We start from the raw sequence: 56,897 nt of genomic DNA, 5'->3' as shown, positions 1-56,897 counted from the left end.
GGCGGCCGCAAGCGGTGCTGCGGCACGCCCGCGTCCTGGCCGGGATCTGCGGCGTAACTCCGGAGCCGCAGTCGGCAGTGGTGTCGGTGATCCTGGGCGATCCGGACGTGGCCTTGACCGCCGCCATCTCCTGCTTGGACGCCGGCGTGCGGGTGGGCTGTTTCCGGCCTCCTACCGTGCCGTCCGGGACGTCGCGGCTGCGGCTGTCGGCGCGCGCCTCGCTGGACGCCGGCGACCTCGACCTGGCTGAGCGGGTGCTGGCTGATGTTCTTCGGGGCCCGTCCGGTCCACGCCGTTGACGGTCCTGGTCGTCACCGGGACCGGAACCGGCGTCGGCAAGACCGTCGTCACCGCGGCGCTGGCGTCGCACGCCCGCCAGGCCGGAATCGACGTGGCGGTCTGCAAGCCGGTGCAAACCGGCACCGATTCCGGGGACGACGACCTGGCCGCCGTGGGCCGGTTGTCGGGGGTGACCGAGTTGGCCGGGTTGGCGCGCTACCCGCAGCCGCTGGCGCCCGTCGCCGCGGCCGAAAACGCCGGGTTGACGCTGCCCACCGGTGACCAGCTGGTCGGGTTGATCCGTGAAATGGACCGCCCTGGACGGTTGACTTTGGTCGAAGGCGCCGGCGGACTGCTGGTCGAGCTCGCCGAGCCGGGCGTGACGTTGCGTGATCTCGCCGCCGATCTCGGCGCCGCGGCGCTGGTTGTCGTCAGCGCGGAACTGGGCACGCTCAACCACACCGCGCTCACCTTGGAAGCACTTGCTGCACAGGAAATTTCATGTGCCGGGCTGGTGATCGGCAGTTGGCCGGAGCGGCCCGGGGTGGTGGAAACCTCGAATTACGCCGCGCTGGCGCGCCTGGCGCCGGTGCGGGCCGCGTTGCCGGCGGGCGCCGGGTGGATGAACGACGCGGACTTCGCCGCGTTGAGCGCGTCCGCGTTCGACCGCGACTGGGTCACGGCGCTGGTGCGCTGATGGTCCATTCGATCGAGCTGGTCTTCGACCGCGACACCGAAGCCGCGATCCGCCGCATCTGGGAGCAGCTGGCCGACGCCGGCATACCCAGCCAGGCCCCGGCCAGCCGACCGCACGTCACGCTTGCTGTCGCCGAAAGCGTCGATCCGGCCGTCGACGAGCTGCTTCGACCGGTCGCCGCACGGCTTCCGCTGAGCTGTGCGGTGGGCGCGCCGGTGCTGTTCGGCCGCGCCAACGTGGTCTTCGCCCGGCTCATCGTGCCGACCGGCGACCTGCTAACCCTGCACGCCGACGTGCACCGGCTGGGTGGCCGGCACTTGTCGCCGGCGCCGATGTCCAACAGCCTGCCCGGTCAGTGGACCGCACACGTCACACTGGCCCGCCGTGTCGGTGGCCCGCAACTGGGGCGGGCGCTGCGCATCGCGGGCCGGCCGGCGCAGATCGACGGCCGCTTCGCCGGGTTGCGCCGCTGGGAGGGAAACAAGCGCGTCGAACACCCCATCGGGTAAGCCTCAAGCGTCGCTACACGCCTTGTCACCCGGCCCGCTCGGCCATCATGGCCTGTTGAACTCTGGCGCGCCGCTCGTCGATGGTGCGACCCAAATCCTGCAGTAGCAGAGGCTTGCTCATGACGAACTGGACGAGGTGATCTCGGTCGATTTCCAGCGCTGTCACTTCCTCCGTGGCACGCGCGTCGGCCAGGTTGGGCTGACGGGTCAGCGCTGTCACCCCGAGGAATGAGCCCTCGTCGAGGCTGCCGAGCGCGACGCCCGACCCGCCCTGGGAGACCCCGGTCAACCGAACACTCCCCGCGATCAGAAAGGTCATCTTGGTGGGCACTCGACCGGCATGCTCGACAATCTCGTCAGCCCCGTAGCGGACGATTCTCGCGTGCGATCCCAGTGACTGCTGGTCTGTCAGACTCAGCCGCAACGCCGGTGCCACAAATGTCCGCAGCGCGGTCTCGACGCGCTCGGGCGTCGAGAAGTCGTCTTCAGCGCCGTCGAGATGGAGGCCTGCCCGCCGTGCGGCATACCAGACCCAGCGCAGGAAAGTGGCTTGCGCGGCGCCGTCTTCGGCTGGCGATCTCAGCGCGACGGTGACGCGATACTCGCCAGCGCCGGTGGGCACCGACGTGGCCGCGACGTCCGCCCTGCGCTGCGGCAACGCCTCGGCGACCTGGGAGAGCAACGCACACACCCGGTCGGGAGGGTCGGCCTCCGAGAACGTCGTGATTATCACGAGTTGGTGCGCGCCGGGCGGGCGGCTGAGGTTCGTGAACGACGTGGTGGCCAGCACCGAGTTGGGGGTGATCTGTAGTCCGCGGCCGGTGCGGATATGGACGGATCGCCAGTTCGCCTCCACGATTTGGCCTTGCGCCGCCGGGGTGTCCAGCCAGTCGCCGATTCGGAACGGCTGTTCGAACAACATGAACAGGCCGGAGACGATCTGCCCGACGGAGTTCTGCAGCATCAGACCGATGACCACCGACGTCACACCCAGCGCGGTGAAAAGGCCGCCGACCCGCACGCCCCAGACATAGGAGAGAATGACCGCCAGACCCGCACCGATCAGCAGGAAGCGGGTCACATCGAGGAAGATGCCCGGGATCCGCTGGCGCCAGGACCCCTGCGGCGCACCCTCGAACACCGTCGCGTTGAGCCCGGACAGCAACAGCACCAGCACCACGAAGCCGAACACCGTCGTCAGAACGCGTACCGAGGTGATCTGTGCCGGTATGTCCGCCACATTCACCAGCAGCACCAGTAGCGCAGCCAACGGGACCAGGTAACTGCGCAGCAGCAGAACGGGCCGGGCGAGATGGCTCCTCTTGCTGACCAGGGCTTGATGCCACTCGGTCAGGCCGATCAGCAGCAGTGGAAAGCCGAAAACCACACCGGCGGCCCAGTAAAGCGATGACGACTCCATGGTGTTCACTGGTCCTCCGATAATTGCCAGATCTGCTGTTCGGTGCCGCTGACGGTAATGGTGCCCGCGGGGGTGAACCGCCGGATGTCGTGCACGGCCTCGTATACCGGAGCGGTGACGTAGATGCCGGATTGCATTGTGCTGCTGCGCATCTGGTGGGCGAGGTTGACCGCGGCGCCCCACATGTCGTACACGATGCTGGAGCGTCCGACCAGTCCGCTGATGACATTGCCCGTGTTGATTCCGGCTCGCAGTGCCAGCTGATGGCCCGTTTTGCTGTTGAACCGCTCGATGATGTCTCGCAGCTCGACAGCGAACTCGACGGTGCGGTGCACGCTGTCCAGTCTGGGAAAGTTCAGCCCGCAGCTGGCGAGGTAGCCGTTGTGCAGTGTGCGAATCGGCTCGACGCCAAGTGCTTCCGCGGCGGAATCGATTTCCCGGACCAGCTCGTCGACGATGCCAACCAGTTCCTGGCCCGTCAGACCATTCGAGATTTCGTCGAGACCGACGATGTCGGCGAAGATGACCGTGACGTCCTGATGCTCGGAAGCGATCGTCTGCTCACCCTCGCGGTAACGCCGCGCAACCGGCTCAGGCATCAACGAACTGAGCAGACGGTCGTTTTCTTTTCGCTGTTCGGTCAGCAGAGCTTCCTTCGTCCGCAGACTCCGGCTCATATCGTTGAAAGTGTCTGTGAGTTCCCCGATTTCATCGCGCGACGTGACCGGAATCGCGACGTCGTAGTTGCCTGCGCCGATCTCTTCGGCGCCGGCCTGCAACCGCCGAATCGGCCGCACGAAAATCTGGGCGACCAGCAGGGCGGCTATGCAAATGACGAAGACCATTGCCGCAGTGGCCAACACCAGTGTTTGGGTAACCGACGCGACCCTGGCGTTGGCTTCGGCGGTTTCGCGGGTGGCCACGATCGACCAGTGCAGGTCGGAATTCGGCACGGACAGCGGAGCGTAAGCCGCCAGTTCGCGGCGACCGAGATAATCGGTGTCGATCACGGTTCCGGTCTGTCCGCGTTCGGCGGCGCGGACCGCAGTGGTCGCGACGGGCTGGACCAGAGTCGTGCCACCCCACTTGATGGCTTTGTCGACGGTATCGGATCGAGTGCCTGCCGCTACCACCTCACTCCGGAATTGCCGTGGGTCTTCTACGAATAACCGCGAATCAGAACGCATCAGGTTGTCGGGGCCGGCGAGATAGGTCTCGCCGGTCTTGCCCATGCCGACGGCCTCCCACTGCTTGTCGGCCGTCATGATGCGGTTCACTTTCGCGATCGGCAACGGCAGCGCCAGGACACCCGAAGCTCTGCCGGGTGCGCCGATCGGTGACACCAACCATGCGATGGGCATGCCGAGGGCAGGCTGATAGGGCTGAAAGTCGGTGATCCACACAAAGTCGACTGACGTTGCGGCCATAGCTTTCTCGTAGGCGCCGCGCAGGTTGGATTGCCGATATGGACCGGTGAGGATGTTGGTGCCGAGTGCTGCACTCTTGTTCACGGTGTAGATCACGTTGCCGCGGGTGTCGAGCAGCAGCGCATCGCGGTATTCGAAGCGAGTTGCAATCTCGCGAAAGTAGTTGTTGAAGCGGGCGTTCGCGGCTGACCACGCGCTGCCGTCGCCGGCGTCGTCGGTTCCGGGCGAAGCCCCCGCCGCGGTGTAGTGGGCCTGTAGGTATTTCTGCGAATTGTTGCCGGGCAGTAGGGCGTCGAGATCCAGCTTGGTGCCGGTGTCCTTTTCGATGGGTTTGATCAGCTTGTCGGTGTAGTAGTTCACCAGCGCCTGCTGCTGTCCCGGATCGACGGTCGCGTTCGCAAGTTGGTCGAAGCCGGCGGTGAACGCCTGAACCGCCTCCACGACGGTAGTCCCGCGGCTGTAGATCACCAGCGAATTGGTCAGGTCCGCGAACACCGTCTCGATTGCTCGCTTCTGCGCCTCGCGCAATTGCGTCATCCGTTCGGACACCGCGGGCAGCAGAGCCCGGCGAGCGGCGACGTATCCGACCACCCCGATCACGCCCAGTGACATGAGGCTGGACACCAGCAGCATGATCATCACCTTCGACTGGATGCTGATCCGCGACAGCGCGCGTGGACGACGTTTTCCTTTGCGGTTCGCTGCTTCCTCGTCCGGGTGTACCGGCTCCGTCGAGCGTTGCGTCGTCATCGACTTCCTCTCGCTTGCGGTCTGGCGTGATCACCACGCAGTCACCGGGCAGTCCGCAACGATCGAAACGGATCCGGCGGGCTCAGACAAGTGCTGGTGCGCGGCCACAAACGCGACAGAGGAATGCACGCCCGGACGCCTACCCTCCGAACAGCAAATACAAACCGGTGAACGTGTAGCCGACCATGACCAGCATCATGGTGAGCTGACCGGTCAGTTGATGGCCCTCGGGCAGCAGCCGCAGCGCCTTGTCGTGGGCCGCGATCACCGCGACGATGTGTCCGGTGACCACGCACGCCACCTTGATCACGGCGAGCACCGGGGGATGAGCGGACAACACGTAGGCGACGTGCAGGTGCGCCAGCCCCAGCGGGTTCCAACCCCGGCCGAACGGGTCGGCCAAGGCGAAGACGGCCTGCTGTCCACGCTCCACCAGGTAGGTCAGGTAGTGCGCGAAGATGTAGCCCACCACGATCGGGATCAGCGAGTGCGCCATCTGGCCCGGCAAGGCGCGACGCTGCTCACGCTCAAGGCCGCCCGTCGCCCGAGCGGCCAGCGAAAACGTCACTGCCACAATCGAAATAAAGACAACCAGCCCGAGAGTGCGCAACACCGACGAGGAAACCGTCACCGGCACGCCGTGGGCCGCCCGCGCCAGCCTGTCGGCGAAGTTGCGCCAAGTCGGTGACGACGAGAAGCTGTCGAACGCCGTCGACCCGAGCAGCACCGCCAGCAGCACCACAACGCCCGGCCGCACCGGCAGCGACGGCAGGTGGTCCAACGGGTTGCCCACAACGATTCGCCCGGTGTCCGGATTGCGGCGAAACGGGCAGAGCCGCGAGACGGCGACGCTGTACACACCGAACGGGTCGGCCCGGGCCAGCCAGCGCTGCCCGCACAGCCCCGCGCCGATCAGCATCACCGCGGCATAGCTCAGCAGCCACGTGCGCACCCACGGCAGCGACGCCGAATCCGGGCTGGCCAGCTCCATCCAGACGAAGGCGAACAGGCCTAAGGCGGCGGGTCGATATCCCCATCCTTCCGGATACGAGATTCTGGCCCGGCCGAGCCGCTGCGGCGTGATCCGCCGAAGCAGCTGGTACACCGTGCGCATCGGCGATAGCACCCGCCACACCGGTCCGAAGCACAGCGAAGCCGCCACCAGCCCGACCCACAGCAGCACATAGAACGCCCCGAGCAGCGCGTTCGACTGAGTTTCCGGGCCCCATAGCCCGGCCGCGACGGCCCACGCCGCCAAGACCAGCCCCACCCCGGCGGCCGCCCAGCGGGTGGCCGGGGCGTCGACCAGCGTGGTCACCGCCGCCGGCAACGGACGCCCGCGCTTGAGCGGATCGAACCGCGGCTGCCGCCACGCGAATGCCACCAGGGCGAAAGTGAACGTCAACGCCCACGCCGCGCCGACCATCGCATAGGCGTAGGGGACCGGAAGGTCGCCGGAGCCGCCGAGACCGTGCGCCAGCAGTACCGCGGCGCCAGCACTGGTCACGGGCGCACTTGGATGGTGGCGACCGTGCGCTTCAGGTGGTGCAACTCGACCTCGACCGTGCCGGGGACCTCGACGCTGAACTGAAACGTCTGGTTCGGCGCGGCCGCGATTTGGAACTTGTGATCGGGCGTCGAGTGCACGTGCAACTCGTCGGTTGCGTCGCTGCTGACTTTCAGCGTGATCTGCTGGTTCACCTTGGCCTGCAGCGTCGCATTGGTGGGAGTCACCTGACCGTTGGCGATGACCACGTCGACCACCGGGCCGCCGCCGGTCGTGGTCGATGCGCCCGAATTCCCCGCTTCATGGGAACCGCCGCAGCCGGCTAGCCCGCAGATCAGCGCTGCCGTCACACCCGTGAAGAAGGCGCGTCGCGCTACCCCCATCACGCCGCCTGTGGCGGAGCTTGCTTCTCTTCGACCGGCTCTGGTTCGCCCACCGCGTTGTTCAGGCGGCCCGCGCCCCACGTCAGCCCGGCGATGACCATCAGCGTGAAGATGAGCACCACGATCGAGCCGGCGGTGAACAACCACGTCGGCGCGCTTTGGTCGCGTTCACGCTGCAGAATCGTGATCTCCTGCACGAACGGCCGGGTCGTCGACTCGGCCTTCACCTCGGGCGCCGGAATGGCCGCATCCTCTGGTGCGTAGATCGGCACAGCGGTCATCGTGTAGCCGTCCTGAACCCGCATGAGCGTCTTCCACGATCCCCAGACGGGCATCGGCTGGGTGGACACGTAGTGCCCCGGAGCGACTTTTCGCAGCCGATCGATCACCAGACCCCGCTGGTTCTCCATGCGGCCCTGCCAGGACAGCGCGGTGACCCATTCCGGATTATCGCGGATCATGTTCGGCGGGACCTGCAGGTCGACCCACACCATCCGCTGCCCGGGGGTGCCCGGCGCGTCGGTCAGGGTGATCTTGGCGCTGTCTTGGCGCGGCACCACGATGTGCAAACCGTTGGCCACCGCACCGCCGATGACCACCACCGTCGCCGCCACCACCGCAATGCCGATTGCGCGGCTGGGCAGGCGCTGGCCGGTGAGGACCATCCCGAACAGCCCCCCGCACATGCCGGCCAAGACCCCCACCGGCACCGCCATCGCCAGAGCCTCACCCCACATGCTCATCGGCCACGGGTAGTGATACACCGCGCTGATCCACAGCGACTCCAGCCACAGTCCGACGGTGGCCACGCCGAGACCCGCGACTGCGCCGAAAGCGATCGGGCGCCTCAGCAGCGGAGTCAGCGCCACCAACTCCACCGCCAGCGCGGGTCCCAGATAGAGCGGGAACCAGTTGATAGGAGCCCCCAAGATGGGCCCGACGAGAACTGCGACAGCGCCGCGCAGTGCGATTGCGAACAGGGCCGCCACAATCGCCCCGCCCCGGCCCATGGTCAGGCGCGCAGCGACGGCCGCAATCGAGGCCGCCGCCGCGATCATCATCGGCTGCAGCACCAGGCGGAACTGCTCCACACCGAAGTCGTACTCGATCTGGTAGACAGACAGGCCGATGAACATTCCGCCGAACGACAGGTAGCGCAGGAACGAGATGAACGGGCCGAACGCGACCTGTTCACCCTGTTCGGCCTCGCCTTCGCGCTCCAGCATCAGCACCGCGAACAGCGAGAATCCGGCTCCGCCGATCATCATCAAATGCGTCGGACCCCAGAGGGTCACGTCCTGCCCGAAGATCCGGTGCCAGATGTCGTCGAGCGGGAATCCGATCAGCGCGTACATCCCGCAACCGGCCATCAGGATGCCGCCGACCGGCGCGTACCAATTGCTGGTGATGCGCACGGCGGCCGGGCCGGGCTTGTCGAACGGCAGCACAATCGCCAGCATTCCGCCGACGAAGATGCCGAACAGCCCGATGATGATGAAGTAGTGCGCCGGGTTGGCCAGCGGACCGGGGTCGCGGCCGTTGCCGATGTGCCAGCTGACGTCCCAGATGAACCCGAACAGGGCGCAGATGATGGACGTGGTGTACACCAGCACCGGTAGCGCTACCCAATTGGGGCGGTGAAACTTCTCACCCAGCTTGTCGGCGATCCGGGTCAACCATTCGATCCGATGGGTGCGGTGCGCATGGCCCACCCACAGCATGAACGCGGCTATCACCACCGCGGCGATGGACAGCCCGATCACCTGGTTCAGTCCGGCGCCTCGGGCAGGCGCCTCCGCAACAATTCCGAACTGCACGATCATTGCCTCTCACGCTCGCCGGGAAATGCAGATGCGTCACTGAACTTACTCCTAAGTAAGCTAGCGACTCGCTGAGAATGCCCGCATTGTGCGCCGGTCAATCCTGTTTTTTGTCCGAAGGCGTGCCGTTGCGCCGATCTTTCATCGCGACGTACAAGATGACGCCGACGACGACGACGGCCGGCAAGAACGCGGGCACCGCGAGCAGCAGCATGTGGTGTGCCACGTACTCGACGTGCGTGGTAGTCGCGTAGGTCGCATCGGTCATCGTGGTCGTATACCCCGGCGGTCGGCATTATCTGTGGCCGTTACCCTACTTTGAACACCTTCTATTCAGCGCTGCCGATGATGCCGGCAGATGTGGGCGCATGCGCGGCCATACAAAGACGCAGGGGAGTACCTGGTGACGCAAGCGGCAACTCGACCGACCGCCGAAGCCGACCACGATTCCGACATTCTCGCGGTGGCCCGCGAGCAAGTGCTGGACCGCGGCGAGGGATTGACCAAGGACCAGGTGCTGCAGGTGCTGCAGCTGCCCGACGACCGGCTCGAGGAACTGCTGGCACTGGCCCACGAAGTGCGCATGCGCTGGTGCGGACCCGAGGTCGAGGTCGAGGGCATCATCAGCCTGAAAACCGGCGGTTGCCCGGAGGATTGCCATTTCTGCTCCCAGTCGGGGTTGTTCACCTCGCCCGTGCGCAGCGCCTGGCTGGACATCCCGAGCCTGGTCGAGGCGGCCAAACAGACCGCCAAGTCCGGCGCCACCGAGTTCTGCATCGTGGCCGCGGTGCGCGGACCCGACGAGCGGTTGATGGCACAGGTCGCGGCCGGAATCGAGGCCATTCGCGACGAAGTCGAGATCAACATCGCGTGCTCGCTGGGAATGCTCAGTCCTGAGCAGGTGGACCGACTCTCGGAGATGGGCGTGCACCGCTACAACCACAACCTCGAGACGGCGCGGTCGTTTTTCACCACCGTCGTGACCACGCACACCTGGGAAGAGCGCTGGCAGACGCTTTCGATGGTGCGCGACGCGGGCATGGAGGTGTGTTGTGGCGGCATCCTCGGCATGGGGGAGACGCTCGAGCAGCGCGCGGAATTCGCGGCCGAGCTCGCGGAGCTGGGTCCCGACGAGGTGCCGTTGAACTTCCTCAATCCGCGGCCGGGCACCCCCTTCGGGGACCTCGAGGTGATGCCGGCCGGCGAAGCCCTCAAGTCGGTGGCCGCCTTCCGACTGGCGTTGCCGCGCACCATGCTGCGCTTCGCCGGCGGCCGCGAGATCACCCTGGGTGACCTCGGTGCCAAGCAGGGCATCCTGGGCGGCATCAACGCCGTGATCGTGGGCAACTACCTGACCACGTTGGGCCGTCCGGCCGAGGCCGACCTGGAACTCCTCGACGACCTGCAGATGCCGATCAAGGCGCTCAATGCCAGTTTGTAAGCCAGCTTGTTAGAGACTGGGAACCGTGGCTGCAGAAGCGGGTGCACTGGGCGCTCCGGTCAGCGCCGGTGTCTACAACGTCTACACCGGCGAATTGGCGGGCACGCCTAGCCCTACTGCGGCTCAGTTGGGCCTCGAGCCGCCCCGGTTCTGCGCGCAATGCGGACGCCGGATGATCGTGCAGGTCCGCCCCGACGGCTGGCGGGCGCAGTGCTCGCGGCACGGACAGGTCGACTCCGCCGACGCCGAGGCGCAGCGGTGACGGATTATCCCGCTCACATGCCCGCCGAGCCGGACATGCCTGCCGGCGGCCCGCGGACGTCGCCGGTCCGTGCGGCCACGATCGTGGCGTTGGCCCTGGCGGCGACCGGGCTGTTGATCGGAGGGCTGTGGGCCTGGATCGCCCCGCCGATCCATGCGGTGGTTGCGATCACTCGCAGCGGTGAGCGGGTGCACGACTACTTGGGCACCGAATCCCAGCACTTCTTCGTGGCGCCCACTCTGCTGATCGGTCTGTTCACCGTGGTTGCGGTGGTGGCACCGGTGCTGCTGTGGCAGTGGCGCGAGCAACGGGGGCCCTTCATGGTGCTCGGGCTGCTGATCGGCCTGGTGACGGCGGTGGCCGTGGCGGCAGCGGTAGGGGCGGTGCTGATTCGGCTGCGCTACGGCGATTTGAATTTCGACGCTGTCCCGCTCAGCGGCGAGCACCGGATCGCTTACGTCATCGAGGCGCCGCCGGTGTTCTACGCGCAAAAGCCGCTGCAGGTGGCGACCACCCTACTGTGGCCGGCGGCCACCGCTTGCCTGGTCTACGCGGTGTTCGCAGCCGCAAGCGCCCGCGACGACCTCGGGGGACTACCGGTGGCCGACCAGCCGCCGGCCATGGCAACAGTGGTGGCGCCTATGCAGCCGGAAGCGCCGGAGGGGGCCGTCTCATAGCGGACGGCGCGGCACCTTCCGGCCGGTGATGACCTTGGCCGCGATTGCGGCCAGCCGGGCCATTCCGGCGTAGGTCATCGGGTTGAACGCCGTGGGCCAGGTGGTCCTGATGAGGTGGTCGGTCAGCGGTCTGCGTGCAAACCGGTCGGTGAGCCAGCGCAGTGCCATTGGCGCAGACAGCGGGTGCAGCATCATGTGCTCGTTGAACGCGTCGCGGTGGTAGGTGACGTCCGCGCCGCCGGCCGAGTAGGCGTCGGCCAGCGCGTCGATGTCGTCCACGTCGATGAGGTAGTCATGCACGGCCTGCACGATCAACACCGGCGGTGTGGGCACTGCGCTGCCCAGCTTGATGGCCTCGAAGACGTGCGAAATCTCCGGTCTGGCCAGGGTGTCTTCCAGCGGCTCGTCGAGGAAGTCGCCCATGTTCTTGCCCGCCATCCGGATGACCGCTTCCGCCGTTGTCATCTTCTTCAACCGTTCGAGCAGCTCGCGACCCTCGTCGTTGGTGTGCTCTTTGATCACCCGGTCCAGGTCGGGATAGGCGTGTTGCAGTGCCGAGACCACCAGCGCGGGCAAACCGGACAGGAAGGTGCCGTTTAGCCGGCGGAAGGTGTGGCCCAGGTCGCCGACCGGCGATCCCAGCACCGCGCCGACGACGTCCAGATCCGGGGCGTACTCCCCGCATACTTCGGCGGCCCATGCGCTGGCCAGACCTCCGCCGGAGTACCCCCACAGCGCGACCGGCGCCGCCGGGGACAGCGCGGTGCGTTCGGAACTCAGCGTGGCACGGATACCGTCCAGCACCCGATAGCCCGGTTCGTACGGCACGCCCCACATGCCGTGCACGCCCTCGTGGTCGGGAACCGAAACCGCCCATCCTTCGGCGACAGCGGCGGTGATCAGCAAGAGCTCCAACTGGCTTATCGAGCCGAGCGCCTTGGCCCTGCGGCGCAGCGCGTAGGACGGAAAGCAGCGTGACGACACCGCGTCGATCGCGCACTGATAGGACAGCAGCGGGTAGATCTCGCCGGGAGCACGCTGAGCGGGCACGATCACCGTGGTCACCGTGGCCTCCGGCCGGCCGTTCAGGTCCATCGTTCGGTACAGCAGCTGCGTGGCGGTCACACGCTGCGGGATCAGGCCCAGAAAGGCCAGTTCTACGTCGCGTGAACGCAGCACGGTCCCGGGTTCGGCGTGCTGGAATCCCGGCGGCGGCAGGTAAAACGGATCGTCGGAGGGGAGTAGCGGCCGTACTTTGCGCTGCAACTCTTCGTGTTGGGGGCGGCCGATCCATTCCGCGCCGGTCGCTCTTGCCAGGTTGCCGAGCTCGACCATTGAGGCTCCCTTCGTGGGCCAGCCGCAGGTCCTCGGCGCCCGTCTCTTACTAATTTCTTACTAAATGTACCGGTGCGAATGCAAACTTCGGTGCGCGAATCGCCGTGTGGCCCGTCACAGCACCGTACGGCAGCGCGGCGCGCTGGAGCGCGGCAACTGTTAACCGGAAAGCCCGGGGAGCCCGGGAGGTCGAAGCGCGGCAAACTCGTCGGTGACGCGCAGCTGGGAATCGGTGAACTGGTACAGGGCGGCCGGACGTCCTCCGCTGCGGCCGGATGCGGCCACTGTGCCGGTCGCGGTAATGACCCCGCGGCGCCCCAGTACTCGTTGCAGATTGGTCGCGTCGACCTGATAGTCGAGAGCGGCGCCGTAGATGTCGCGTAGCGTCGACAGCGCGAATTCTCTTGGCGCCAACGCGAATCCGATGTTGGTATAGGACATCTTGGCGACCAGTCTGGCTCGGGCGTGGGTGACCATCGGGCCGTGATCGAACGCCATGGGTGGCAGCGAGCTGACCGGGTGCCATCGAGTGTCCGGCGGCAGTTCCGGCGTGGCGGGGGAGGGCACCAGGCCCAGGAAGGTCGACGCGATCATCCGGGTGCCGGGCACCCGTTTCGGGTCCGAGAACACCGCGAGCTGTTCGAGATGGGCCACTTCTCGCAGGTCCACCTTCTCGGCCAGCTGGCGGCGAACAGAAGTGGTCATGTCCTCGTCGTTGCGCAGCCGCCCGCCGGGCAGCGACCAAGCGCCGCGTTGCGGATCCTGGGCGCGTTGCCATAACAACACGTTCAGCTGCGGCTTGTCGGCGCCCGAGGCCCCGGGGACTTGGCGAACCTGGAACACGACCGCGAGCACTTCATGCGAGGTGCTACTATTGGGCATGTTTTCGATTATAAGTCGAAAACCTCCTGGCGCGAAAGGAGCGGACCAATGACGGTCCTGGATCCCACGGAGCCGCTTGATTGCGACGTGAGTGACCTGCTGGCCGGCATCAGCGACTCCCCAACCGGCTATGCCGGCGTCGACGGTGACGCGCAGTGGGCCGCGGAGATCCGCCGATTGGCCGAGGCGCGCAATGCCACCGTGCTGGCCCACAATTACCAACTTCCCGCGATCCAGGATGTCGCGGACCACGTGGGGGATTCGCTGGCGCTCTCGCGAATCGCCGCCGAGGCCGCGGAGGACACCATCGTCTTCTGCGGCGTGCACTTCATGGCCGAAACGGCCAAAATCCTCAGCCCCGACAAGACCGTCCTGATTCCCGATCAGCGCGCCGGCTGCTCGCTGGCCGATTCGATCAGCCCCGACGAGCTGCGTGCCTGGAAGGACGAGTACCCCGACGCGGTCGTCGTCTCCTACGTCAACACCACGGCGGCGGTGAAGGCACTCACCGACATCTGCTGCACCTCTTCGAATGCGGTGGACGTGGTGGCCTCCATCGATCCCGACCGCGAGGTGCTGTTCTGCCCGGACCAGTTCCTGGGCGCGCACGTACGCCGGGTGACCGGCCGCAAGAACATGCAGGTATGGGCGGGCGAATGCCACGTGCATGCCGGGATCAACGGCGACGAGCTCGCCGAGCAGGCTCGCTCGAATCCGGACGCCGAACTGTATGTGCACCCCGAATGTGGTTGTGCCACTTCGGCTTTATACCTGGCAGGTGAGGGCGCGTTTCCCGCCGGCCGGGTGAAGATCCTGTCTACCGGCGGCATGCTCGACGCTGCGCACCAGACCCACGCCCGCAAGGTGCTGGTCGCCACCGAGGTCGGCATGCTGCACCAGCTGCGCCGCGCGGCGCCGCAGGTCGACTTCCGAGCCGTCAACGACCGTGCTTCGTGCAAGTACATGAAAATGATCACCCCGGCGGCCCTGCTGCGCTGCCTGGTCGAGGGTGCCGACGAGGTTCATGTCGACCCGCAAACCGCCGCGGCGGCCCGCCGCAGTGTGCAGCGCATGATCGAAATCGGGCAGCCGGGGGGCGGCGAATGACGCCCGGGCCCGCCTGGCGGGACACGGCGGACGTCGTCGTCATCGGCACCGGGGTGGCCGGTTTGGCCGCCGCGCTGGCGGCGCACCGCGCCGGCCGCAGGGTCGTCGTCCTGAGCAAGGCCGACCAGGTGCGCGGGGTGACCGCGACGCACTACGCGCAGGGCGGCATCGCGGTGGTGTTGCCCGACAACCCCGACAACGAAGATTCGATACATGCCCACGTCGCCGACACGATTGCCGCCGGCGCGGGCATGTGCGATCCCGACGCGGTGTATTCCATCGTGGCCGACGGTTATCGCGCGGTATCCGAATTAGTGCGCGACGGAGCGCGATTCGATGAATCGGCACCGGGCCGGTGGGCGCTCACCCGCGAAGGCGGCCACTCTCGGCGCCGTATCGTGCATGCCGGCGGTGACGCCACCGGCGCCGAAGTCCAGCGGGCGCTCGATGAGGCCGCGCGCGCCCTGGATGTTCGCACCAGCCATGTCGGGCTGCGGGTGCTGCACGACGGCGGCATGGTTACCGGCGTATCAGTGCTCAACCCCTACGGCTGCGGCATCATCAGTGCGCCATCGGTCATCCTGGCCAGCGGCGGACTCGGGCACCTCTACAGCGCGACCACCAATCCCGACGGTTCCACCGGCGACGGCATCGCGCTGGGGTTGTGGGCCGGCGTTGCGGTCAGCGATCTCGAGTTCATCCAGTTCCACCCGACGATGCTTTACCACGACCACACCGGCGGCCGGCGCCCACTGGTCACCGAAGCCATCCGCGGCGAAGGCGCGACTCTGATTGACCGGCAAGGCAATTCGATCATGGCCGGTGTCCATCCGATGGGTGACCTGGCGCCGCGCGACGTCGTCGCGGGTGCCATCGACGCGCGCCTGCGGGCCACCGGCGATCCGTGTGCCTACCTCGACGCGCGAGGCATCGCCGGCTTCGAGTCGCGGTTCCCGACCGTCACCGCGGTGTGTCGATCGGCCGGCATCGACCCCGTGCGGCAACCGATCCCGGTCGTTCCGGGAGCGCACTACAGCTGTGGCGGTGTGGTTGCCGATGTGTATGGACAGACCGAGCTGCCCGGGCTGTTCGCCGCCGGCGAGGTGGCCCGCACCGGGATGCACGGTGCGAACCGGTTGGCGTCCAACAGCTTGCTCGAGGGCCTAGTGGTCGGTGGCCGCGCCGGCAAGGCCGCTGCTGCACATGCCGCGGCGGCCGGCGGTTCGCTCGCGACCCCGCCGCAGCAAATCCATTACACGGCGCTGGCGCGCGCGGATCTGCAACGCGCCATGAGCCGGGACGCCTCGGTGGTGCGCAACGCCGCCGGCTTGCAAAGGCTGGCCAGCAGGTTGTCGGCGGCGCAGCCCCGGAACCTGGCAAACCGTCGTGACTTCGAGGACGTGGCATTGACGCTGACTGCCCGGGCGGTGGCCGCCGCGGCGCTGGCGCGCGCCGAAAGCCGGGGTTGTCACCACCGCGCCGACTACGACTCGGCAGACCCGGACCAGGCCCGCAGTCTGGTGATCCGGCTGGCCGACGATGCGGTGTGCGCCGAGGCGCTGGCGGCGGTGGGCTGATGACGCTGTCCGACTGCGAACTGTCGGCCGCTCGAGACACCATTCGGCGCGGTCTGGAAGAAGACCTGCGCTACGGGCCCGATGTCACCACCACGGCGACGGTGCCGTCCGGCGCGGTGGCGACGGCGTCGATGGTGCCCCGGGAGGCTGGTGTGATCGCCGGAGTCGACGCCGCCTTGCTGGTGCTCGACGAGGTGATCGGGGTCAACGGTTACCAGGTGCTGCATCGCGTCGCCGACGGCACCCGGTTGCAGCCGGGCGAGCCGCTGTTGACGGTGCAGGCGCAGACTCAGGGCCTGTTGACCGCCGAGCGGACCATGCTGAACCTGGTCTGCCACTTGTCAGGGATCGCGACCGTCACGGCGGCCTGGGTCGACGCGGTCGAGGGCACCAAGGCCAAGATCCGGGACACCCGCAAGACTTTGCCGGGGCTGCGTGTCCTGCAGAAATACGCGGTGCGGGTGGGCGGGGGCGTCAACCACCGGCTGGCCCTGGGCGACGCCGCTCTGATCAAGGACAATCATGTGGCAGCCGCGGGCTCGGTCGTCGCAGCGCTGCGGGCCGTGCGCGACGCCGCGCCTGATCTGCCCTGTGAGGTGGAAGTCGACTCGCTCGAGCAGCTCGACGACGTGCTGGCCGAAAAGCCGGAGCTGGTCTTGCTGGACAATTTCCCGGTGTGGCAGACGCAGATCGCCGTGCAGCGACGGGACGCTCGCGCGCCTACCGTTTTGCTCGAGTCGTCGGGCGGCTTGAGCCTGGAGACAGCCGCCACCTACGCCGCCACCGGTGTGGACTATTTGGCGGTGGGGGCGCTGACGCACTCGGTGCGCGCCCTCGATATCGGCCTCGACATGCCTTAGCCCCGCAGCAGTGTGCGGGCCGCGGGCTTGGCGGCGTCGAGCGCGGCCGTGTCACCTGCCACCCGGGACAGGATCAACGCTCCCTCGATCAGCGAGATCACCGCCAGCGCAACGCTTTCCGCCTCCTTCGGCGACCAGCCCTCGGACCGCAGCCGATCGGCGATCGCCGCACACCAGCCCTGGAAGACGCGCGCGGAGGCTGTGCGTACCTGTTGACTCGCGTGCACCGACTCGGTGGCGATCGGTTCGACGGGACAGCCGTCCCGCTGGTCACCGGCGAGCCCGGCCGCCATCAGATCGATCCAGCGATCGACGATGTCGGCCACCGGTCGATCGGTGGCAAGAAGCCTGCGCAGTACTTGCTCGATGGCTGCGCCGGCAGTGTCGACAACCGCGGCAGCCAGCTGCTGCTTGCCCTGCGGGAAGTGGTGATACAGCGAGCCGGGCTTGACGCCGGCCTGCTCGAGGATCTGGTTGAGCCCGGTTGCCGCGTAGCCCTGCCGCCGGAACAGAGTGGCGGCGTTCTCGAGGAGTGCGGCGCGGCTGCGATCTCGTCTCGGCATAGTCTTGACAATACTTGAGCAATTACTCAAGAATGCTGAGATGAGGCAGCTGACGTTCGAAGAAGCCGGGCGATATGACTGGCGCGAGGTGCCCGAGCCGACGATCACCGCACCGCAGCAAGCGCTGGTCAGGCCGATCGTGGTGGCTTGTTGTGATCTGGACGTCGGGGTTTCTCAAGGCTGGCTGCCGGTGCCGCCCGGACACGCGGTCGGACACGAGGGCCTGGCCGAAGTCGTCGCGGTCGGCGACGACGTAACCGGTGTCCGGGCCGGCGACCGGGTGGTGGTGCCGTTCCAGATCAGTTGCGGAACGTGCAATCCCTGTCGCCGCGGCGTGACGGGTTCCTGTGGCTCACTGCCGTTGATGTCGACCTACGGCATGGCCCCGATCTCCGGCCTGGACGGCGGTGGCTTCCTGTCGGATCTGGTGCTGGTGCCTTACGCCGACGCCATGTTGGTCCCAGTCGCAGAAAACCTCGATCCGGTGGCTATCGCCTCTTTGTCGGACAACATCCCCGACGGCTGGCGCACGATCGGTCCCTTCATCGGCGAGCTGGACAGCCTTGACGAGGTTGATCGCCGCGTGCTGGTAGTCGGGCGATTGTCGATCGGGCTGTATGCGGCCGCCTTCGCGGCCGCTCTGGGAGCACACGTGGACTACATAGACACCGATCCGCAGCGACTGGCCGCCGCCGAGAAGCTCGGCGCAGCGGCCCACGACGTCGCCAAACCCGACAAGTCCTGGGGCCGTTACCCGGTCACCGTGCACACCTCCACCGATCCGGCAGTGCTTGCCGTGACACTGCGCGCGACCTGGCCAGACGGGGTGTGTACCGACACGGGGGCGTATTTCCAGCCCACGGTCGAGATGCCGTTGCTCGCGATGTACACCCGCGGGGTGCGGTTCGTCACCGGTCGCGTCAATGCGCGTGCGGCCATTCCGCGAGTGCTCGAGTTGCTCGCCGGCGGATTGGATCTGTCGCCGGTCGTCGACCGTGTCGTGGCGTGGGAGGACGCTCCGACGGCGTGGCCGGCGATGACCGGCAAGACCGTCTTCGCCAGGGCTTAGCTTCGTATCGAGTGTGCGTCCCGGGCTTGACTGTGAATCCTGGGCGTTGGTTGTGAATCCTGGGCGGAAAAATCGGGAAATTGCCGCCCTCATTTCACACTGAAAGCCGTTGTTACACAATCAAAGCCGTCATTACACACTGAAAGCCGTCAGCTCACCGTCACGCGATGTCGGCGAGGAAGACCGCCATGCGCCGCAGCTGCAGGCGCACCAACCACGGCAAATCCGAGCCGTCGGAGCCGGCGGACAGAATCCGCGGGTTGGTGATGTGCAGGTCTTTGCGGGCGTAGTGAACGTCGGCCTCGCCTGCGGCCAGCACGTTTTTGACCCAGTCCGTTTTGCCGTGACCCAGGGCGATTGCCAGGACGCCGCCCTTGCGGTAGGTCGTGACGATCGTTCTGTACGGTTTGCCCGATTTGCGCCCGCGGTGCTCAATGGTCGCGGTCCCCGGCAGGTAGCGGGCGATCGGCTTTAGCGCGGGATTGAGGTACTTGACCTGGATGTTCTCGAACCAAGTCGGGTAGACCATCGGTACGCCCGGGGCGTTGTTGGGGTGATCCTTCGCGGACATGATGCTCCCTTCTGTGCGCCTGATTCTGGCCCTGAACCGGCCCTGAATCGGCACTGTACCGGTCGACGGAAGGATGGCGGGGTGATGGATCAGTGCGTAGACTGCGGCTTCGTCTACGACCTCGGCGGGTCTGCCGCAGTCGTGCGGGGCATCCCAGAGCGAATCGCCGAGGTCGTGGCAATCCTGCGCGACCGCGACATCGACCTGCCGTCGCGACGTCGGTCCGACGTGTGGTCGCCCTTGGAATACGGATGCCATCTGCGGGACATGCTGCTGGTGCAGCGGGAAAGGGTGCTGGCCGCCCGCCGGACGGACCGGCCGGACTGCTCCCCGTTGGGACGCGACGAGCGCGTCGTGCACGACGGGTACGCCGACCAGGAGCCCGAGGATGTGGCTCGCCAGCTGGCGGACGCCGCGCAACTGTTCGTCAACGTTCTTGCCCGGTTGTCTGCGGACGACTGGGATCGCACGGTTGTCTACCACTACCCGGAAACTTGCGAACGGTCGTTGCGATGGGTCGCGATACATACGATGCATGAGGCGCAGCACCATCTCCTCGACATCCGCCGTCAGGTCTCATCCACACCCCGCCACACCTGAACTGATAACCACTTGAGCTGCTCTGGGACAATGGGCCACGTGAGGTCCAAGTGAGCACGACTCCGGTGATGGCCCGCATCGACCTGCGGGGCGCGCAGTTGACGGCCGCCCGGCTGCGGGGCGCCCTGCCGCGCGGCGGTGCCGACGTGGAGAGCGTGCTGCCCAAGGTACGGCCGATCGTGCAGGCCGTGGCCGAACGTGGGACTGAGGCGGCGCTGGAATTCGGGGAGTCATTCGACGGTGTGCGGCCGCCCGCCGTCCGCGTTCCCGACGCGGTGCTAAACGCCGCGCTGACCGGACTGGAGCCCGACGTCCGCGACGCACTGCAGGTGATGATCGAGCGAACCCGCGCAGTCCACGCCGACCAGCGCCGCGCCGACGTCACGACCGCGCTCGCCCCCGGCGCGACGGTCACCGAGCGGTGGGTGCCGGTCGAGCGGGTGGGTTTGTACGTTCCCGGCGGTCAAGCGGTGTACCCGTCCAGCGTGGTGATGAACGTGGTGCCTGCCCAGGTCGCCGGCGTCGATTCGCTGGTGGTGGCCAGCCCGCCGCAGGCGGCGTTCGGGGGCTGGCCGCACCCGACCGTGCTGGCCGCGGCGCGGCTGCTGGGAGTCGACGAGGTATGGGCCGTGGGCGGCGCGCAGGCGGTGGCGCTGCTGGCCTACGGCGGCGCCGACGTCGACGGCGCCGACCTGGCACCGGTCGACATGATCACCGGACCCGGCAACATCTATGTCACGGCGGCCAAGCGGCTGTGCCGATCACAGGTGGGCATCGACGCCGAAGCCGGACCCACGGAGATCGCCATCCTCGCCGACCACACAGCCGAGCCCGCCCACGTAGCCGCCGACCTGATCAGCCAGGCTGAGCACGACGAGATGGCAGCCAGCGTGCTGGTGACCCCGAGCCTCGAGCTGGCCGACGCCACCGATAACGAACTGGCCGCCCAGCTGCAGACCACCGTGCACCGCGATCGGGTCACCGCCGCGCTGAGTGGACGCCAGTCGGCGATCATTCTGGTTGACGACCTGGACTCCGGCATCAAAGTGGTGAACGCCTATGCCGCTGAGCATCTGGAGATCCAGACGGCCGACGCGCCACAGGTCGCCGGACGCGTACGCTCGGCCGGCGCCATCTTCGTCGGACCCTGGGCGCCGGTCAGCCTGGGCGACTACTGCGCCGGGTCCAACCACGTGCTGACGACCGTCGGCAGCGCCCGGCACTCCAGTGGGCTGTCGGTCCAGACATTCCTACGTGGCATCCACGTCGTCGACTACACCGAAGCGGCGCTGAAAGATGTTTCCGGACATGTGATCACGCTGGCCAAGGCCGAAGACCTCCCTTCACACGGTGAGGCGGTACGGCGGAGGTTCGAACGATGAGTACGCCTGAACCCACGCTCGAAGACTTGCCGCTGCGCGACGACCTGCGCGGCAAATCACCCTACGGGGCACCGCAATTGGCGGTCCCGGTGCGGCTGAACACCAATGAGAACCCGCACCCGCCCACCCAGGCGCTGGTCGACGACCTGGTGCGGTCGGTGCAGGATGCCGCGGCGGACCTGCACCGTTATCCGGACCGCGACGCGGTAGCGTTGCGCGCCGACTTGGCCGCCTACCTCACCGCCCAGACCGGCGTCCCGCTGAGTGTCGAAAACCTCTGGGCCGCCAACGGGTCCAATGAGATTCTGCAGCAGCTGCTGCAGGCGTTCGGTGGGCCGGGGCGCACCGCGATAGGTTTTGTGCCCTCCTACTCGATGCACCCGATCATCTCCGGCAGCACCCACACCGAGTGGATCGAGACCCGCCGCGCCTGCGACTTCAGCCTCGACGTCGACGCCGCCGTCGCCGCCGTCACCGAACGACAACCCGATGTGGTCTTTATCGCCAGCCCCAACAACCCTTCCGGACAAAGCATTTCGCTGCCAGCGCTACGCAGGCTGCTGGATGTGGTGCCCGGAATCGTGATTGTCGACGAGGCCTACGGCGAGTTTTCGTCGCAACCCAGCGCCGTGGTGCTGGTGGAGGAATATCCGACTCGACTCATCGTCACCCGCACCATGAGCAAGGCATTCGCCTTCGCCGGCGGACGGCTCGGGTACCTGATCGCCACGCCGGCGGTGATCGACGCGATGCTGTTGGTGCGGTTGCCCTATCACCTGTCGTCTGTCACCCAGGCCGCGGCCAGGGCGGCGCTGCGGCACGCCGACGACACTCTGGGCAGCGTTGCCACCTTGATCGCCGAACGCGAGCGGGTGACAACGGCGCTGTCCGCCATGGGCTTTCGGGTCATTCCGAGCGATGCAAATTTTGTGCTGTTCGGCGAATTCGCCGACGCGCCGGTAGCCTGGCAGCGCTACCTGGACGCCGGAGTTCTGATCCGCGACGTCGGCATTCCCGGTTATCTACGTGCCACAACGGGACTGGCTCATGAAAACGACGCGTTCTTGCGAGCAAGCGCCGAGATCGCCACGACTGAACTCACCTCCAGCCCAGTAGGAGCACCGTGACCGCCACCGAAACCAGGACGCGCCGCGCGCGCATCGAACGCCGCACCAAGGAATCCGACATCGTCGTCGAACTCGATTTGGACGGCACCGGGCAGGTTGACGTCGACACCGGCGTCCCGTTCTACGACCACATGCTGACCGCTCTCGGCACCCACGCCAGCTTCGACCTGACGGTGCGCACCAAAGGCGATGTGGAGATCGAGGGGCATCACACCATCGAGGACACCGCGATCGCGCTCGGCCAGGCCCTTGGGCAGGCCCTCGGAGACAAGAAGGGCATCCGCCGGTTCGGGGACGCGTTCATCCCAATGGACGAGACGCTGGCCCACGCGGCCGTCGACGTGTCCGGCCGGCCCTACTGCGTGCACACCGGAGAGCCGGATCACCTGCAGCACACCACCATTGCCGGGAACTCGGTGCCATACCACACAGTCATCAACCGGCACGTCTTCGAAACGTTGGCCGCCAATGCCCGCATCGCGCTGCACGTGCGTGTGCTGTACGGGCGCGACCCGCACCACATCACCGAGGCGCAGTACAAGGCGGTCGCCCGGGCGCTGCGCCAAGCCGTCGAGCCCGATCCCCGCGTGTCGGGCGTGCCATCCACCAAAGGTGTTCTTTGACGTCCTCTCCGCCCTAGGGGGCGGGGATTCCCGGCTCAGCGAGCACCCGGACCTCAAGGAGATCCGAATGTCTTACAGCTTCAACACCGGCAGGGTTGAGACCAGCCCTGGCCAGAATGACTCTGGCAGCGTTGCGGTCGCGGTCGCAGATTGCCCCGCAGGACTCGCAGACGAAAACCCGTTGCGACAGCAGCATGCGGGACTTCGCCAGAAACTTCGGCTTGAAGTCCTCCACCGCCAAGATCCCGTGGGCGGCAACGACTTTGGTGGCCCACTTACGCGCGGTGTCTTGGCGCTGGCGGGCGACCTTCTTGGACAGCTTGGCGGCAACGCGCTTGGCGCTCAGGTACCCCTTGGATGCACGTTGGCCGGGGGCCGGTTTGCGCCGCGCCATCGTGCGCTGCGCATGAGCAAGCCCTTGGGCGGCACGTTTTGCGTGCTTGGGGTGCGCGAGGTCGTAGTCGGGGTCGGTGGTGGTCGCCACGGCGCGCACACCCCAGTCGATGCCGATGGCCTGATCACAGGCCGGCAGCACCGCGCCGTCGCGGCGCACCACGAAGCTGGCGTACCAGTGCCCGATGCTGTCGCGGTAGCTGCGTACACTGCTGGGCTCGGCCGGCAGTTCCCGCGACCACACCACCGGGACACAAAGGCCACCAGCAAGACACAGACGGCCATCTTTAACAGTGAATCCCCGTTTGGTGTAGTTCAGGCTCGGCAGGCACCGTTTGGCGGACTTAAACTTGCGCCGCCCCTTGCCCTTGGCGCGTTTGGCACGGAAGTTGCGCAGCATCTGCTGTTGGGCCACCACCGAGCCCTCACCCAGCCAGTCATGCTCACCCCGCCAGGCGGTCAAAGTAGTGTCGCGGACCCACTCACCAGTCTCGTTGAGTCGTTCCACCGCCCGGTTCCACACCCACCGGCAGCGGTCCCACTCGGCCAGCATCGCCGCCATCGCGGCCTGGCCAGGGCGCAGCCTGTACCGATAACGGACAACGTTCACGCGGCGAACGCTACGGACACGCTACGACAACACCCCCCATTCCTTCTCGGCCTAAGGGCCGAGGCTTCCTGGGCGGTACTTCTGTGAGCGCTAAATCCGTGGTGGTGCTGGACTACGGCTCGGGAAACTTGCGGTCGGCGCAGCGAGCGCTGCAGCGCGTCGGCGCCGCCGTCGAGGTCACCGCAGACGCCGACGCCGCGTCGGCAGCTGACGGGCTGGTGGTGCCGGGGGTGGGCGCCTTCGAAGCATGCATGAGCGGCCTGCGAAAAATCGCCGGCGAGCGGATCATCGCCGAGCGGATCGCCGCCGGGCGCCCGGTGCTCGGAGTCTGTGTCGGGATGCAGATCCTGTTCGCCCGTGGGGTCGAGTTCGGCGTCGAGACCACAGGGTGCGGCCAGTGGCCGGGAGCCGTCACCCGGCTGGACGCTCCGGTTATCCCGCACATGGGCTGGAACGTGGTGAAGGCGGCGCCCGGCACCGCGCTGTTCAAGGGGCTGGACGTCGACGCGCGGTTCTACTTCGTGCATTCTTACGCCGCCCAACGCTGGGAAGGGTCGTCGGAGGCGCTGCTGACCTGGGCCACCCACCAGGTGCCGTTCCTGGCTGCGGTGGAGGAGGGGCCGCTGGCGGCGACCCAGTTTCACCCGGAGAAGAGTGGGGACGCCGGTGCGGCGGTGCTGAGCAACTGGGTTGAGGGACTGTGAAAGACTTCGCGAAAGTGCATTCCGCGACGCAAACGTCGAGAAGACGTGTCGCTAGTTGCACTGTCGGCGCACCGCAGCGCGGCGCCTGGGAGGAACTGTGCGGCTGATCTTGTTACCCGCTGTCGACGTGGTCGAGGGCCGCGCCGTGCGCCTGGTCCAGGGCAAGGCCGGCAGCGAAACCGAGTACGGCTCAGCGTTGGACGCCGCTCTGGGCTGGCAGCGCGACGGTGCCGAGTGGATTCATCTGGTCGATCTTGATGCAGCGTTCGGCCGGGGCTCCAACCGCGAACTGCTGGCCGAAGTGGTGGGCAAGCTCGACGTGCACGTCGAGCTCTCCGGCGGTATCCGCGACGACGATTCGCTTGCCGCCGCACTGGCCACCGGCTGTGCGCGGGTCAACCTGGGAACGGCGGCCCTGGAGAACCCGCAGTGGTGTGCACAGGTGATCGCCGAACATGGTGACAAGGTGGCCGTCGGGTTGGACGTGCAGATCGACCGGGACAACCCGGCCGGCGAGCACCGGTTGCGCGGGCGCGGCTGGGAAACCGACGGCGGTGACCTGTGGGAGGTGCTGGAACGCCTTGACGTCCAAGGGTGTTCGCGGTTCGTCGTCACCGACGTCACCAAGGACGGCACGCTGGGCGGTCCCAACCTGGAGCTGCTGGCCGGCGTAGCCGAACGCACCGACGCGCCGGTGATCGCCTCTGGCGGCGTGTCCAGCCTCGATGACTTGCGCGCCATCGCCACCCTGACCGATCGCGGGGTCGAGGGCGCCATCGTCGGCAAGGCGCTCTACGCCGGGCGGTTCACCTTGCCGCAGGCGCTGGCCGCGGTGCGGGATTGATCCCGAAATGGATTTGAACGCGCTAGTCGAAAAGGCGTCGGCGATCCTGGACTCGGCGGTGCCGCAGTTCCTGGACGGCCACCGCGCTGATTCAGCGGTGCGGAAGAAGGGCAACGACTTTGCCACCGAAGTCGACCTCGCCATAGAGCGCCAAGTCGTCGCCGCGGTGGAGGACGCGACCGGAATCGGCGTGCACGGTGAGGAATTCGGTGGTTCGGCTGTCGACTCGACGTGGGTGTGGGTGCTCGATCCGGTCGACGGTACGTTCAATTATGCGGCCGGGTCGCCGATGGCCGCGATCTTGCTGGGATTGCTGCACAACGGCGAACCGGTGGCCGGCCTGTCCTGGTTGCCGTTCACCGACGAGCGCTACACCGCCGTCGCCGGCGGCCCCTTGATGAAAAACGGTGTGCCGCAGCCGTCGCTGGAACATACCGAGCTGTCCGACGCGCTGGTCGGGGTCGGCAGCTTCAGCGCCGATTCGCGGGGCCGCTTCCCGGGCCGCTATCGAGTCACGCTGCTGGAAAATCTCAGCCGGGTGTCGTCGCGGTTGCGTATGCACGGCTCGACCGGTATCGACCTTGCTTACGTCGCCGATGGAATCCTGGGTGGGGCAATAGTTTTCGGCGGCCATGTGTGGGACCACGCGGCCGGCGTGGCACTGGTGCAGGCCGCCGGCGGGGTCGTCACCGACTTGGCCGGCGAACCGTGGACCCCGGAATCACGGTCCGCGCTGGCCGCAGCCCCCGGCACCCACGGCGAGATGCTCGAAATCGTGCGCAGCACGGGCCAACCGGAGGATTACTGAGATGTATTCCGGTGACGGCCTTGCCGTGCGGGTGATTCCTTGCCTGGACGTCGATGACGGACGGGTGGTGAAGGGCGTCAATTTCGAGAATCTCAGGGATGCGGGCGATCCCGTGGAACTCGCCGCCGCCTACGACGCCGACGGCGCCGACGAGCTGACGTTTCTCGATGTGACCGCGTCGTCGTCGGGCAGGGCCACCATGCTGGAGGTGGTGCGCCGCACCGCCGAGCAGGTGTTCATCCCTCTGACGGTCGGCGGCGGGGTGCGCACGGTTTCCGACGTCGACGTGTTGTTGCGGGCGGGGGCCGACAAGGTTTCGGTCAACACCGCGGCCATCGCCCGCCCGGATCTGTTGGCGGACATGGCAAACCAGTTCGGGTCCCAGTGCATCGTGCTGTCCGTCGACGCTCGCACGGTACCGCCCGGCTCGGAGCCGACGCCTTCGGGCTGGGAGGTCACCACCCACGGTGGTCGGCGCGGAACCGGAATCGACGCGGTCGAGTGGGCCGCTCGCGGTGCCGAGCTCGGCGTGGGCGAGATCCTGCTCAACTCGATGGACGCCGACGGCACCAAGGCCGGATTCGACCTGCCGATGCTGCGGGCGGTGCGCGCCGCGGTGACGGTTCCGGTGATCGCCAGCGGGGGAGCGGGCGCCGTCGAACACTTCGCACCGGCGGTTGCCGCTGGCGCCGATGCGGTGTTGGCGGCCAGCGTTTTTCACTTCGGTGAACTCACGATCGGGCAGGTGAAGGCCGCGATGACGGCAGAAGGGATCACCGTGCGATGACGCTCGACCCGGACATCGCCGCGCGGCTGAAGCGCAACGCCGACGGCCTGTTCACCGCCGTCGTACAGGAGCGTGACAGCGGTGACGTGCTGATGGTCGCCTGGATGGACGATGCGGCATTGGCCCGCACCCTGGAAACCCGTGAGGCGACGTATTATTCGCGGTCCCGCGGCGAGCAGTGGATCAAGGGGGCGACTTCCGGACATACGCAGCACGTTCATTCGGTGCGGCTGGACTGCGACGGCGACACCGTGCTGTTGACGGTCGACCAGGTGGGCGGCGCGTGCCATACGGGTGACCACAGCTGCTTTGACGCGACCGTGCTGCTCGAGCCCGAGAATCAACCGCCACGCTGAATCAGCCGGGTAATGCCTCCAATCCTTCTGCTGCGGCGAGCGCCGCGCGCGCCCATGCTTGGTGGTCGACAGCCGGCTTGATCCGCTCGCGCCGGATCCTGTCGACTTCGATCGGCTTTCCATTGGTCACCGCCTCGGGCACCCGGAATGAGAAGGCCGACTCGTCGGTAGCGACGGCCAGCATGGCGTCGGCGTCACCGAAACCGTTGGCGCGCATGGTGTCCTCGGCCCATCGCAGCGGCTTGACGCCGCCGAAGTTCTTGACATACACCACCCACAGGTGGGTACCACGCCGGTTGTCGAGCCTGGTGATGGCCAGGTTCACCGCAAAGTGCTCTGCGGGAGTGAGTACGCCGAATTCGTCGGTGATTCGGGCGGCCAGTTTTGTCGTAGGCGTCGACGGCGGCGCCGCATTGGCGCTCGACGGTGCCGCTGGCGCAGCGACGCCGCCGGCCTGTCGGTGGGAGTGGGAGCCGAGCATCCGGGCACCGACGACGACGGCCACCGCAACCAGCACAATGGTGACCGCCGCCGCGATCAGCGCCGCCGGCCCCAGCCGACGGGTGCGTTTTGGCAGTGACGAGCTTTCTGGCGTTGCGACCGCCCGCGTCGGTCCGGAGTCTGTCGAACCTGCTGCGGTGACCGGTGTGCCCGCCAGTGCCGACGCGAAATCCGAGCACGTCGCATAACGTTCGTCCGGATTTTTGGCCATTGCTTGGGCAATGACCGCGTCGAGTTCTGCCAGTTCGGGGCGGTGCTCACTGACCCGCGGCGGCGGCGCCGATAGGTGGTGGGTGATGACCACGGCCGGGTTGGAATGCTGGAACGGTGCATTGCCGGTGAGCAGGTGAAATGCGGTACATCCGAGGGCGTATTGGTCGGCTCGGCCGTCCAGGTCGGCGCCTTGGAGTTGTTCGGGCGCAGAGTAGGCGGTGGTGCCCATCGCCATGTTGGTCGCGGTCAGGCCGCTGATCTCGCCGAGTTCGCGCGCGATACCGAAGTCTGCGAGCAGGATGCGTCGCCGCGGGTGGGCATCACCGAGCAGGATGTTGGCCGGTTTGACGTCACGGTGCAGCAGTCCGCGGGAATGCGCGTGATCGAGCGCCTCGGCAACAGCCGAGGCGATTTCGACGACGTCCGTGCGCGGCATACCCGACGGGTACTGGCTGCTCAGCAGTCTTGCCGCGTCGGTCCCCTCGACATAGTCCATCGAGATCCACAGTTGCCCTTCATATTCGCCGCGATCGTGGATCCCGACAATGTGCTCGTGGTAGAGGCTGGCGGCCAACTCGGCCTCACGGTTGAAACGTTGGCGGAATTCGAGATCCGCGCTGACCTCGGTGGGCAAGATTTTCAGGGCATCGCGACGGGGCAGTCGCGGATGCTGAGCCAGATACACCTGTCCCATTCCGCCGGCACCGAGCCGTCGAATGATGGTGTATCCGGCGAATATCTCGCCTTCGCTGAGGCCATCGGGTTGCGGCATGTGAGCATGCTACTTACGCCCGCGCTGCGGCAACCGGATAACTAGCGGGGGCAGCAGCGGGCATACGTCGCCGTTCGGTTGGCTGGTGGCCTGAAGAAGAATGGCGGTCGATGTTGAAACGTGTGTCGTGGACCGTGGTGGTCCCGCTGCTTGCCCTCATCGTGCTGGCGCTGACGTGGGGCGAGCACCTCGGGCCGGTAGCCGCCGTGGTGGCGGCGGTGTTGCTCGGTGGTGCCGTTCTGGCCGCGGTACATCACGCCGAGGTGGTGGCGCACCGCGTCGGCGAGCCATTCGGGTCACTGGTGCTGGCTGTTGCAGTGACGACCATCGAGGTGGCCTTGATCGTGACGTTCATGGCAGAGGGTGGAAACGAGACGGCGACCCTGGCCAGGGACACCGCTTTTGCCGCCCTGATGATCACCACGAACGGGATCGCCGGCTTGTCACTGCTGCTCGGTTCCCACCGCTATGGCGTGACGTTGTTCAACGCCCATGGCAGCGGCGCCGCCCTGGCGACGGTGACCTCGGTGGCGACGCTGAGCCTGGTGCTGCCGTCGTTCACCACAGGTCAACGGGGTCCGGAGTTCACGCCGGGGCAGCTTGCGTTCGCGGCAGTCGCTTCGCTGGTGCTCTATCTGCTGTTCGTGTTCACGCAAACGGTGCGCCACCGTGACTTTTTTCTGCCGGTCACACAGCGAGGTCAAAAGAGCTTCTTCGAGGACGAGAGCCATGCGGAGCCGCCGAGCATCAGCAGCGCGCTGACGAGCCTGGCGTTGCTGCTGGTCGCGCTGGTAGCGGTGGTTGGCCTGGCCGAGCAGGAATCGCCGGCGATCGCCCATGCGGTGGCGGCGGCCGGCTTCCCGCGGTCGTTCGTCGGCGTGGTGATCGCCGCGCTGGTGCTGTTGCCGGAGACACTCGCGGCAGCGCGCGCGGCGCGGCAGGGCCGTATCCAGACGAGCCTGAACCTGGCCTACGGCTCGGCGATGGCCAGCATCGGGCTCACGATTCCGGTCATCGCGCTTGCCTCGATCTGGATCCAGGGACCGTTGTTGCTGGGGCTTGGCGCCATCCAGCTGGTGCTGCTGCTGGTGACCGTTGTGATCAGTGTGCTGACGGTCGTTCCCGGCCGTGCCACCCGACTGCAGGGCGAATTGCATCTGGTGCTGCTGGCGGCCTACGTCTTTCTGGCCGCGAACCCCTGATTTGGTAGCCCGACTGGGTTATCTCGCGCGCAGCGTCTCCAGCGCCTTGTCGGCGTGGGCGTCCATGCTGATCTCGCTGGAGATCACGTCGAGCACCCGGCGGTCGGTGTCGATGACGAACGTGGTGCGTTTGACCGGTATCAACTTGCCGAGCAAACCGCGCTTGACGCCGAACTGCGCGGCAACCTTGCCGTCGGAGTCCGACAGCAGCGGGTAGTCGAAGTTCTGCGTTTCGGCGAACTTGGCCTGCTTCTGGACAGGATCGACGCTGATGCCGACCCTGCTCGCTCCCAGGGTGGCGAATTCCGAAGCCAGATCCCGGAAGTGGCAGGCTTCCTTGGTGCAGCCCGGAGTCATCGCTGCCGGATAAAAGAACAGAACGACGGGCCCGTCGGACAACAGGGCGCTGAGCTTGCGCGGCGTTCCGGTCTGATCGGGCAGTTCGAAGTCGGCCACGATGTCACCAGTTTTCATGGCCGTCAGGCTACGCCCCGCATGCAGGACCAGGTCGCGGCGCCGGATCTGGGAAGATGGTCCGGTGCACGCCCACCTCGCCGCCACCACCTCACGCGAGGACTTCCACCACCTGGCGGCCGAACACCGTGTTGTGCCGGTGACCCGTAAGGTCTTGGCCGACAGCGAGACCCCGCTGTCGGCGTACCGAAAACTCGCCGCCAACCGTCCCGGCACCTTTCTGCTGGAATCCGCCGAGAATGGCCGATCCTGGTCGCGCTGGTCGTTCATCGGTGCGGGGTCGCCGTCGGCGCTGACGGTTCGCGACGGCCAGGCCGTGTGGCTGGGTACCGTTCCGCAGGACGCCCCCACCGGCGGCGATCCACTGCAGGCTCTGCGGGCAACTCTCGAACTGCTGGCCACCGGGCCCCTCCCGGGGCTTCCACCCCTGTCCGGTGGCATGGTCGGCTTCTTCGCCTACGACTTGGTACGGCGCCTGGAACGCCTGCCCGAGCTGGCCGTCGACGACCTGCGATTGCCGGACATGTTGCTGTTGCTGGCCACCGATCTGGCCGCGGTCGATCACCACGAGGGCACCATCACGCTGATCGCCAACGCGGTGAACTGGAACGGCACCGACGAGCGGGTCGACTGGGCGTACGACGACGCCGTCGCTCGGCTGGACGTGATGACGGCGGCGCTTGGTCAGCCGCTGCCGTCGACCGTCGCCACGTTCAGCAGGCCCGAACCGCGGCATCGAGCCCAGCGCACGGTCGAGGAATACGGCAAGATCGTCGAGTACCTGGTGGAGCAGATAGCAGCGGGTGAGGCGTTTCAAGTCGTGCCGTCGCAGCGATTCGAGGTGGACACCCCGGTCGATCCGATCGACGTGTACCGCATCCTGCGGGTCACCAATCCAAGCCCGTACATGTATCTGCTGCAGGTGCCGAATAGTGAAGGCGCAACGGACTTTTCGATCGTCGGGTCCAGTCCGGAGGCGCTGGTCACCGTCAGCGACGGCCGGGCTACGACACACCCGATCGCCGGCACTCGCTGGCGCGGACACAACGAAGAAGAGGATCAGCTGCTCGAGAAGGAGCTGCTGACCGACGAAAAAGAACTGGCCGAACACCTGATGCTGGTCGACCTGGGTCGCAACGACCTGGGCCGGGTGTGCACGCCGGGCACCGTCCGGGTCGAGGATTACAGCCACATCGAACGCTACAGCCACGTGATGCATCTGGTGTCCACCGTGACCGGGGTGCTGGACGAGGGCCGCACCGCCCTGGACGCAGTGACTGCGTGCTTCCCGGCGGGCACGCTGTCGGGCGCGCCGAAGGTCCGTGCGATGGAGCTCATCGAAGAGGTGGAGAAGACGCGTCGCGGCCTGTACGGCGGCGTGGTCGGCTACCTCGACTTCGCGGGCAACGCCGATTTCGCGATCGCGATTCGCACCGCGCTGATGCGCGACGGCACCGCGTACGTGCAGGCCGGCGGTGGGGTGGTGGCCGACTCCAACGGGCCCTATGAATACAACGAGGCAACCAACAAGGCGCGCGCTGTGCTCGCTGCCGTCGCCGCCGCCGAGACCCTGGCCGTTCCGGAGGCGAGCAGCCGTGGCTCCTAAGTCCGGGAGCGATCGGCCCCGTCGGCTGACCAGCCGCTTGACGATCGGGATCGCTCAGGTGTTGCTGGTGGTCGCAGCGGGTCTGCTGTGGACGGCGTCGCGGCTGCCGTGGGTGGTGGTCCGGTCGTTCGACGGGCTGGGCCCGCCCAAATCGGTGACGTTGTCCGGCGCATCGTGGTCGACGGCTCTGCTGCCGCTGGCGTTGTTGATGCTCGCCACTGCCGTGGCAGCGGTCGCGGTGCGCGGCTGGCCGATGCGACTGGTGGCCGGACTGCTGGCGGCGACGAGCTTTGCCGTCGGCTATCTCGGCATCAGTCTGTGGGTCATCCCCGACGTGTCGGTGCGCGGCGCCGAACTCGCGCATATCCCGATAGCGTCGTTGGTCGGAAGCGAGCGGCACTACTGGGGTGCGGCGATCGCCCTCGCCTCAGCCGTTTGCACTTTGATCGCCGCCGTGTTGTTGATGCGCTCGGCGGTGATCTTCGGGACGGACGACGAGAGGACTGCGAAATACGCGGCGCCTGCTGTCCGCCGATCGATGGCACGCGGCGACGATGCCCATCAAAATGACACGTCCGCACCGAAGGGGGGTATGTCGGAGCGGATGATCTGGGATGCCCTCGACGAGGGGCGTGACCCGACCGATTCGTCCCGCGGGTCGGACACCGAGGGTCGGTGACGAACCGCGCGCCGACGGCCGCTACCCTTCATGAACGTCGCGGAATTCGGCTGGCAGGCCGTCGCGACGATGCGAGGGCAGTGCAATGGCAGTGGGACTGCAGTGGAGAGGAAACGCAGGCATGAGTCCGGCAACCGTCCTTGACTCCATCCTCGAGGGAGTCCGGGCCGATGTTGCCGCGCGCGAAGCCGTCGTGAGCCTGTCGGTGATCAAGGCCGCCGCTGCTGCCGCACCGCCGCCGCTCGATGTGATGGCCGCCTTGCGCGAGCCGGGTATCGGTGTCATTGCCGAGGTGAAGCGCGCCAGCCCGTCGGCGGGCACGCTGGCCACCATCGCCGACCCGGCAAAGCTGGCCCGGGCTTACGAGGATGGCGGCGCACGCATCATCAGCGTGCTGACCGAGGAGCGACGTTTTCAAGGCTCGCTCGATGACCTTGACGCGGTGCGCGCCGCGGTTTCAATTCCGATATTGCGCAAAGACTTTGTGGTGCAGCCTTATCAGATCCACGAAGCGCGCGCGCACGGCGCCGACATGTTGTTGCTCATCGTGGCCGCGCTGGACCAGTCGGCGCTGGTGTCGATGCTTGACCGCACCGAATCACTTGGCATGACCGCGCTTGTCGAGGTGCACACCGAGCAGGAAGCCGACCGGGCATTGAAGGCGGGCGCCAGGGTGATCGGTGTCAACGCGCGTGATCTGGCGACCCTCGAGGTTGACCGGGATTGCTTCGCGCGGATCGCACCTGGGCTGCCCAGCAACGTGATCCGGATCGCCGAATCAGGTGTGCGCCACACGGGTGATCTGCTGGCCTACGCCGGTGCCGGTGCTGACGCCGTGTTGGTCGGTGAAGGTCTGGTCAAAAGCGGTGATCCCCGTGCGGCGGTTGCCGATCTGGTCACCGCCGGTACCCATCCATCCTGTCCGAAACCGGCTCGCTAGCCGTTGATGAGCCGCGTGCGCTTCGAGCATCGGTGATGTCAGATCTTTCCCGCCCGGGTCTTCCGCGCACCAGCGCTGCTATCGCCGAACCCACGCGCTACGACCCGGACTCGGGTGGTCATTTCGGCGGCTCCGGGTGGGGCGGCCGGTACGTCCCCGAGGCCTTGATGGCGGTGGTCGAGGAGGTCACCACCGCCTACGAGAAGGAGCGCGTCAACCAGGACTTCCTCGATACCCTGGACAAGTTGCAGTCGAATTATGCCGGTAGGCCGTCGCCGCTGTATGAGGCCGCTCGCCTGAGCGAGCACGCCGGCTCCGCACGAATCTTCCTCAAACGAGAAGACTTGAACCACACCGGTTCCCACAAGATCAACAACGTTCTCGGGCAGGCATTGCTGGCGCGCAGAATGGGCAAGACCCGGGTGATCGCCGAGACCGGGGCAGGGCAGCACGGGGTGGCCACGGCCACCGCGTGCGCGCTGCTCGGCCTGGACTGCATCGTCTACATGGGCGCCGTTGACACCGCTCGGCAGGCGCTGAATGTCGCACGGATGCGACTGCTCGGTGCGAAGGTGGTCTCGGTCGAAACCGGGTCGCAAACGCTCAAAGACGCTATCAACGAGGCGTTTCGCGATTGGGTTACCAACGCCCACAACACCTACTACTGCTTCGGCACTGCCGCCGGGCCGCATCCCTTCCCGACCATGGTGCGTGATTTCCAGCGCATCATCGGACTGGAGACACGCGCGCAGATCCAGGAGCAGACGGGCCGGTTGCCCGATGCCGTCACGGCCTGCGTCGGTGGGGGATCCAACGCCATCGGAATCTTTCACGCATTTCTCGACGACCCCGGTGTGCGGCTGGTCGGGTTCGAGGCGGCAGGCGATGGCGTCGAGACCGGCCGGCATGCAGCGACATTCACCGGTGGCTCGCCGGGAGCATTTCAGGGATCGTTCTCCTACCTACTGCAGGACGACGACGGTCAGACCATCGAATCCCATTCGATCTCAGCGGGTTTGGATTATCCGGGGGTGGGTCCCGAACACGCCTGGTTGAGGGAGACCGGACGTGCCGAGTACCGGCCCATCACCGATGCTGAGGCAATGGACGCCTTCCGGCTGTTGTGCCGCGCAGAAGGCATCATCCCAGCCATCGAATCCGCGCACGCGGTGGCCGGTGCCCTCGAACTTGGCACCGAGTTGGGTGAGGGCGCGGTGATCGTGGTGAACCTCTCTGGTCGCGGCGACAAGGACGTCGAGACCGCCGCGAAATGGTTCGGCCTGCTGGACGAGCAATCGGATTCTAGCTGATGATGATCGTCGGGCAGAGCGAAACAAGCAGGCTCGGAACGGTTTTCCGGTCATGCCGTCAGGACAATCGCGCCGCGCTGATCGGCTACCTTCCCACCGGGTTTCCCGATGTGCCAACGTCCCTGGACGCGATGATTTCCCTGGTCGAATCTGGTTGCGACATAGTCGAAGTCGGAGTCCCGTATTCGGACCCGGGTATGGACGGGCCCACCATCCAGCGAGCCACCGAGGCCGCGTTGCGCGGAGGAGTCCGGGTCCGCGACACCCTGACTGCGGTCGACGCGATAAGCAAGGCCGGTGGACGAGCGGTGGTGATGACGTACTGGAATCCGGTGCTGCGTTACGGGGTTGACGCGTTTGCACGCGATCTGGCCGCGGCTGGTGGGTACGGCATGATCACGCCCGACCTCATACCCGATGAGGCGCAACAGTGGCTGGCGGCGTCCGACGAGCACCGGCTGGACCGGATCTTCCTGGTGGCGCCGTCGTCCACGACCCAACGTCTGGCCAGCACCGTCGAGGCGTCACGTGGATTTGTCTACGCGGCGTCGACGATGGGCGTGACCGGTGCACGCGATGCGGTGTCGGATGCCGCGCCGGAGCTGGTGGGGAGGGTGAAGGCAGTGTCTGACATACCGGTTGGCGTCGGTTTGGGGGTGCGCTCGGGGAAGCAGGCGGCGCAGATCGGCGGCTACGCCGACGGCGTCATCGTCGGTTCTGCGTTGGTGTCGGCGTTGACCGATGGTTTGCCGAGGTTGCGCGCGCTGACGGGCGAACTCGCCGCCGGTGTTAGGCAAAGGATGTCCGCATGACGACGTGGCTCGCATATTTCCCCAGCCCGCCGCGCGGGGTCTGGCACCTTGGGCCGCTACCGATTCGTGCCTATGCGCTGTTCATCATCATCGGGATTGTGGTTGCTCTGCTGATCAGCGACCGGCGTTGGGAAGCGCGGGGTGGGCAGCGCGGAGTGGTCTACGACATCGCGTTGTGGGCTGTGCCGTTCGGTTTGGTCGGCGGCCGCCTGTATCACCTGGCTACGGATTGGCGGACATATTTCGGTCCGGGCGGTGCCGGATTCGGTGCGGCACTGCGGATCTGGGACGGCGGCTTGGGTATCTGGGGCGCAGTGGCCCTCGGCGGTGTCGGAGCTTGGATCGGCTGTCGACGTCGCGGAATTCCGCTGCCGGCCTTCGCCGACGCGATTGCCCCTGGAATTATCTTGGCGCAGGCCATCGGTCGGCTCGGCAACTACTTCAACCAAGAGCTCTACGGTCGGGAAACCAGGTTGCCCTGGGGACTGGAGATTTTCTGCCGCCAGGACCCAGCCGGATTTGACAAGGATTGCTACGGCAAGACAAGTATTCCGTCAATTGTTCATTCGCTTGACGGCGTCTCGACCGGGGTGAGGGCGTTAGTTGTGCACCCCACCTTTCTCTACGAATTGATATGGAACGTCCTGGTATTCGCCGCATTGATCTATCTGGACCGGCGGTTCAAGCTGAGCCATGGCCGACTGTTCGCGGCCTACGTCGCCCTGTACTGCGTCGGCCGATTCTGGATCGAGCTGCTTCGCGACGACGCCGCCACACACATCGCCGGGATCCGGATCAATTCGTTCACATCGACATTCGTGTTCATCGGAGCCGTGGTCTACATCATTCTGGCGACCAAGGGCCGTGAAGAGCCTGCGATTCTGCGGGGTACCGGGCCTATCGCCGAGGAGGCACCAGAACCTGAGGCGGCAGCAGAGCCGGCGCCCGTTTCGGCGGACGCAACGCCGACGATCACAGCGCCGGCAGGTCCAGGAGAAGACGACAAACTGGTTGATTTTTCCGAAGTGGCGAAGTCCGAGGAAGGTGCGGAGCCGGAAGTCGCGGAGACCGGGACGGCCGCGGCCGCGGAGGCAGAGGTCATCGAGCCGGAGGTCATCGAGCCGCAGGCCGCGGCGGCCACAACACCTGAGGTTGCTGAGGTCGCCCAGACAGCGCCCGAAGTGGTAAAGCCGGAAGTCGCAGAGGCAGCGGTCGCGCAGCCTGAAATGGGTGGTTGGCTGCGTAAGCTTCGGTCGCGGCGGCAGGAGCAAAGTCCTGAAGCTGCCGAGATGGACGCTGCGCAGGCAGCCGCCCAGCCGGAAGCCGTGAAGCCTGAGCCCGCCGAGGCTGAATCCACGGACGCAGACGTTGTCGAGCCGGAAGTCGCGGAGCCTGCCCCCGAGCCTGAACCCACCGAGCCGGAAGTCGCCGAGCCGGAGGCCGCCGAGCCGGAAGTCGCCGAGCCGGAGGCCGCCGAGCCGGAGGCCGCCGAGCGTGAAGTTGCGGAGTCTGAAGCCGCCGAGCCGGCGCCCGCAGATGCTGAAGTTGTCGAACCGGAAGTTGCGGATGCCGGCGTTGCCGAGCCGGTGGCCGCGGAGACTGAAGTCGCAGAGACCGGGGAGGCTGCGGGTGCAGAGGCAGAGCCCACAGCGGCTGCGGTCGCTGAACGCGCAGAGGTCGAGAACGTTCAAGCCGCCGAGCCGGAGGCCGCAGAGGTCGTCGGGGACGAGGAGACGGCGTCTGAAGTCGCAGCGGCTGCTGCTGCCGAACCTGACGTTGGCGGGTGGTTGCGCAAGCTTCGGTCGCGGAGGCAGAAAGCGCGAAGTGTGGAGAGCGCCGAGCCCGACGCCGCAGAGCCGGAAATAACGGAGGCTGCCGTTGCCGAACCGGAGGTTGTCGAGCCCACGGCCGCGGCGCCGGAGGAAGTAGAGCCGGAAACCGAAGAGCCCGAGCCCCAGGGCGAAGGGGCTGAGGCGGAAACCGAAGAGCCCGAGCCCCAAACCGAAGGGGCTGAGGCGGAAACCGAAGAGCCCGAGCCCCAAGCCGAACGGGCTGAGGCGGAAACCGAAGAACCGGAGCCCCAGGGCGAAGGGGCTGAGGCGGAAACCCAAGAGCCCGAGGCCGAAGCCCCGGAGGCCGAAGCGGAAGCCGCTGAGTCCGAACCCGTCGAGCCAGAGGCTGAGGAGGAGCATCCGGAACCGGAGGCGGATGAAGAACCGGTCGAAGGAGCGGCGGACGCCGTCGAACAAGCCGAAGCCGACGAGAAGACGGACTCCGAAGCGCCTGTTGCCGAAAAGACCGACGAGGACAAGGCAACTCCGAGCCCCACCCCGCTGACGTCGGGCACCCCTGGCTCCGCCCGAGAGCGCTGGCGGCAACGAATGCGAAACCTGAGGTCACGCTCGGCCCGGTAGCACCATCGGGGACACTCACCGTCACCCTGAAGGCCGCCTGTTCTGGCATGCTGAAGCGGTGACCAAACCGTCGCGGCGTGGTGCTGGAGAGCTCGACAGGTCCCAGCCGCCCCCGCTCAACGACGAGTGTTCAGAGCACAAACATCGTGGTCGCCGCTACAGCGCAATCGGATCTGGCTTGGTCCTGGCCGGCGCGTTCAGTTACATCGGCCTCGTCGACCCGCACAACCCGCATTCGGTTTATCCGCTGTGTCCGTTCAAGTTGCTTACCGGCTGGAATTGTCCCCTGTGTGGCGGCCTTCGAATGGTGCACGACCTGCTGCACGGCGACCTTGCCGCCAGCGTCAACGACAACATCTTCGCTCTGGTCGGCATCCCGCTGCTGGCCGGATGGATCGTGCTACGGCGCCGCCAGGGCCGGTCGCTGCTGCCGGTCCCGGCCACGGTGACCGTCATTGTTTTGACGATCGCGTGGACTGTACTGCGCAACCTTCCCGGCTTCCCGTTGATCCCAACAATTCTCGGCGGCTGAGGAGCCCATTAGCGGCAGCGTCATCCTGATAACCCAAGCCCAACGCGAGCCGGGCTGGCACAGCAGGACGAGATCCCACTGCACGGCCGTTGTCCTTTTCCTGCTCAGGCGGCCGCCGTAGGCTCGTGGCGATGCTGGAGAAGTCCGAGATCCGGTTCCTTCCCCTTGACGGCCGCCAGGTGGCGTACGAGATCCGTGGGGACGGTCCACCACTTGTCGCTCCGGCGTGGTGGGTGAGCCACCTCGAGCTTGACTGGCAGAGTGCTGGATTTCGGCGGTTCTGGGAAGGCGCCGCCGACAGATACACACTTATCCGCTATGACCGGCTGGGTGTCGGCATGTCCGACCGCACCGTGCGAGAGTCGGATCTGACCATCGACGGGGAAGTCGCGACGCTGCGGGCGCTCATAGACGAGCTTGAGCTGGACCGCGTGTCGCTCGTCGGCGGCTCGTGTGGAAGCTGCGCCGCAATCGCATTTGCCGCCATGTTTCCGGAGCGCGTCGAGCGCCTTGTGCTTTACGGGTCTTACCCCGATGGCGCGGCAATTGCCGCTCCGGGCGTGGCGACGGCGATCTTCGCGGCGGTACGCGCGCATTGGGGACTCGGCTCGCGCCTGCTCAGCAACATCTTCCTCGGTGGAGCCGACGCTGCGGAGCACGAGCGCTTTGCGCGGTTCCAGCGGGAGGCTGCGACCGCCGAAACCGCCGCCGCGTTGTTGGATCTCGTCTATCGCATCGACGTTCGCGCGTATCTTCCGCTCGTCCGCCGGCCGGCGCTGGTCGTCCATCGTCGCGACGACCGGGCCGTGCCGTACCGGCTGGGCCGTGAGGTCGCGGCCTCGATTCCGGGCGCGACATTTATCCCGCTGCAGGGGAGCGCGCACTTCCCCTGGCACGGTGACGTCGATTCCGTCGTCCGCGCGTGCCGCGCATCGCTGGCACCTGCGCCGCGACACCATACGAGCGTGCCGGAGACCGATCTGCTTTCCCCTCGTGAGCGTGAGATCCTTGCCTGCGTCGCGCGGGGTCTGAGCGATCGCGAGATCGCAGAGCAGCTTGTGCTGAGTCCGCATACCGTTCACCGCCACGTCGCGAACATCCGCAGCAAGCTGGGTCGCACCTCACGCACGGCCGCAGTCGCGGAGGCTGCGCGTCTCGGACTACTTTGAGATAGCCGGAAAGGGCCATCTGCGAAGGATGGCCGCGCTGAGCGATGCGCGCAGGATGCGGGCAACCGTACGTTCGCGTCGTGACAGATAGCGCAAGCACCGAAGTCCAGATGACCCCGCCGTCTGCGGCGTGGCTGCGAATTCTCGCCATGGTGTACGACCCGTTTTGCTGGTTGGGCGAGATCGCCGGGATGAGGAGCCGACGACGTGCGCTCCTGGGCAACGCCCGCGGGAGTGTTGTCGAGATCGGCGCCGGCACGGGGCTAAACGTTGCCCATTATCCGGATGGAATCGCCGAACTCGTGATCACCGAGCCCGTTGCGGCGATGCGCCGAAGACTCATGCGTCGCCTGCAGCGGCATGGGCGCGTCGCACGGATCATCGACGCACCTGCGGAGCGCCTACCGCTGGCCGATGCGTCAGTTGACACCGTCGTCTCCACGCTCGTCCTATGCACCGTCGATGACCCGGAAGGTGCGCTCCGCGAGATCGCGCGCGTACTCCGTCCGGATGGGCAGTTGCTGTTCATAGAACACGTGCGCGCAAGCTCGCGGTTCCTCGCGGCCTGGCAGGACCAGTTGGACGATCCGTGGCGCCACTTCGCAGGCGGCTGCCGCTGCAACCGCGCGACTATCGAGCTGATGCGTGCCTGTGGCTTCGCTGTCATGGCCGACAGCGCCGTGTGGCGCGGCATGCCGCGGATCGTTCATCCGCTAGTGGTTGGGCGGGCGACTCGGTGACGGCCGGTGTGTGCCGATTCCGGAGAGCAGAGTGGAGGCGAAGATGAGCGACGGGCGCGTGCGATACGCGCGGAACGGGGATGTCCGCCTCGCCTATCGAGTCTTCGGCGAAGGCGAGCCAACGCTGGTCTGGGTCCCGGGCTGGGTGAGTAACGTCGACCTGTACGACGACCCGACGACACCATTTGCTCCTCTGGTCGCGCACCTCGCTCGTAGGACGCGCCTAGTCGTCTGGGACAAGCGCGGGACAGGACTCTCCGATCCGGTCACGCGGATTCCGCCGCTAGACGAACGCATGGACGACTTGAACGCTGTGCTCGAGGCCGTGGATGCGGGTCGTCCGGCGCTGCTTGGCATATCCGAGGGCGGGCCGATGAGCGTTCTGTTCGCCGCAACCTACCCCGAGCGCGTGCGGTCCATGGTGCTCTACGGCACAGCGGCGCGGTTTGTACGTGAGCCGCCCCATTTCCCTTGGGGCTTGCCAGCAAGTCAAATCGAGGCGGGCGTTGCCGATATCGACGAGCACTGGGGCGAGGGCTTTCTGGCGAAGGCGCTGCTTGGCGACGCGGCGCATTCGCCTGGTGTTCGAGAGATGCTCGGCAAAATGGAGCGCGCGTGCGCGAGTCCGACTATCGCGCAAAAGCTTTGGCGATCGCTGGGTCAGATCGATGTCGGGGACATCCTCAAGTCGGTTCAAACGCCCACCCTGGTGCTGTCCCGCCCTGGTGATCGGATGGTACCGATCGACTCGTCGCGGGCGCTTGCGTCCGCTATTCCTGGGGCGGTGTTTCGGGCACTGCCGCCTGGTGCGCATGCGGCCTTCGACATCGACGACTCGCTCGCTGCCGAAACCCTAGCCTTTGTCTGCGGCGACACCGCGTCGGCAGTGAACGAGCGGGTGCTGATGACCGTGTTGTTCACCGACATCGTGGGCAGCAGCGAGCAAGTCGTGGCTAGCGGAGACCGCCGATGGTGTCATCAACTCGATGCTCATGATGAGCTGGTCGACGCGCTGCTGGCCAGGTACGGCGGCCGACGTGCGAAGCACACCGGCGACGGCATCTTCGCGCATTTCGACGGACCAACCAAGGCAGCTCGTTGTGCTTTGGAATTGGTCCCCGCGCTTGCCACCCGCGGCATCCGCATCCGTGCCGGAGTGCACACGGGCGAAGTCGAGCGACGCGGGGACGAGTGGAGCGGCAGAGCGGTGCACATCGGTGCCCGGCTAGGCGCGATGGCCGGAGCCGACGAAGTTCTCACCAGTCGTACGGTGCGCGACCTCTCAGCAGGGTCAGGGCTGCGCTTTGAAAGCCTCGGTGTTCGCCACATGAAGGGCCTTGATGAAGAGACAGAAGTCTTCCGTGTCACTGCACAAATGGGAGCTCTGTTCTAAGGCGAAATCAGGACGCTCTGTCGACAGCTCTGAACGCCGTGCAGGGTCAGAGCCAACTGATGCCGACGCTTCGCGCGTCGCATAGTGTCGCCCGCCATTGAACTCGCGACCCTGCCAAATAGTTTGAGTCAGTGGCAGCATGCAGCGGCTGGAAGGTCCGACAAGGGCTTCAGGTCGCCCAAGCTGTGCGCGTATGCTCGGCGACCGACCCCAATGACAGAGAGCGCGACTATGCTGATTCGGCGTGACGCGACGCGGGAAGATCGTCTGCACCCTTGGCCCTGCCTCCCAATCGGAGGAGTCGCTTCAGGCGCTGGTCGAGGCCGGAATGGACGTCGCCCGAATGAACTTCAGTCACGGCGACTACGCCGACCACAAGGTGGTTTACGAGCGGGTCCGGGCTGCCTCCGATACGACCGGCCGGGCGGTCGGGGTGCTCGCCGACCTGCAGGGTCCCAAGATCAGGTTGGGACGCTTCGCCACCGGGCCCACCTACTGGGCGGACGGTGAATCGGTTCGGATCACAGTCGCCGAGTGCGAAGGCAGCCACGACCGGGTCTCGACGACCTATAAGAGGCTCGCCATGGACGCCGTCGTCGGCGACCGGGTTCTGGTCGACGACGGCAAGGTCGGCCTGGTGGTATCCGGGATCGACGGCGACGACGTCATCTGCACTGTCACCGAAGGCGGTCCGGTCAGCAACAACAAGGGATTGTCGTTGCCCGGGATGAACGTGACCGCTCCAGCGCTGTCGGAAAAGGACATCGAGGATCTCACCTTCGCGCTGGAACTCGGCGTCGACCTCGTCGCGCTTTCTTTCGTCCGCTCTCCGTCTGATGTGGAGCTGGTCCATGAGGTAATGGATCGGGTGGGGCGCCGGGTGCCGGTGATCGCCAAGCTGGAAAAGCCGGAAGCCATCGACAATCTGGAAGCGATCGTGCTGGCGTTTGACGCCATCATGGTTGCGCGCGGCGATCTGGGCGTCGAGTTGCCGCTCGAAGAGGTGCCGTTGGTGCAGAAGCGGGCCATCCAGATGGCCAGGGAGAACGCGAAACCGGTCATCGTCGCCACCCAGATGCTGGACTCGATGATCGAGAACTCGCGGCCCACCCGCGCCGAGGCCTCCGACGTTGCCAACGCAGTGCTTGACGGGGCCGACGCGCTGATGTTGTCCGGGGAAACCTCGGTGGGGAAGTACCCGCTGGCGGCGGTCCGGACGATGTCGCGAATCGTCTGCGCGGTTGAGGAAAACTCAACGGCCGCACCACCTTTGACGCATGTGCCGCGCACCAAGCGCGGGGTGATCTCCTACGCCGCCCGCGACATCGGGGAGCGGCTCGACGCCAAGGCGCTGGTTGCGTTCACCCAGTCGGGCGATACCGTCCGACGGCTTGCCCGCCTGCATACGCCGTTGCCGCTGCTGGCCTTTACCGCTTGGCCCGAAGTCCGCAGCCAGCTCGCCATGACCTGGGGCACCGAGACGTTCATCGTCCCGAAAATGAGCTCCACCGACGGCATGATCCGCCAAGTAGACAAGTCGTTGCTGGAGCTCGGCCGCTACAAGCGCGGCGACCTGGTGGTCATCGTGGCCGGCGCTCCGCCGGGGACAGTGGGTTCGACCAACCTGATCCATGTGCACCGGATCGGCGAGGACGACGTCTAAAGCGTGTCCGACTTCGACGAACTGCTGGCAGTACTGGATCTCAAACGCGTCGCCGACGACCGGTTTATCGGATCTCATCCGAGCAAGAACCCGATGCGCACATTCGGCGGGCTGCTCGTGGCGCAGTCCTTCGTCGCCAGCACTCGCAGCCTGACCCGCGACGACCTGCCGCCCAGCGCCGTCTCGGTACACTTCATCAACGGCGGTGATACCGCGAAGGACATCGAATTCCAGGTTGTCCGGCTGCGGGATGAGCGGCGCTTCGCCAATCGGCGGGTCGACGCGGTGCAGGACGGGATGTTGCTTTCCTCGGCGATGATTTCCTACATGTCCGGCGGCCGTGGGCTCGAGCATGCTGTCGATCCGCCGGAGGTACCCGACCCGCACACGCTGCCGCCGATCGGCGAGTTGCTACGCGGCTACGAGCAAACCGTTCCGCACTTCGTCAACGCTCTGCAGCCGATCGAATGGCGCTACACAAATGACCCGGCATGGGTGATGCGCGAGAAGGGCGATCGGCTTGCCCACAACCGGGTTTGGCTCAAAGCTCTGGGTGCTATGCCCGACGATCCCGTGCTGCATGCCGCGACCATGCTGTATTCCTCGGACACCACCGTGCTGGATTCCGTCATCACCACGCATGGGCTGTCGTGGGGGTTCGATCGCATCTTCGCGGCGTCGGCCAACCACTCGGTGTGGTTTCACCGGCCCGTCAATTTCGGCGACTGGGTCTTGTATTCGACGTCGTCGCCGGTCGCTTCGGATTCCCGCGGGCTGGGCACCGGGCATTTCTTCGACCGATCCGGGCAGCTCATCGCCACGGTGGTGCAGGAAGGCGTCCTGAAATATTTCCCGGCCGCGCGCCGATAGTCAGGTTGTGGGTCCTGACGGACAACCGTCCGCAATGGGCTCAGCGACGACGGCGATCGGCGTATTTTGTTGGTAGCCGGTTAGTCGATGGAACAGGCGGCAGGTGTGCCGTTCAGCTGACGGACAGCGCATCGGGAGGTGAGGGTGAACGGTCCGGCGGTAGATGTGGTACCGAGGGTTCGCGCGCGCGAACGCGTGGTCGTTCACGTCGACTCGCGAATCGCACGTTGGACCGGTGCACTGGCGCTGCTATGCGCGACCTGTTGGCTGGTGGTGATTCTCGCCCGCCATTACGACCACCCGGAATGGCACTACGCGGGCCGGCTCGGCTGGTCACTGACGGTTCTGGTTGCGGTGACGTTCATTGCCCGCGGCATTTTCCTGGGACGACCGGTGACCGCCATGCATGCCACTGCGGCCGCGCTAGTACTGCTAGCGGGCCTGGGCGCGCATGTGCTGGCGTTCGACCTGCTCGGTGACGTGCTGATCGCCGGCTCGGGGATGGTGTTGATGTGGGCGACGTCCTCGCGGCCCAACCCTGGAGATCTGCCGCGAGCGTGGAGATTGATCGACGCCACCACCGCGGATCCGTTGGCGCCGTTCGCGATGCAGACGGGCAAGAGCTACCACTTCAACGCCGCCGGCACCGCGGCGCTGGCATACCGGACGCGCATGGGATTCGCGGTCGTCGGTGGTGACCCAATTGGCGATGAAACCCAATTCCCAGAGCTGGTCGCCGATTTCGCGGCTATGTGCCATACCCGCGGCTGGCGGATCGCCGTTGTCGGATGCAGCGAGCGGCGGCTGAAGCTGTGGACAGACACGGTGGTGGTCGGGCAATCGTTGCGGCCCATACCGATTGGCTGTGACGTCGTGGTCGACGTCGCCAATTTCGAGATGGTCGGCCGCAAGTTTCGCAATCTGCGTCAAGCGGTACAGCGCACCCACAACGCGGGCATCACGACGGAGATCGTGTCGGAGCAAGAACTCGACGACAAGCAGCTGGCCGAGTTGACGGATGTGGTGCGGGCCTCACCCAGCGGAGCTCACACCGACCGCGGGTTCTATATGAACCTGGACGGTGTCCTGGAGGGCCGCTTTCCTGGAATACGACTGATCATCGCCCGAGATGCCGCCGGGCGGGTCCAGGGTTTCCATCGGTATGCAACCGCGGGCGGTGGCAGCGAAATCAGCCTGGACGTGCCGTGGCGACGTCGCGGGGCGCCGAACGGAATCGACGAGCGGCTAAGCATCGACATGATCAATGCGGCCAAAGAGGAAGGCGCGCAGCGGGTATCGCTTACCTTCGCCGCCTTTCCGGAGATCTTTGAGGACAAGAATCGCAGCAGGCTGCAGCGGATCTTCTACAGGTTGATCCACTTTTTGGACCCGTTGGTCGCACTCGAGTCGCTGTACCGGTATGTGCGCAAGTTCCACGCGCTGGACGCCCGGCGTTACGCGCTGGTCACGCTGACCCAGCTGGTTCCCCTGCTGCTGGTCCTCCTGTCGCTGGAGTTCATGCCGCGTCGGCGGCACCTGTGAAAAGGCTTGGCTCAATTTGTCGTTCGATTGGACCGTCATGATTGTTGGCCAGAAGCGCGCCCCTCGACACTCAATCCACGCACACAACACGCCGACGGCAGTCGCAGTAGTTGATGTCTCGATGAACGCAAACCGCGGTCGCCCCAGAGCGCGGATCGAACGCGTCCGATCGTCTCCAGGGCAACTCACCAGGCCGAGCGAATTGCTGCATTGCCACTGGCTTACAGGCGATCTGTAGTAATTTGCCGGTTGTGTCTGCTTGTGTGTGCTGTCGGATTGAACAGTAGTCACCTGCGAAACCTGCAGTCGTATATGACGCACTCATGGACTTCGAGCGTTGGTCAGATTGGATGCCAACGGTATTCGGGGCAGCGAATGTCGTCGGGCAGGTGGTGAGTAGCGAGAACCACCGTTTTGCCTGTAGTCATCAGGGTGGAATTCGGGCTCAGCAGATCACGCAGAATCGGCTCGGCGTCGGTCGGGTCCAGGTGCTCGGTCGGCTCGTCGAGCAACACGATCCGGGCCGGTGCAAGCACCGCGCGGGCCAGCAGTAACCGTCTGCGCTGGCCGGCCGAGACCGCTTGTGCACCACCAGTCAATACCGTCGACAGACCCTGGGGCAGGCCGGCGAGCCAGTCGCCGAGTCCGACCGCTGCCAGCGCTGCCACGAGTTCGTCGTCGCGACAATCCCCGCGCGCCACAAGCAGATTGTCTCGGACGGTGGTGGCGAAGATGTGCGCATCCTCGGCGAAAAAACCTACAGCCTTGGGTAACTGAGCCTGGTCGTACTGGCTCAGATCGGTGCCGTCCAGGGCTACCTGCCCGTGTAACGGCGGCAGCAGTCCCGCAAGTGTCATCAGCAGTGTCGTCTTGCCGGAACCGCTGGCACCGGTGACGGCCATCCGTGCGCCCGGTGGCAGGTCAAGGGTCACCGGGGTGGAACCATCCGCTTCCGGGTGTCCGGTACACGCGTCGGCGGTCAACCGACCGGTGTCAGTTGGTATAGGCGATAACGGTTTTGGGTCCGCCAATGTGACATTCGGCGGCGCCAAATCGAGCAGCCGAACGGCAGCGATCCGCGATCGTGTCAACTGGACGGCGGCCGCCGGCAAGGCCGCCGTCGCCTCGAACGCCGACAGCGGCAACAACATCAAGACCGCAAGCGTGGTCGGTGCGACGGTGCTCGCCATCCCGATTCCGGCGACCACCGCGCCGAGCACGCTGGCACCGATTGCAGCGGTCGGCATCGCCTCGGCGAAAGCGGCGGGTCGAGCGGCGGCGTCGAGAGCGGCTCCCCAGGCACGTTGGCGCCGTTGCGATTCGGCGATGACCTCCGGCAGCACACCGGCGACCCGAAGTTCCGGCGCATGCTCGAGCGCGATCATCGCCGACGTGTCACGATCTGAATGATGTTGGCGGGCAACTGCTTCCTGGGAAACCGCGGCCCGGGCGGCAAACCAGGGCGCAACACCGCCGGCGACCAGCAGGCAAATCGCCAGCACCGCCGCGGCCGGCAGCGAAATCGCCCCGACCACTGCCGTCGCCGCGAGCGCCAGGATTCCCGCGACCCCAATGGGCACCAGAGCACGCACCAGCACGTCGGCCAGTTCGTCGACGTCAGCGCCGACGCGTGCCACCAGTTCGCCGCTGTGCAATCGGACCGCAGTCGCCGCGGGGCCGTGAGCCAGCCGGTGATAGACCTGTACGCGGGCAGTGCCGGCCGCGCGCAAGGCGGTGTCGTGGGTAGCCAGCCGTTCGCAATAGTGCAGCACGCCACGCGATATCGCGAACGTCCGCACGGCTACGACCGCGACGGACAGGTCGAGCACGGGCGGCATCTGCCAGGCCCGGGTGATCAGCCACGCCGAAACCCCGGCCAGCGCCAGCGCACTGCCCAGCGACGCCACGCCCAAGGCGATGGCCGCCAACACACGTCGGACACGCGGTCGCAACAAGGTCATACCTTGAAGGAGAGGGTCAGACCGGGGCATGGTGGACCTCGATGTGGCGAGCCTGCGGAATATCCGGGGCAACCGCTACGACCCGGTCGCCGATTGCCACCACGCGCTCCCGATGCCCAACCACCACCACGGTCGCACCGGCGCGGGCACGCTCCGCGATGGCTCGCAGCACAACGTCCTCGGCGTCGGCGTCCAGGTGCGCCGTCGGTTCGTCCAGCAGCAGCACCGGGGCCGACGATCCGAGGGCTCGGGCCAGACCCAGGCGTTGCCGCTGACCCAACGACAAGCCCACGCCGCTGCGGCCCAGCTTGGTGTCCAACCCGTCGGGCAGCTCGGCCAGCACCTTGTCGAATCCGACTGCAGCGCAGGCGCTTTCCAGGTCATCCAGAGCGCCTAACAGAAGCAGATTCGCGCGGACGGTGCCCGGAACCAGAACGGGGCGCTGAGGCAGCCAGGACAATTGACGCCACCACACCTCGGGCACCAGGTCGGTCACGTCCACGCCGGCCACGGTGACCCGGCCCGACGACGGCACTGTGAGCCCCGCGATCGCCTGCAGCGTGGTGCTCTTGCCGGCGCCGTTTCGTCCGGTCAGCACCGTCACCTGAGCGGGCTCGATCAGCGCCGTCAGGTCGCGGGGCGCACAGCCGTCGCGGCCTGAGACGCTGAGGTTTTCGATGCGGATCACCGCGCCGCTGGCATCGACGGTCTGTCGGGCCGGCGACCGCTCAGTTTGCTCGCCGATCAGCGCGAAGGCTTTGTCGGCCGCGGTCCTACCGTCTTGGGCGGCATGGAATTCCGCGCCGATGCGGCGCAGCGGCCAGTACACGTCCGGGGCCAGCAGCAGGACCGTCAGACCGGCGGTCAGGGTCATCTCACCGAACACCAGGCGAAGACCGATACTCACCGCCACCAGGGCCACACCCAGGGTGGCCAGCAATTCGAGCACCAGCGCCGACAAAAACGCGATGCGCAGCGTCGCCATCGCCGAGCGCCGGTGCGCGGCAGCGAGTTCGGCGATGCGATGTTCCGGCCCGGACGTCCGTCCCAGCGCCCGCAACGTCGGAATGCCGGCGATAAGGTCCAGCAATCGCGCCTGCAGCGTCGTCATGGCCGCCAGCGCGGCGGCTGATCTTTCGGCCGTCGCCAACCCGATCAGCACCATGAACACGGGGATCAGCGGCAGCGTGATCGCAACGATCGCGGTGGATTTCAAGTCGTAAAGCGCAATCACCCCAACCGTGGCCGGGGTCAGGATCGCGGCAAGCAGCAAGGTGGGCAGGTAGCCGGTGAAGTACGGACGCAAACCGTCCAGGCCGCGGGTGACCACCATCGCGGCGGCGTCACGTTCGGCCGCCAAGCGTCTGGGCTCGCGGTCTGTCACCGCTGAGAGCACCTGACCGTTGATATCGGCGATCACCGCGCTGGCGCCCCGTTGGCCCAGCCGCGCCTGAAGCCAGTTCGTCGCTGCCCGAATAGTCCAGAGCGCCAGCAGTATTGACAGGGGTCCCAGCCACCGTTCCATGCCGCGGACGGCAGGATTGCTCACGACCCCTGCGACGATGCTCGCGAGAACCACCGCCGAGCCGATCGCGCACCCGGAGATGACCACTCCGCACGCCACTGCGGCCACCAGGTAGCGGCGCAACGCGGTCGACGCCCGCCACAGGCGGGGGTCCACCAGGCCCCTGTTCTTCCTCGAAGTGGACAATGAAGTGGACAATGAATCGCTGGCGCTCAGGAAGGGCGCCTTGTCAGGCCGACCGACGCGGGTATCCGCTCAGCCGAGATCCGTTGCCGGAAAACCCAATACGTCCAAGCCTGGTAGACCACCGTCAGGGGGGCCATGATCCCGGTCACCCAGGTCATGATCTTGAGCGTGTAGGGGGTTGACGAGGCGTTGTAGATCGTCACGCCCCATTCGTCATTCAGCGTCGAGGGCACCAAATCGGGATACAGCGAGCCGAACAACAACACCACGACGGCGACGACCACCAGGGCGGTGCAGACAAAAGCCCAGCCGTCGGATGCGCGCCGCCATACCAGGATTACCGCCCCCAACTGTGCTAGCACGGCGACCGCGAGTACCGCCCACGTCCAGCTTTTGCCGTGCGCCAGCTGCGTCCAAAGGCCAAATCCCGCAACGACTCCCGTCACGGGAATCGTCAGCCACACCGCGATACGGTAGGCGTCATCGCGGATGGCGCCAGAAGTCTTCAATGCGAGGAACACCGCGCCATAGAGTAAGAACAGCCCGGCCGTGGCCAATCCGCCCAGCAGGGTGTAAAGGTTGAGCACGTCGCCGATGGACGGGTGGATCTGGCCTTTGGCGTCAACCGGCAACCCGCGCACCAGAATCGCGAACGCCACCCCCCACAGCACAGCGGGCAGCCAGGAGCCGGCGGCGATGCCGAAGTCGGCCCAGCCGCGCCATCTCGTGTCGTCGATCTTTCCGCGCCATTCGATGGAAACGACGCGCAGGATCATGCCGAACAGGATGGCCAGCAGGGGAAGGTACAGCGTGGAGAAGACTGTGGCGTACCAGCCGGGAAACGCGGCGAACATGGCTGCGCCGGCAGTGATCAGCCAAACCTCGTTGGCGTCCCAGATGGGGCCGATGGTGTTGAGCGCCGCGCGCCGGTGGGTTTCCGGATCGCCGTGTCCCCAACGGGCCAGTGGTTCCATCAACATGCCGACGCCGAAGTCGAATCCCTCGAGGAAGAAGAAGCCGAGGAAAAGCAATGCGATGAGACCGAACCACAGCTCTTGTAGTCCCATCAGTCAGCTCCTTTCCCGAGTGGCTCCGCGTCAGTACGCGAACGACAGCGGCGCTACCTCGTCCTCGTCCGGTGCACGGGCAGGCGCCGGCTCGGCGTCGTGTTCCAGTGGTCCTTCGACGATGTAGCGCTTGAGCAGGAAGAACCAGACGACCGCCAGCACTCCGTAGACCAGCGTGAACATCGTCAGCGAGGTGACGACCACACCGGAGGCGTGGTTGGACACGCCTTCGGCGACGGTGAGTCGCACCTGCTGATCACCCGTTGGATTGGGCACCACGATCCAAGGCTGACGGCCCATTTCGGTGAACACCCAGCCGGCGCTGTTGGCCAGGAATGGAGCCGGAATCGTCAGCAACGCGAACCAGGCGAACCATCGCTGATTCGGGATCCGTCCGCCGCGGGTGAGCCACAAGGCGCACAATGCGAAAAGCACGGGAATTGCGAGCAATCCGATCATGGCGCGGAACGACCAGTACGTGACGAACAAGTTGGGCCGATAGTCGTTGGGCCCGAAGCGCTGTTGATACTCCTGCTGAAGATTGCGTACGCCCTGCAGCGTGACGTCCGTCGCTTTGCCTTCGGCCAGGATCGGCAGCACATACGGCACCTGGATCACGCGGCTGAGGTGGTCGCAATTGTTCTGCCTGCCGACGGTCAAGACCGAGAAGTAGGGATCGGTTTCGGTGTCGCACAACGATTCCGCCGACGCCATCTTCATCGGCTGCTGCTGGAACATCAACTTGCCCTGGTGGTCACCGGTGAAGAACAAACCGGCCGTCGCGACCAACGCAACCCCACAGCCCAGGATGGTCGCCGGACGAAACATGGTCGGGGCAGCCGGTTCAGGCGCGTCGGGCGGCGTTTCGGTTGTGGCCTCAACGCGGTGCGAACGGACCAGCCACCATGCGCTGACGGCGGCGACGAAGGTCGCGGCGGTGATCAGCGCGCCGAGCACGGTGTGGGTAAACGCCGCCTGCGCAGTGTTATTGGTGAGCAGGGCACCGATGCTGGTCAGCTCGGCGCGGTGGGTCGACGGGTTGTAGTGCGCGCCGACCGGGTGCTGCATGAAGGAGTTCGCCGCGATGATGAAAAACGCGGAGACGTTGACCCCGATAGCGACAATCCAGATGCAGGCCAGGTGGACCAGCCGCGGGAGTCGGCTCCAGCCGAAGATCCATAGGCCGATGAAGGTCGACTCGAAGAAGAAGGCGGCCAGGCCTTCCATGGCCAGCGGTGCGCCGAAGATGTCGCCGACGAACCGGGAGTACTCGCTCCAATTCATGCCGAACTGGAATTCCTGCACGATCCCGGTCGCCACGCCGATGGCGAAGTTGATCAGGAACAACTTGCCGAAGAACTTGGTGAGGCGATACCAGGCGACGTTGTCGGTGATCACCCACGCCGTCTGCATCACGGCCAGCAGTGGCGCCAAGCCGATGGTGAGCGGCACAAAGATGAAGTGGTAGACAGTCGTAATACCGAACTGCCAGCGTGAAATGTCGACGACATTCATTGTCATCTCCGGGGCTGCAGGGGCGTTAGTCTGCTACGACGCAGTGTAGTAGAACAGCGGGGGCGACGCTACCATCGGATCACGGATTCTCGATCCGTGAAATCGCTGCGCCGAGAGTGTTGGACGCCTTGCGGATCCGGAACGCCGACACGATCTCAAACGTGCCGATGACCACCAGCCAGATGCCGACCACCTCGGCCAAAATAACGATGGTGGTGAACGGCGATCCGAGCATGATCATGCCTGCCAGCAGGCTCATTACGCCCAGGAAGATTTCCCATCCGCGGCCCGGCAGCGTGGGGTCGCTGATCGCCGAAACAGTCGTCGCCACACCGCGGAAGATGAACCCGATGCCGATCCAGATCGCCAGTAGGTACACGGCGGTCGCCTCGTCGCCTTTGCTGAAGTGACGAAAGGCCAGAAACGCCAAGACCAGCGCCGCCGCGCCGCTGATGAATAACAGCACGCGCCCGGCGGCCGAGACGTGCAGGGCGAACGCGAACGCGACTTGCCAGATTCCAGTGACCAGTAGGTAGACGCCGAAGACGATGGCGGCCACCAAGACCGATTTCGTCGGGTAGGCCAGCACGACGATGCCGAGGACCAGGGTCAGAACTCCCGATATCAGCGTGGATTTCCACAGATGCGGCAAAAATGTTGGAACAGGGGTGGTTGCCGGGGTTGGTTCCATGGCGGCAGTGTGTCACATGCGCCGGTTCCGGCATAGAGTTTGCGGGCCGTGCCACGGCTCTAGACGTGTGCGGTGTCCGCTTCCTGCACAAGAAGGTCGCCGGAGTCTTCCGCCGGCTTGCGCCCGACCAGATACCACGTGCGCATGACACCCTTGCCCTTGACGTCGATGCTTCCGCGCGCCTGCAGGACATAGCCGTCCTTGAGACGCTCGTACACCGTCTCGGGGACTTGGATGCGGCCCACCGAGTCGGTGGTTTCCATCCGTGAGGCGACGTTCACCGCGTCGCCCCACACGTCATAGAAGAACCGGCGGGAACCGACGACACCTGCGACCACAGGACCGTTGGCCATTCCGATCCGGATGGGTACCGGCTTGCCATATGGGTCCTTGAGGGCGGCCGCCGCATCGGCCATGTCGAGCGCAAAATCGGCGAGCGCCTCGACGTGATCGGGCCGGGGTCGCGGGACTCCGCTGACCACCATGTAGGAATCGCCGCTGACCTTGATCTTCTCCAGCCCGTGCTTGTCCACCAGCGCGTCGAATGTGCTGTACAGGCGATCCAGGAACCGCAGCAGGTCGGCCGGAGCAGTGCTACTCGCGCGTTCGGTGAACCCGGCGATGTCGGCGAACAGCACCGATGCGTCGTCGTACTTGTCGGCTATGACGCCCCGGTCCGGATCCTTGAGCCGCTCTGCGATGCTCGCCGGCAACATGTTGACCAGTAGCGCCTCGGAACGGTCGTACTCCGATTCCATGACCGCCTCGGCCCGCGCGGTATCACGCAGGGCGAACCACACTGTCACCACCACGACGACGATGGCGGAAACGGTGGTGATGACAAAACCCAGCGACTGGGCCCAGGCCGGCTGCAGCCCGGTGTTGCGCGGCACCACAAACTCGGTCGCAATGATCAGGCCTGCCGCGACTGCGGACAAACAGCTGGCCAACACGATGTGTTCAATCCCCAGCACCAGCACCACCAGACAGGCGCCCACCAGGAAGAAGAAATGGGCGCCGGAACCAGTGCCGACGTCCCAGACGCTGGCGAACACGGTGGCATAGGCGGCACCGATAAACGTGAGCGGCGCCACCAATTCGCCGAAGCGGTGCAACATCGGCACTATCGCGAAGATCAATGCGCCCACGATGTTGACGAAGACGACCTGCCAGAGCCACGCGCCGATCAGCAGTTGCATCGCCACAAAGCTCACGCTGACCACCACGGCCAACCACGCGGCGATGTTGAGTATCCGAGCGCGCCGCGCCACGCTTTCTGCGTAATGCTGGCTGCGGTCGCGGGCTTGCGCCCGCACCGCCGCGACACAGTCCGGGCGGCGCGGCGAGCCGTCCATTGCTGCTGATGAGGCACGGCATGCCTTAGCGCCCACGTTAAGAGCCTAACGGTTGAGCTCGCCGTTGTCGGCTGTCTCGGCGGGACTCGTCGGTGGGTCATGGGTGAGCCAATCGGAAACGCGGTGCAAAGACAGCGACTCGTTGGGCATGATGTGGTGCACCGGATGTCCGTCATGGGTGGCCAAATCGGCGATCATGCGCCGGTGACAACGCCACCAGGTCGGCTCCCCACACATGACGGCGACATTGCGCTCTTCGGCGTCGCGGAGCAGCTGCTGGTACGCCGCGTGGAAGCTCGGCGTCCGGGTATGTGCGGCGTAATTGGCGAACGATGGGTTTTCCCACCACTGATCACGTGGCAGTGGACTCGCAGGTGGTTTGCGTCGTCCACCCAGGTCCGGCTCGTGCCGGTAGTCGATTCCGGCGCGGGACAACCAGTCCGGCATCGCCTGTTTGGACACGTCAGGGTTGCGACGCGAACCGGGGAAACTGCGCACGTCCACCAGCAGTGTGATGTCGTGCCGGCGAAGTGCGGCGGTCAATTCCTCGGCGGTCTTCGCGCCGTGGCCGATCGTGTACAGCATTACCTCGGAGTGCCCGCGGTGGGCTTGAACCCACACCTTGCGGGGTTGAGCGACCTCTCGCGCCGCGTCGCGCTGTTAAGTGCACCCACTCACATGGATTCGACGGCCGGCGCCAACGCAGACACTCACCGCCGGCGGCGGCGGTGGAGGCGGAAAGTCCTGCGGCAGCGGCGCATAAGCGGCCGGCGGCGGCACGTAGCCGTTGACCGTATCGGCAACGTTGGTGCACCCGCTCACTGAAACACGTCGGCCGGCGCTGACGCACACATCGGCATTGGCCACGCCCGAGGGCTGCACGACGGCATATATCTCAGGAATCGACGTAAAAGTTAGAACCGCAATCCCCGCCGCAGTCCACGACCGCACCCACATATTCATCGCGGTCTTCCCCTCCGGGGCTTTTACCGATAGGTGAACTGAGGGCCGCAGTATATTCCTCCGCACTGCCCAATGAGATCTGAATTGGGCCAGCCGTGTTCCGCGGCCAGACGGCTCAGGGAGTGGCATCGGCCTGCCCCAGCAATGGAGTCCATTGGCAACGCTGCCTGATGTCCGTCATCGGCTGACGAATGGCCTCGAGGTCGGCTTGCTCCTGAGGGTTGGCGCTGAAGTAGTTCTGCACGTCGTCGCGCATCTGATCCCTGGGCCGATCCTGCAGGCCGGTATAGAACTCGTTCACGTCCGGGTGCGTGTACAGGTAGGTCGACAGTGCCGTTGCAACGCCGGCTGCGACGCCGGCCACGTCGGCGGCCGTGCAGTTCGGCGGCCGAGGCGACGGATCGGCCGCGGCGGTTTCCGCGGTAGCACACCACAGCAAACCGGAAACCGCACCGGCGCCGATCACGCCAACTAACGCCCTGCGCGGAATGATTTCTGAAAGAAACATCCTGGCTCCTTTATCCGGTAATCAACCTGGCTGCAACCGAGGCGGTCGTCACCCGGCCTAAGCTAAGCAGATACAGATCGCCGCTTTTGCGCGACGCGGCGGAAGTAATTCTCGCGCACCGCCGATCACCGCGTTCCCGCGTTTTGCGGACCCAATGTGGGGCAACGGCGTAGCCGATCCGGAAACATGACCGCCACATCCAGCACATAACTAATCCTATGAATCTCATGTCGTATTCTTTTTTTGCCGCGGGACGTATCGCACGAATGACAACATCAAGGGTGTCGAGTCAATGACAGCGCCAACCCCTAAGCGGCGTGGCAAACACCAGAACCCACAAATCCGCTGAAAACGCCATGAAGCTGTGAGTGCCCTCGGTGGGATTCGAACCCACACTGGACGGGTTTTGAGTCCGTTTCCTCTGCCAGTTGGGATACGAGGGCGTCGCTGTGCTCGGCAGCCAGCTTAGATGAGCCCCGACGTCGCTGGTCATTGCCGCCCACGACACAATATCCGTCATGACAGGCCCCACGACCGACGCCGACGCCGACGCCGCCACGCCGCGCCGGGTCCTGATCGCTGAAGACGAAGCGCTCATCCGACTGGATCTTGCCGAGATGCTGCGAGAGGAGGGCTACGACATCGTCGGGGAAGCCGGCGACGGGCAGGAAGCCGTCGAGCTGGCCGAGTTGCACAAGCCCGACCTGGTGATCATGGATGTGAAGATGCCGCGCCGCGACGGTATCGACGCCGCATCGGAGATCGCCAGCAAGCGCATCGCACCGATTGTGGTGCTGACCGCGTTCAGCCAGCGCGACCTGGTCGAGCGCGCCCGCGATGCCGGAGCGATGGCCTACCTGGTGAAGCCGTTCACCATCAGCGACCTGATCCCCGCCATCGAACTGGCCGTCAGCCGGTTCGGCG

General features: G+C 66.1%; 56 protein-coding genes and 1 tRNA gene (2 of these 57 cut by a window edge). 34 read left to right on the top strand and 23 right to left on the bottom strand.

Annotation, left to right across the window (positions count from 1 at the left end; genetic code table 11):
* The 3 genes in view from A5791_RS24430 to A5791_RS24420 are tightly spaced (each overlapping or abutting the next) and all read left to right on the top strand, a layout consistent with a single transcriptional unit that may run on beyond the window.
* Positions 1-299: the 3' end of an 8-amino-7-oxononanoate synthase gene (locus A5791_RS24430; RefSeq protein ID WP_067242597.1), read on the top strand. Its footprint begins 859 nt before the window's first position; 299 of the gene's 1,158 nt are visible here — the last part of the coding sequence; the start codon falls outside the window, past its left edge; it ends in the stop codon at positions 297-299.
* Complete coding sequence (gene bioD / locus A5791_RS24425; RefSeq protein WP_067242595.1) at positions 296-976, top strand: dethiobiotin synthase; 681 nt, start codon at positions 296-298, stop codon at positions 974-976. Before A5791_RS24430 ends, bioD begins: the two co-directional genes overlap by 4 nt.
* Entirely contained in the window at positions 976-1,485 is a 510-nt protein-coding gene (locus A5791_RS24420) for a 2'-5' RNA ligase family protein (protein WP_067242593.1), read from the top strand. Before bioD ends, A5791_RS24420 begins: the two co-directional genes overlap by 1 nt.
* A gap of 25 nt (positions 1,486-1,510) precedes the next feature.
* On the opposite strand, the gene A5791_RS24415 is transcribed toward A5791_RS24420, so the two are convergent.
* The 6 genes from A5791_RS24415 to A5791_RS26940 all read right to left on the bottom strand — a co-directional run bounded on the left by A5791_RS24415 (position 1,511) and on the right by A5791_RS26940 (position 9,060).
* On the bottom strand, positions 1,511-2,905 hold the full coding sequence (locus tag A5791_RS24415; RefSeq protein WP_067242700.1) for a mechanosensitive ion channel family protein: 1,395 nt from the start codon (positions 2,903-2,905) through the stop codon (positions 1,511-1,513).
* Between the two features lie 5 nt (positions 2,906-2,910).
* The gene (locus tag A5791_RS24410) at positions 2,911-5,082 is read right to left on the bottom strand and encodes an adenylate/guanylate cyclase domain-containing protein (RefSeq protein WP_067242591.1); all 2,172 of its coding nucleotides are present in this window, start codon (positions 5,080-5,082) and stop codon (positions 2,911-2,913) included.
* A 139-nt stretch (positions 5,083-5,221) separates the two neighbouring features.
* Positions 5,222-6,589 (bottom strand): hypothetical protein, encoded by a 1,368-nt coding sequence (locus tag A5791_RS24405; protein WP_067242589.1) that lies wholly within the window; start codon positions 6,587-6,589, stop codon positions 5,222-5,224.
* Positions 6,586-6,972 (bottom strand): hypothetical protein, encoded by a 387-nt coding sequence (locus A5791_RS24400; protein ID WP_067242586.1) that lies wholly within the window; start codon positions 6,970-6,972, stop codon positions 6,586-6,588. The genes A5791_RS24405 and A5791_RS24400 overlap by 4 nt, the downstream gene beginning before the upstream one ends.
* On the bottom strand, positions 6,972-8,795 hold the full coding sequence (locus A5791_RS24395) for a hypothetical protein (protein ID WP_067242584.1): 1,824 nt from the start codon (positions 8,793-8,795) through the stop codon (positions 6,972-6,974). Before A5791_RS24395 ends, A5791_RS24400 begins: the two co-directional genes overlap by 1 nt.
* Before the next feature lie 94 nt (positions 8,796-8,889).
* On the bottom strand, positions 8,890-9,060 hold the full coding sequence (locus A5791_RS26940; RefSeq protein WP_197504769.1) for a hypothetical protein: 171 nt from the start codon (positions 9,058-9,060) through the stop codon (positions 8,890-8,892).
* Positions 9,061-9,195: 135 nt separating this feature from the next.
* Between A5791_RS26940 and bioB the strand changes: the two genes are divergently transcribed.
* Genes bioB through A5791_RS24380 form a run of 3 tightly spaced genes read left to right on the top strand, consistent with a single transcriptional unit; the run spans position 9,196 to position 11,172 of the window.
* Entirely contained in the window at positions 9,196-10,233 is a 1,038-nt protein-coding gene (gene bioB, locus A5791_RS24390) for a biotin synthase BioB (RefSeq protein WP_067242698.1), read from the top strand.
* A gap of 25 nt (positions 10,234-10,258) precedes the next feature.
* Positions 10,259-10,495 (top strand): hypothetical protein, encoded by a 237-nt coding sequence (locus tag A5791_RS24385; RefSeq protein ID WP_067242582.1) that lies wholly within the window; start codon positions 10,259-10,261, stop codon positions 10,493-10,495.
* 35 nt (positions 10,496-10,530) lie between these two features.
* The gene (locus tag A5791_RS24380) at positions 10,531-11,172 is read left to right on the top strand and encodes a DUF2567 domain-containing protein (protein WP_067242696.1); all 642 of its coding nucleotides are present in this window, start codon (positions 10,531-10,533) and stop codon (positions 11,170-11,172) included.
* Here the strand turns inward: A5791_RS24380 and A5791_RS24375 are convergent.
* The gene (locus tag A5791_RS24375; protein ID WP_067242581.1) at positions 11,167-12,507 is read right to left on the bottom strand and encodes a lipase family protein; all 1,341 of its coding nucleotides are present in this window, start codon (positions 12,505-12,507) and stop codon (positions 11,167-11,169) included. The two genes, A5791_RS24380 and A5791_RS24375, sit on opposite strands and share 6 nt — an antisense overlap.
* A gap of 159 nt (positions 12,508-12,666) precedes the next feature.
* Positions 12,667-13,389, bottom strand: a complete 723-nt coding sequence (locus A5791_RS24370; RefSeq protein ID WP_067242578.1) for an NUDIX domain-containing protein — start codon at positions 13,387-13,389, stop codon at positions 12,667-12,669.
* A 48-nt stretch (positions 13,390-13,437) separates the two neighbouring features.
* On the opposite strand from A5791_RS24370, the gene nadA reads away from it, so the two are divergent.
* From nadA to nadC, 3 genes are read left to right on the top strand one after another with little or no spacing between them, the layout of a single operon-like run.
* On the top strand, positions 13,438-14,496 hold the full coding sequence (nadA, locus tag A5791_RS24365; RefSeq protein ID WP_067242576.1) for a quinolinate synthase NadA: 1,059 nt from the start codon (positions 13,438-13,440) through the stop codon (positions 14,494-14,496).
* Positions 14,493-16,073, top strand: coding sequence for an L-aspartate oxidase (locus A5791_RS24360; RefSeq protein ID WP_067242574.1), 1,581 nt, complete (start codon positions 14,493-14,495; stop codon positions 16,071-16,073). The genes nadA and A5791_RS24360 overlap by 4 nt, the downstream gene beginning before the upstream one ends.
* Complete coding sequence (gene nadC, locus A5791_RS24355; RefSeq protein WP_067242693.1) at positions 16,073-16,933, top strand: carboxylating nicotinate-nucleotide diphosphorylase; 861 nt, start codon at positions 16,073-16,075, stop codon at positions 16,931-16,933. The genes A5791_RS24360 and nadC overlap by 1 nt, the downstream gene beginning before the upstream one ends.
* Here nadC and A5791_RS24350 read toward each other — a convergent pair.
* The gene (locus A5791_RS24350; RefSeq protein WP_067242572.1) at positions 16,930-17,496 is read right to left on the bottom strand and encodes a TetR/AcrR family transcriptional regulator; all 567 of its coding nucleotides are present in this window, start codon (positions 17,494-17,496) and stop codon (positions 16,930-16,932) included. The two genes, nadC and A5791_RS24350, sit on opposite strands and share 4 nt — an antisense overlap.
* A gap of 40 nt (positions 17,497-17,536) precedes the next feature.
* Here A5791_RS24350 and A5791_RS24345 point away from each other — a divergent pair, with 40 nt between their 5' ends.
* A complete protein-coding gene (locus A5791_RS24345) occupies positions 17,537-18,565 on the top strand; it encodes an alcohol dehydrogenase catalytic domain-containing protein (RefSeq protein WP_067242570.1) in 1,029 nt (342 codons plus the stop codon).
* A 160-nt stretch (positions 18,566-18,725) separates the two neighbouring features.
* Here the strand turns inward: A5791_RS24345 and A5791_RS24340 are convergent, their stop codons facing one another.
* Entirely contained in the window at positions 18,726-19,136 is a 411-nt protein-coding gene (locus A5791_RS24340; RefSeq protein WP_067242568.1) for a nitroreductase family deazaflavin-dependent oxidoreductase, read from the bottom strand.
* Between the two features lie 84 nt (positions 19,137-19,220).
* Between A5791_RS24340 and A5791_RS24335 the strand changes: the two genes are divergently transcribed.
* The 4 genes from A5791_RS24335 (at position 19,221) to hisB (ending at position 22,868) form a co-directional block, all read left to right on the top strand.
* The gene (locus tag A5791_RS24335; protein WP_082967113.1) at positions 19,221-19,736 is read left to right on the top strand and encodes a DinB family protein; all 516 of its coding nucleotides are present in this window, start codon (positions 19,221-19,223) and stop codon (positions 19,734-19,736) included.
* A 65-nt stretch (positions 19,737-19,801) separates the two neighbouring features.
* Positions 19,802-21,118: a histidinol dehydrogenase gene (gene hisD, locus A5791_RS24330; RefSeq protein WP_156661590.1), complete on the top strand. Its 1,317-nt coding sequence runs from the start codon at positions 19,802-19,804 to the stop codon at positions 21,116-21,118.
* Positions 21,115-22,245 (top strand): histidinol-phosphate transaminase, encoded by a 1,131-nt coding sequence (locus tag A5791_RS24325; RefSeq protein WP_067242564.1) that lies wholly within the window; start codon positions 21,115-21,117, stop codon positions 22,243-22,245. Before hisD ends, A5791_RS24325 begins: the two co-directional genes overlap by 4 nt.
* On the top strand, positions 22,242-22,868 hold the full coding sequence (hisB, locus tag A5791_RS24320) for an imidazoleglycerol-phosphate dehydratase HisB (protein ID WP_067242562.1): 627 nt from the start codon (positions 22,242-22,244) through the stop codon (positions 22,866-22,868). The genes A5791_RS24325 and hisB overlap by 4 nt, the downstream gene beginning before the upstream one ends.
* A gap of 13 nt (positions 22,869-22,881) precedes the next feature.
* Here the strand turns inward: hisB and A5791_RS24315 are convergent, their stop codons facing one another.
* Entirely contained in the window at positions 22,882-23,871 is a 990-nt protein-coding gene (locus tag A5791_RS24315; RefSeq protein ID WP_067242560.1) for an RNA-guided endonuclease TnpB family protein, read from the bottom strand.
* Positions 23,872-23,954: 83 nt separating this feature from the next.
* Between A5791_RS24315 and hisH the strand changes: the two genes are divergently transcribed.
* The 5 genes from hisH to hisI all read left to right on the top strand — a co-directional run bounded on the left by hisH (position 23,955) and on the right by hisI (position 27,370).
* Positions 23,955-24,575 (top strand): imidazole glycerol phosphate synthase subunit HisH, encoded by a 621-nt coding sequence (gene hisH / locus A5791_RS24310; RefSeq protein ID WP_067242558.1) that lies wholly within the window; start codon positions 23,955-23,957, stop codon positions 24,573-24,575.
* A 97-nt stretch (positions 24,576-24,672) separates the two neighbouring features.
* A complete protein-coding gene (gene priA / locus A5791_RS24305; RefSeq protein WP_067242556.1) occupies positions 24,673-25,419 on the top strand; it encodes a bifunctional 1-(5-phosphoribosyl)-5-((5-phosphoribosylamino)methylideneamino)imidazole-4-carboxamide isomerase/phosphoribosylanthranilate isomerase PriA in 747 nt (248 codons plus the stop codon).
* 7 nt (positions 25,420-25,426) lie between these two features.
* Positions 25,427-26,227, top strand: coding sequence for an inositol monophosphatase (locus A5791_RS24300; protein WP_067242554.1), 801 nt, complete (start codon positions 25,427-25,429; stop codon positions 26,225-26,227).
* 1 nt (position 26,228) lies between these two features.
* The gene (hisF, locus tag A5791_RS24295) at positions 26,229-27,014 is read left to right on the top strand and encodes an imidazole glycerol phosphate synthase subunit HisF (RefSeq protein ID WP_067242552.1); all 786 of its coding nucleotides are present in this window, start codon (positions 26,229-26,231) and stop codon (positions 27,012-27,014) included.
* Positions 27,011-27,370: a phosphoribosyl-AMP cyclohydrolase gene (gene hisI, locus A5791_RS24290; RefSeq protein ID WP_067242550.1), complete on the top strand. Its 360-nt coding sequence runs from the start codon at positions 27,011-27,013 to the stop codon at positions 27,368-27,370. The genes hisF and hisI overlap by 4 nt, the downstream gene beginning before the upstream one ends.
* Position 27,371: 1 nt before the next feature.
* Here hisI and A5791_RS24285 read toward each other — a convergent pair whose 3' ends face one another.
* Complete coding sequence (locus A5791_RS24285) at positions 27,372-28,856, bottom strand: serine/threonine-protein kinase (protein WP_067242548.1); 1,485 nt, start codon at positions 28,854-28,856, stop codon at positions 27,372-27,374.
* A gap of 110 nt (positions 28,857-28,966) precedes the next feature.
* Between A5791_RS24285 and A5791_RS24280 the strand changes: the two genes are divergently transcribed.
* Positions 28,967-30,058: a calcium:proton antiporter gene (locus tag A5791_RS24280; RefSeq protein ID WP_067242546.1), complete on the top strand. Its 1,092-nt coding sequence runs from the start codon at positions 28,967-28,969 to the stop codon at positions 30,056-30,058.
* Positions 30,059-30,076: 18 nt separating this feature from the next.
* Here the strand turns inward: A5791_RS24280 and A5791_RS24275 are convergent, their stop codons facing one another.
* Complete coding sequence (locus A5791_RS24275) at positions 30,077-30,532, bottom strand: peroxiredoxin (protein WP_067242544.1); 456 nt, start codon at positions 30,530-30,532, stop codon at positions 30,077-30,079.
* A gap of 64 nt (positions 30,533-30,596) precedes the next feature.
* On the opposite strand from A5791_RS24275, the gene A5791_RS24270 reads away from it, so the two are divergent.
* The 13 genes from A5791_RS24270 to A5791_RS24210 all read left to right on the top strand — a co-directional run bounded on the left by A5791_RS24270 (position 30,597) and on the right by A5791_RS24210 (position 46,202).
* On the top strand, positions 30,597-32,138 hold the full coding sequence (locus A5791_RS24270; protein ID WP_067242542.1) for an anthranilate synthase component I: 1,542 nt from the start codon (positions 30,597-30,599) through the stop codon (positions 32,136-32,138).
* Positions 32,128-32,817 carry a TIGR02234 family membrane protein gene (locus A5791_RS24265; RefSeq protein ID WP_067242540.1) on the top strand — a complete coding sequence of 230 codons (690 nt, stop codon included), beginning with the start codon at positions 32,128-32,130 and terminating at the stop codon, positions 32,815-32,817. The genes A5791_RS24270 and A5791_RS24265 overlap by 11 nt, the downstream gene beginning before the upstream one ends.
* 121 nt (positions 32,818-32,938) lie before the next feature.
* The gene (gene trpC / locus A5791_RS24260; protein ID WP_067242538.1) at positions 32,939-33,757 is read left to right on the top strand and encodes an indole-3-glycerol phosphate synthase TrpC; all 819 of its coding nucleotides are present in this window, start codon (positions 32,939-32,941) and stop codon (positions 33,755-33,757) included.
* 35 nt (positions 33,758-33,792) lie between these two features.
* On the top strand, positions 33,793-35,067 hold the full coding sequence (gene trpB, locus A5791_RS24255) for a tryptophan synthase subunit beta (RefSeq protein ID WP_067242536.1): 1,275 nt from the start codon (positions 33,793-33,795) through the stop codon (positions 35,065-35,067).
* Positions 35,067-35,879 (top strand): tryptophan synthase subunit alpha, encoded by an 813-nt coding sequence (trpA, locus tag A5791_RS24250; RefSeq protein ID WP_067242534.1) that lies wholly within the window; start codon positions 35,067-35,069, stop codon positions 35,877-35,879. The genes trpB and trpA overlap by 1 nt, the downstream gene beginning before the upstream one ends.
* A complete protein-coding gene (gene lgt, locus A5791_RS24245; protein WP_067242532.1) occupies positions 35,876-38,293 on the top strand; it encodes a prolipoprotein diacylglyceryl transferase in 2,418 nt (805 codons plus the stop codon). Before trpA ends, lgt begins: the two co-directional genes overlap by 4 nt.
* A gap of 178 nt (positions 38,294-38,471) precedes the next feature.
* Entirely contained in the window at positions 38,472-38,825 is a 354-nt protein-coding gene (locus A5791_RS24240) for a DUF2752 domain-containing protein (RefSeq protein WP_067242530.1), read from the top strand.
* 131 nt (positions 38,826-38,956) lie between these two features.
* Complete coding sequence (locus A5791_RS24235; protein ID WP_067242689.1) at positions 38,957-39,994, top strand: alpha/beta fold hydrolase; 1,038 nt, start codon at positions 38,957-38,959, stop codon at positions 39,992-39,994.
* Positions 39,995-40,104: 110 nt separating this feature from the next.
* Positions 40,105-40,734: a class I SAM-dependent methyltransferase gene (locus tag A5791_RS24230; RefSeq protein ID WP_067242528.1), complete on the top strand. Its 630-nt coding sequence runs from the start codon at positions 40,105-40,107 to the stop codon at positions 40,732-40,734.
* Positions 40,735-40,777: 43 nt separating this feature from the next.
* Positions 40,778-42,127, top strand: a complete 1,350-nt coding sequence (locus A5791_RS24225) for an adenylate/guanylate cyclase domain-containing protein (protein WP_067242687.1) — start codon at positions 40,778-40,780, stop codon at positions 42,125-42,127.
* A gap of 244 nt (positions 42,128-42,371) precedes the next feature.
* The gene (gene pyk, locus A5791_RS24220) at positions 42,372-43,790 is read left to right on the top strand and encodes a pyruvate kinase (protein ID WP_067242526.1); all 1,419 of its coding nucleotides are present in this window, start codon (positions 42,372-42,374) and stop codon (positions 43,788-43,790) included.
* Between the two features lie 3 nt (positions 43,791-43,793).
* Positions 43,794-44,660 (top strand): acyl-CoA thioesterase II, encoded by an 867-nt coding sequence (locus A5791_RS24215; protein ID WP_067242524.1) that lies wholly within the window; start codon positions 43,794-43,796, stop codon positions 44,658-44,660.
* 144 nt (positions 44,661-44,804) lie between these two features.
* Positions 44,805-46,202, top strand: coding sequence for a bifunctional lysylphosphatidylglycerol flippase/synthetase MprF (locus A5791_RS24210; RefSeq protein WP_067242522.1), 1,398 nt, complete (start codon positions 44,805-44,807; stop codon positions 46,200-46,202).
* 341 nt (positions 46,203-46,543) lie between these two features.
* On the opposite strand, the gene cydC is transcribed toward A5791_RS24210, so the two are convergent.
* The 10 genes from cydC to A5791_RS24165 form a co-directional block, all read right to left on the bottom strand.
* Positions 46,544-48,193 (bottom strand): thiol reductant ABC exporter subunit CydC, encoded by a 1,650-nt coding sequence (gene cydC / locus A5791_RS24205; protein ID WP_067242520.1) that lies wholly within the window; start codon positions 48,191-48,193, stop codon positions 46,544-46,546.
* A complete protein-coding gene (gene cydD, locus A5791_RS24200) occupies positions 48,180-49,811 on the bottom strand; it encodes a thiol reductant ABC exporter subunit CydD (protein WP_082967118.1) in 1,632 nt (543 codons plus the stop codon). Before cydD ends, cydC begins: the two co-directional genes overlap by 14 nt.
* A gap of 89 nt (positions 49,812-49,900) precedes the next feature.
* Complete coding sequence (cydB, locus tag A5791_RS24195; RefSeq protein WP_067242518.1) at positions 49,901-50,941, bottom strand: cytochrome d ubiquinol oxidase subunit II; 1,041 nt, start codon at positions 50,939-50,941, stop codon at positions 49,901-49,903.
* Between the two features lie 30 nt (positions 50,942-50,971).
* Positions 50,972-52,456, bottom strand: a complete 1,485-nt coding sequence (locus tag A5791_RS24190; protein ID WP_067242683.1) for a cytochrome ubiquinol oxidase subunit I — start codon at positions 52,454-52,456, stop codon at positions 50,972-50,974.
* Positions 52,457-52,535: 79 nt separating this feature from the next.
* Positions 52,536-53,147, bottom strand: a complete 612-nt coding sequence (locus tag A5791_RS24185) for an HdeD family acid-resistance protein (RefSeq protein WP_067242515.1) — start codon at positions 53,145-53,147, stop codon at positions 52,536-52,538.
* A 59-nt stretch (positions 53,148-53,206) separates the two neighbouring features.
* A complete protein-coding gene (locus tag A5791_RS24180) occupies positions 53,207-54,538 on the bottom strand; it encodes an adenylate/guanylate cyclase domain-containing protein (protein WP_369828130.1) in 1,332 nt (443 codons plus the stop codon).
* Positions 54,539-54,547: 9 nt separating this feature from the next.
* Positions 54,548-55,123, bottom strand: a complete 576-nt coding sequence (locus A5791_RS24175; RefSeq protein ID WP_231995996.1) for a DUF488 family protein — start codon at positions 55,121-55,123, stop codon at positions 54,548-54,550.
* A gap of 39 nt (positions 55,124-55,162) precedes the next feature.
* Entirely contained in the window at positions 55,163-55,453 is a 291-nt protein-coding gene (locus A5791_RS27390; protein ID WP_369828133.1) for a hypothetical protein, read from the bottom strand.
* A gap of 127 nt (positions 55,454-55,580) precedes the next feature.
* A complete protein-coding gene (locus tag A5791_RS24170) occupies positions 55,581-55,973 on the bottom strand; it encodes a heme-binding protein (protein ID WP_067242504.1) in 393 nt (130 codons plus the stop codon).
* Positions 55,974-56,342: 369 nt separating this feature from the next.
* Positions 56,343-56,416 (bottom strand) — tRNA-Leu (locus A5791_RS24165).
* A gap of 75 nt (positions 56,417-56,491) precedes the next feature.
* Between A5791_RS24165 and A5791_RS24160 the strand changes: the two genes are divergently transcribed.
* A protein-coding gene (locus tag A5791_RS24160; protein ID WP_067242501.1) for an ANTAR domain-containing response regulator crosses the window boundary here: on the top strand, positions 56,492-56,897 show its 5' portion. Its footprint extends 218 nt past the window's final position; only the first 406 of its 624 coding nucleotides appear in the window; the start codon lies at positions 56,492-56,494; its stop codon lies beyond the right edge, outside the window.

The sequence above is a fragment of the Mycobacterium sp. 852002-51163_SCH5372311 genome (assembly GCF_001667115.1).
GTDB lineage: Bacteria > Actinomycetota > Actinomycetes > Mycobacteriales > Mycobacteriaceae > Mycobacterium.
Note: the sequence above shows the minus strand (reverse complement) of the source record. Positions and strands in the feature narration are given on the sequence as shown.

Excerpts from the sequence above, each read along its gene's own strand:
- A5791_RS24420 (WP_067242593.1), top strand. The coding sequence starts at position 976 with ATGGTCCATTCGATCGAGCTGGTCTTCGACCGCGACACCGAAGCCGCG.
- A5791_RS24415 (WP_067242700.1), bottom strand. The coding sequence starts at position 2,905 with ATGGAGTCGTCATCGCTTTACTGGGCCGCCGGTGTGGTTTTCGGCTTT.
- A5791_RS24410 (WP_067242591.1), bottom strand. The coding sequence starts at position 5,082 with ATGACGACGCAACGCTCGACGGAGCCGGTACACCCGGACGAGGAAGCA.
- A5791_RS24400 (WP_067242586.1), bottom strand. The coding sequence starts at position 6,972 with ATGGGGGTAGCGCGACGCGCCTTCTTCACGGGTGTGACGGCAGCGCTG.
- A5791_RS24395 (WP_067242584.1), bottom strand. The coding sequence starts at position 8,795 with ATGATCGTGCAGTTCGGAATTGTTGCGGAGGCGCCTGCCCGAGGCGCC.
- A5791_RS26940 (WP_197504769.1), bottom strand. The coding sequence starts at position 9,060 with ATGACCGATGCGACCTACGCGACTACCACGCACGTCGAGTACGTGGCA.
- A5791_RS24380 (WP_067242696.1), top strand. The coding sequence starts at position 10,531 with ATGCCTGCCGGCGGCCCGCGGACGTCGCCGGTCCGTGCGGCCACGATC.
- A5791_RS24375 (WP_067242581.1), bottom strand. The coding sequence starts at position 12,507 with ATGGTCGAGCTCGGCAACCTGGCAAGAGCGACCGGCGCGGAATGGATC.
- A5791_RS24370 (WP_067242578.1), bottom strand. The coding sequence starts at position 13,389 with ATGCCCAATAGTAGCACCTCGCATGAAGTGCTCGCGGTCGTGTTCCAG.
- nadA (WP_067242576.1), top strand. The coding sequence starts at position 13,438 with ATGACGGTCCTGGATCCCACGGAGCCGCTTGATTGCGACGTGAGTGAC.
- A5791_RS24360 (WP_067242574.1), top strand. The coding sequence starts at position 14,493 with ATGACGCCCGGGCCCGCCTGGCGGGACACGGCGGACGTCGTCGTCATC.
- nadC (WP_067242693.1), top strand. The coding sequence starts at position 16,073 with ATGACGCTGTCCGACTGCGAACTGTCGGCCGCTCGAGACACCATTCGG.
- A5791_RS24350 (WP_067242572.1), bottom strand. The coding sequence starts at position 17,496 with ATGCCGAGACGAGATCGCAGCCGCGCCGCACTCCTCGAGAACGCCGCC.
- A5791_RS24345 (WP_067242570.1), top strand. The coding sequence starts at position 17,537 with ATGAGGCAGCTGACGTTCGAAGAAGCCGGGCGATATGACTGGCGCGAG.
- A5791_RS24340 (WP_067242568.1), bottom strand. The coding sequence starts at position 19,136 with ATGTCCGCGAAGGATCACCCCAACAACGCCCCGGGCGTACCGATGGTC.
- A5791_RS24335 (WP_082967113.1), top strand. The coding sequence starts at position 19,221 with ATGGATCAGTGCGTAGACTGCGGCTTCGTCTACGACCTCGGCGGGTCT.
- A5791_RS24325 (WP_067242564.1), top strand. The coding sequence starts at position 21,115 with ATGAGTACGCCTGAACCCACGCTCGAAGACTTGCCGCTGCGCGACGAC.
- A5791_RS24300 (WP_067242554.1), top strand. The coding sequence starts at position 25,427 with ATGGATTTGAACGCGCTAGTCGAAAAGGCGTCGGCGATCCTGGACTCG.
- hisF (WP_067242552.1), top strand. The coding sequence starts at position 26,229 with ATGTATTCCGGTGACGGCCTTGCCGTGCGGGTGATTCCTTGCCTGGAC.
- hisI (WP_067242550.1), top strand. The coding sequence starts at position 27,011 with ATGACGCTCGACCCGGACATCGCCGCGCGGCTGAAGCGCAACGCCGAC.
- A5791_RS24285 (WP_067242548.1), bottom strand. The coding sequence starts at position 28,856 with ATGCCGCAACCCGATGGCCTCAGCGAAGGCGAGATATTCGCCGGATAC.
- A5791_RS24280 (WP_067242546.1), top strand. The coding sequence starts at position 28,967 with ATGTTGAAACGTGTGTCGTGGACCGTGGTGGTCCCGCTGCTTGCCCTC.
- A5791_RS24275 (WP_067242544.1), bottom strand. The coding sequence starts at position 30,532 with ATGAAAACTGGTGACATCGTGGCCGACTTCGAACTGCCCGATCAGACC.
- trpC (WP_067242538.1), top strand. The coding sequence starts at position 32,939 with ATGAGTCCGGCAACCGTCCTTGACTCCATCCTCGAGGGAGTCCGGGCC.
- trpB (WP_067242536.1), top strand. The coding sequence starts at position 33,793 with ATGTCAGATCTTTCCCGCCCGGGTCTTCCGCGCACCAGCGCTGCTATC.
- trpA (WP_067242534.1), top strand. The coding sequence starts at position 35,067 with ATGATGATCGTCGGGCAGAGCGAAACAAGCAGGCTCGGAACGGTTTTC.
- lgt (WP_067242532.1), top strand. The coding sequence starts at position 35,876 with ATGACGACGTGGCTCGCATATTTCCCCAGCCCGCCGCGCGGGGTCTGG.
- A5791_RS24235 (WP_067242689.1), top strand. The coding sequence starts at position 38,957 with ATGCTGGAGAAGTCCGAGATCCGGTTCCTTCCCCTTGACGGCCGCCAG.
- A5791_RS24230 (WP_067242528.1), top strand. The coding sequence starts at position 40,105 with ATGACCCCGCCGTCTGCGGCGTGGCTGCGAATTCTCGCCATGGTGTAC.
- A5791_RS24225 (WP_067242687.1), top strand. The coding sequence starts at position 40,778 with ATGAGCGACGGGCGCGTGCGATACGCGCGGAACGGGGATGTCCGCCTC.
- cydC (WP_067242520.1), bottom strand. The coding sequence starts at position 48,193 with ATGCCCCGGTCTGACCCTCTCCTTCAAGGTATGACCTTGTTGCGACCG.
- cydB (WP_067242518.1), bottom strand. The coding sequence starts at position 50,941 with ATGGGACTACAAGAGCTGTGGTTCGGTCTCATCGCATTGCTTTTCCTC.
- A5791_RS24190 (WP_067242683.1), bottom strand. The coding sequence starts at position 52,456 with ATGAATGTCGTCGACATTTCACGCTGGCAGTTCGGTATTACGACTGTC.
- A5791_RS24185 (WP_067242515.1), bottom strand. The coding sequence starts at position 53,147 with ATGGAACCAACCCCGGCAACCACCCCTGTTCCAACATTTTTGCCGCAT.
- A5791_RS24170 (WP_067242504.1), bottom strand. The coding sequence starts at position 55,973 with ATGTTTCTTTCAGAAATCATTCCGCGCAGGGCGTTAGTTGGCGTGATC.